58 protein-coding genes (2 of these 58 running past the window's edge) are annotated in these 56187 nt (G+C 64.0%); 39 read left to right on the top strand and 19 right to left on the bottom strand.

All coding sequences use genetic code 11. The features are described from left to right. Nucleotides 1-117, bottom strand: the 5' portion of a protein-coding gene (locus tag FJ546_RS22735) for a TMEM43 family protein (RefSeq protein WP_246686926.1). The gene continues 129 nt to the left of window position 1, outside the view; the window shows 117 of its 246 coding nt (coding positions 1-117); it begins with the start codon at nt 115-117; the stop codon falls past the left edge of the window. Between the two features lie 543 nt (nt 118-660). Between FJ546_RS22735 and FJ546_RS22740 the strand changes: the two genes are divergently transcribed. After that, on the top strand, nt 661-1371 hold the full coding sequence (locus tag FJ546_RS22740) for a helix-turn-helix transcriptional regulator (RefSeq protein ID WP_140891385.1): 711 nt from the start codon (nt 661-663) through the stop codon (nt 1369-1371). Further along, nucleotides 1368-2138 carry a helix-turn-helix transcriptional regulator gene (locus tag FJ546_RS22745; RefSeq protein ID WP_140891386.1) on the top strand — a complete coding sequence of 257 codons (771 nt, stop codon included), beginning with the start codon at nt 1368-1370 and terminating at the stop codon, nt 2136-2138. Before FJ546_RS22740 ends, FJ546_RS22745 begins: the two co-directional genes overlap by 4 nt. Before the next feature lie 159 nt (nt 2139-2297). On the opposite strand, the gene FJ546_RS22750 is transcribed toward FJ546_RS22745, so the two are convergent. Genes FJ546_RS22750 through motA form a run of 6 tightly spaced genes read right to left on the bottom strand, consistent with a single transcriptional unit; the run spans nt 2298 to nt 7131 of the window. Continuing rightward, nucleotides 2298-2732, bottom strand: a complete 435-nt coding sequence (locus tag FJ546_RS22750) for a hypothetical protein (protein WP_095772673.1) — start codon at nt 2730-2732, stop codon at nt 2298-2300. Then, nucleotides 2729-3811, bottom strand: coding sequence for a flagellar biosynthesis protein FlhB (gene flhB, locus FJ546_RS22755; protein ID WP_019860936.1), 1083 nt, complete (start codon nt 3809-3811; stop codon nt 2729-2731). The genes FJ546_RS22750 and flhB overlap by 4 nt, the downstream gene beginning before the upstream one ends. A 3-nt stretch (nt 3812-3814) precedes the next feature. After that, nucleotides 3815-4825, bottom strand: coding sequence for a flagellar motor switch protein FliG (locus tag FJ546_RS22760; RefSeq protein WP_140891387.1), 1011 nt, complete (start codon nt 4823-4825; stop codon nt 3815-3817). Nucleotides 4826-4871: 46 nt separating this feature from the next. Beyond that, nucleotides 4872-5258: a flagellar motor switch protein FliN gene (gene fliN / locus FJ546_RS22765; RefSeq protein ID WP_140891388.1), complete on the bottom strand. Its 387-nt coding sequence runs from the start codon at nt 5256-5258 to the stop codon at nt 4872-4874. A 17-nt stretch (nt 5259-5275) separates the two neighbouring features. Beyond that, on the bottom strand, nt 5276-6223 hold the full coding sequence (locus FJ546_RS22770; RefSeq protein ID WP_140891460.1) for a FliM/FliN family flagellar motor switch protein: 948 nt from the start codon (nt 6221-6223) through the stop codon (nt 5276-5278). Nucleotides 6224-6255: 32 nt separating this feature from the next. After that, nucleotides 6256-7131 carry a flagellar motor stator protein MotA gene (gene motA / locus FJ546_RS22775; RefSeq protein ID WP_140891389.1) on the bottom strand — a complete coding sequence of 292 codons (876 nt, stop codon included), beginning with the start codon at nt 7129-7131 and terminating at the stop codon, nt 6256-6258. 162 nt (nt 7132-7293) lie between these two features. On the opposite strand from motA, the gene FJ546_RS22780 reads away from it, so the two are divergent. The 31 genes from FJ546_RS22780 (at nt 7294) to FJ546_RS22930 (ending at nt 35485) form a co-directional block, all read left to right on the top strand. Continuing rightward, a complete protein-coding gene (locus FJ546_RS22780) occupies nt 7294-8415 on the top strand; it encodes a DUF1217 domain-containing protein (protein ID WP_140891461.1) in 1122 nt (373 codons plus the stop codon). Nucleotides 8416-8417: 2 nt separating this feature from the next. Continuing rightward, complete coding sequence (gene flgF / locus FJ546_RS22785; RefSeq protein WP_140891390.1) at nt 8418-9143, top strand: flagellar basal-body rod protein FlgF; 726 nt, start codon at nt 8418-8420, stop codon at nt 9141-9143. A 1-nt stretch (nt 9144) separates the two neighbouring features. Then, entirely contained in the window at nt 9145-10545 is a 1401-nt protein-coding gene (fliI, locus tag FJ546_RS22790; RefSeq protein ID WP_140891391.1) for a flagellar protein export ATPase FliI, read from the top strand. Continuing rightward, nucleotides 10526-11350, top strand: a complete 825-nt coding sequence (locus FJ546_RS22795) for a hypothetical protein (protein WP_140891392.1) — start codon at nt 10526-10528, stop codon at nt 11348-11350. The genes fliI and FJ546_RS22795 overlap by 20 nt, the downstream gene beginning before the upstream one ends. Before the next feature lie 65 nt (nt 11351-11415). Then, nucleotides 11416-11796: a flagellar basal body rod protein FlgB gene (gene flgB / locus FJ546_RS22800; protein WP_019860948.1), complete on the top strand. Its 381-nt coding sequence runs from the start codon at nt 11416-11418 to the stop codon at nt 11794-11796. A 2-nt stretch (nt 11797-11798) separates the two neighbouring features. After that, nucleotides 11799-12215 carry a flagellar basal body rod protein FlgC gene (gene flgC, locus FJ546_RS22805; RefSeq protein WP_140891393.1) on the top strand — a complete coding sequence of 139 codons (417 nt, stop codon included), beginning with the start codon at nt 11799-11801 and terminating at the stop codon, nt 12213-12215. After that, nucleotides 12212-12535 (top strand): flagellar hook-basal body complex protein FliE, encoded by a 324-nt coding sequence (locus FJ546_RS22810; RefSeq protein ID WP_181168050.1) that lies wholly within the window; start codon nt 12212-12214, stop codon nt 12533-12535. The genes flgC and FJ546_RS22810 overlap by 4 nt, the downstream gene beginning before the upstream one ends. Before the next feature lie 10 nt (nt 12536-12545). After that, nucleotides 12546-13334 (top strand): flagellar basal-body rod protein FlgG, encoded by a 789-nt coding sequence (flgG, locus tag FJ546_RS22815; RefSeq protein ID WP_140891394.1) that lies wholly within the window; start codon nt 12546-12548, stop codon nt 13332-13334. Nucleotides 13335-13340: 6 nt separating this feature from the next. After that, on the top strand, nt 13341-13877 hold the full coding sequence (gene flgA, locus FJ546_RS22820) for a flagellar basal body P-ring formation chaperone FlgA (RefSeq protein ID WP_181168051.1): 537 nt from the start codon (nt 13341-13343) through the stop codon (nt 13875-13877). Between the two features lie 149 nt (nt 13878-14026). Next, nucleotides 14027-15115: a flagellar basal body P-ring protein FlgI gene (locus FJ546_RS22825; protein ID WP_246686930.1), complete on the top strand. Its 1089-nt coding sequence runs from the start codon at nt 14027-14029 to the stop codon at nt 15113-15115. A 3-nt stretch (nt 15116-15118) separates the two neighbouring features. Beyond that, a complete protein-coding gene (locus FJ546_RS22830) occupies nt 15119-15706 on the top strand; it encodes a MotE family protein (RefSeq protein ID WP_181168052.1) in 588 nt (195 codons plus the stop codon). Beyond that, a complete protein-coding gene (gene flgH, locus FJ546_RS22835; protein ID WP_140891398.1) occupies nt 15703-16410 on the top strand; it encodes a flagellar basal body L-ring protein FlgH in 708 nt (235 codons plus the stop codon). Before FJ546_RS22830 ends, flgH begins: the two co-directional genes overlap by 4 nt. A gap of 20 nt (nt 16411-16430) precedes the next feature. Then, nucleotides 16431-16925: a flagellar basal body-associated FliL family protein gene (locus FJ546_RS22840; RefSeq protein ID WP_140891399.1), complete on the top strand. Its 495-nt coding sequence runs from the start codon at nt 16431-16433 to the stop codon at nt 16923-16925. After that, nucleotides 16922-17653, top strand: coding sequence for a flagellar type III secretion system pore protein FliP (fliP, locus tag FJ546_RS22845; RefSeq protein WP_140891400.1), 732 nt, complete (start codon nt 16922-16924; stop codon nt 17651-17653). Before FJ546_RS22840 ends, fliP begins: the two co-directional genes overlap by 4 nt. A gap of 245 nt (nt 17654-17898) precedes the next feature. Beyond that, complete coding sequence (locus FJ546_RS22850; protein WP_140891401.1) at nt 17899-18885, top strand: flagellin; 987 nt, start codon at nt 17899-17901, stop codon at nt 18883-18885. Nucleotides 18886-19163: 278 nt separating this feature from the next. After that, complete coding sequence (locus tag FJ546_RS22855; protein WP_140891402.1) at nt 19164-20234, top strand: flagellin; 1071 nt, start codon at nt 19164-19166, stop codon at nt 20232-20234. A gap of 131 nt (nt 20235-20365) precedes the next feature. Continuing rightward, nucleotides 20366-22015 carry a flagellar basal-body MS-ring/collar protein FliF gene (gene fliF, locus FJ546_RS22860; RefSeq protein ID WP_140891403.1) on the top strand — a complete coding sequence of 550 codons (1650 nt, stop codon included), beginning with the start codon at nt 20366-20368 and terminating at the stop codon, nt 22013-22015. A 3-nt stretch (nt 22016-22018) separates the two neighbouring features. Then, the gene (locus tag FJ546_RS22865; RefSeq protein ID WP_140891404.1) at nt 22019-22639 is read left to right on the top strand and encodes a hypothetical protein; all 621 of its coding nucleotides are present in this window, start codon (nt 22019-22021) and stop codon (nt 22637-22639) included. Next, nucleotides 22636-24042, top strand: a complete 1407-nt coding sequence (locus FJ546_RS22870; protein ID WP_140891405.1) for a MotB family protein — start codon at nt 22636-22638, stop codon at nt 24040-24042. Before FJ546_RS22865 ends, FJ546_RS22870 begins: the two co-directional genes overlap by 4 nt. Continuing rightward, nucleotides 24039-25427, top strand: coding sequence for a chemotaxis protein MotC (locus FJ546_RS22875; protein WP_140891406.1), 1389 nt, complete (start codon nt 24039-24041; stop codon nt 25425-25427). The genes FJ546_RS22870 and FJ546_RS22875 overlap by 4 nt, the downstream gene beginning before the upstream one ends. Further along, on the top strand, nt 25424-26800 hold the full coding sequence (locus FJ546_RS22880; RefSeq protein ID WP_140891407.1) for a flagellar hook-length control protein FliK: 1377 nt from the start codon (nt 25424-25426) through the stop codon (nt 26798-26800). The genes FJ546_RS22875 and FJ546_RS22880 overlap by 4 nt, the downstream gene beginning before the upstream one ends. Then, the gene (locus FJ546_RS22885; RefSeq protein ID WP_181168053.1) at nt 26730-27317 is read left to right on the top strand and encodes a lytic transglycosylase domain-containing protein; all 588 of its coding nucleotides are present in this window, start codon (nt 26730-26732) and stop codon (nt 27315-27317) included. The genes FJ546_RS22880 and FJ546_RS22885 overlap by 71 nt, the downstream gene beginning before the upstream one ends. A 222-nt stretch (nt 27318-27539) precedes the next feature. Next, a complete protein-coding gene (locus FJ546_RS22890; RefSeq protein ID WP_140891408.1) occupies nt 27540-28208 on the top strand; it encodes a response regulator transcription factor in 669 nt (222 codons plus the stop codon). 79 nt (nt 28209-28287) lie between these two features. Then, nucleotides 28288-29544: a flagellar hook protein FlgE gene (locus FJ546_RS22895; RefSeq protein WP_140891409.1), complete on the top strand. Its 1257-nt coding sequence runs from the start codon at nt 28288-28290 to the stop codon at nt 29542-29544. 27 nt (nt 29545-29571) lie between these two features. Continuing rightward, nucleotides 29572-31026, top strand: coding sequence for a flagellar hook-associated protein FlgK (gene flgK / locus FJ546_RS22900; protein WP_140891410.1), 1455 nt, complete (start codon nt 29572-29574; stop codon nt 31024-31026). 3 nt (nt 31027-31029) lie between these two features. Further along, nucleotides 31030-32073, top strand: a complete 1044-nt coding sequence (locus FJ546_RS22905; RefSeq protein WP_140891411.1) for a flagellar hook-associated family protein — start codon at nt 31030-31032, stop codon at nt 32071-32073. 29 nt (nt 32074-32102) lie between these two features. After that, nucleotides 32103-32450 (top strand): flagellar biosynthesis regulator FlaF, encoded by a 348-nt coding sequence (gene flaF, locus FJ546_RS22910; protein ID WP_019860973.1) that lies wholly within the window; start codon nt 32103-32105, stop codon nt 32448-32450. Then, nucleotides 32447-32890, top strand: a complete 444-nt coding sequence (gene flbT / locus FJ546_RS22915) for a flagellar biosynthesis repressor FlbT (protein ID WP_140891412.1) — start codon at nt 32447-32449, stop codon at nt 32888-32890. Before flaF ends, flbT begins: the two co-directional genes overlap by 4 nt. Beyond that, nucleotides 32890-33297, top strand: a complete 408-nt coding sequence (gene flgD / locus FJ546_RS22920; RefSeq protein ID WP_140891413.1) for a flagellar hook assembly protein FlgD — start codon at nt 32890-32892, stop codon at nt 33295-33297. Before flbT ends, flgD begins: the two co-directional genes overlap by 1 nt. A gap of 13 nt (nt 33298-33310) precedes the next feature. Further along, on the top strand, nt 33311-33577 hold the full coding sequence (gene fliQ / locus FJ546_RS22925; protein ID WP_010911298.1) for a flagellar biosynthesis protein FliQ: 267 nt from the start codon (nt 33311-33313) through the stop codon (nt 33575-33577). Nucleotides 33578-33841: 264 nt separating this feature from the next. Continuing rightward, a complete protein-coding gene (locus tag FJ546_RS22930; protein WP_140891414.1) occupies nt 33842-35485 on the top strand; it encodes an MFS transporter in 1644 nt (547 codons plus the stop codon). 24 nt (nt 35486-35509) lie between these two features. On the opposite strand, the gene FJ546_RS22935 is transcribed toward FJ546_RS22930, so the two are convergent. The 9 genes from FJ546_RS22935 to FJ546_RS22975 all read right to left on the bottom strand — a co-directional run bounded on the left by FJ546_RS22935 (nt 35510) and on the right by FJ546_RS22975 (nt 45194). Further along, nucleotides 35510-35878 (bottom strand): cupin domain-containing protein, encoded by a 369-nt coding sequence (locus FJ546_RS22935; RefSeq protein ID WP_140891415.1) that lies wholly within the window; start codon nt 35876-35878, stop codon nt 35510-35512. Between the two features lie 3 nt (nt 35879-35881). Then, a complete protein-coding gene (locus tag FJ546_RS22940) occupies nt 35882-37267 on the bottom strand; it encodes an FAD-binding oxidoreductase (RefSeq protein ID WP_140891416.1) in 1386 nt (461 codons plus the stop codon). Nucleotides 37268-37292: 25 nt separating this feature from the next. Continuing rightward, a complete protein-coding gene (locus FJ546_RS22945) occupies nt 37293-38408 on the bottom strand; it encodes an ABC transporter ATP-binding protein (protein WP_140891417.1) in 1116 nt (371 codons plus the stop codon). Continuing rightward, complete coding sequence (locus tag FJ546_RS22950) at nt 38405-39202, bottom strand: ABC transporter permease (RefSeq protein WP_140891418.1); 798 nt, start codon at nt 39200-39202, stop codon at nt 38405-38407. Before FJ546_RS22950 ends, FJ546_RS22945 begins: the two co-directional genes overlap by 4 nt. Then, nucleotides 39202-40068: an ABC transporter permease gene (locus tag FJ546_RS22955; RefSeq protein ID WP_140891419.1), complete on the bottom strand. Its 867-nt coding sequence runs from the start codon at nt 40066-40068 to the stop codon at nt 39202-39204. Before FJ546_RS22955 ends, FJ546_RS22950 begins: the two co-directional genes overlap by 1 nt. 22 nt (nt 40069-40090) lie before the next feature. Beyond that, complete coding sequence (locus FJ546_RS22960; RefSeq protein ID WP_140891420.1) at nt 40091-41167, bottom strand: PotD/PotF family extracellular solute-binding protein; 1077 nt, start codon at nt 41165-41167, stop codon at nt 40091-40093. A gap of 39 nt (nt 41168-41206) precedes the next feature. Beyond that, nucleotides 41207-41866: an XRE family transcriptional regulator gene (locus FJ546_RS22965; protein ID WP_140891421.1), complete on the bottom strand. Its 660-nt coding sequence runs from the start codon at nt 41864-41866 to the stop codon at nt 41207-41209. 166 nt (nt 41867-42032) lie between these two features. Continuing rightward, nucleotides 42033-43811, bottom strand: a complete 1779-nt coding sequence (locus FJ546_RS22970; protein WP_140891422.1) for a chloride channel protein — start codon at nt 43809-43811, stop codon at nt 42033-42035. A gap of 654 nt (nt 43812-44465) precedes the next feature. Beyond that, a complete protein-coding gene (locus tag FJ546_RS22975) occupies nt 44466-45194 on the bottom strand; it encodes an NAD(P)H-binding protein (RefSeq protein WP_140891423.1) in 729 nt (242 codons plus the stop codon). Between the two features lie 62 nt (nt 45195-45256). Here FJ546_RS22975 and FJ546_RS22980 point away from each other — a divergent pair, with 62 nt between their 5' ends. Next, a complete protein-coding gene (locus FJ546_RS22980) occupies nt 45257-45736 on the top strand; it encodes a MarR family transcriptional regulator (protein WP_140891424.1) in 480 nt (159 codons plus the stop codon). A 36-nt stretch (nt 45737-45772) separates the two neighbouring features. Here the strand turns inward: FJ546_RS22980 and FJ546_RS22985 are convergent, their stop codons facing one another. Next, complete coding sequence (locus tag FJ546_RS22985; RefSeq protein WP_140891425.1) at nt 45773-46072, bottom strand: putative quinol monooxygenase; 300 nt, start codon at nt 46070-46072, stop codon at nt 45773-45775. Between the two features lie 116 nt (nt 46073-46188). Here FJ546_RS22985 and flhA point away from each other — a divergent pair, with 116 nt between their 5' ends. The 3 genes from flhA to FJ546_RS23000 are packed head-to-tail and all read left to right on the top strand — an operon-like array spanning nt 46189 to nt 49410. Further along, on the top strand, nt 46189-48276 hold the full coding sequence (gene flhA / locus FJ546_RS22990) for a flagellar biosynthesis protein FlhA (RefSeq protein WP_140891426.1): 2088 nt from the start codon (nt 46189-46191) through the stop codon (nt 48274-48276). Beyond that, the gene (gene fliR, locus FJ546_RS22995; protein WP_038649353.1) at nt 48273-49025 is read left to right on the top strand and encodes a flagellar biosynthetic protein FliR; all 753 of its coding nucleotides are present in this window, start codon (nt 48273-48275) and stop codon (nt 49023-49025) included. The genes flhA and fliR overlap by 4 nt, the downstream gene beginning before the upstream one ends. 1 nt (nt 49026) lies before the next feature. Continuing rightward, complete coding sequence (locus tag FJ546_RS23000) at nt 49027-49410, top strand: hypothetical protein (protein WP_140891427.1); 384 nt, start codon at nt 49027-49029, stop codon at nt 49408-49410. Nucleotides 49411-49605: 195 nt separating this feature from the next. Here the strand turns inward: FJ546_RS23000 and FJ546_RS23005 are convergent, their stop codons facing one another. Both FJ546_RS23005 and FJ546_RS23010 read right to left on the bottom strand, forming a co-directional pair. After that, a complete protein-coding gene (locus FJ546_RS23005) occupies nt 49606-51000 on the bottom strand; it encodes a peptidoglycan-binding protein (protein WP_140891428.1) in 1395 nt (464 codons plus the stop codon). Between the two features lie 204 nt (nt 51001-51204). Further along, nucleotides 51205-52758 carry a heme peroxidase family protein gene (locus tag FJ546_RS23010; RefSeq protein WP_181168054.1) on the bottom strand — a complete coding sequence of 518 codons (1554 nt, stop codon included), beginning with the start codon at nt 52756-52758 and terminating at the stop codon, nt 51205-51207. A 455-nt stretch (nt 52759-53213) separates the two neighbouring features. Between FJ546_RS23010 and FJ546_RS23015 the strand changes: the two genes are divergently transcribed. Further along, nucleotides 53214-54572: a YcaO-like family protein gene (locus tag FJ546_RS23015; RefSeq protein ID WP_246686928.1), complete on the top strand. Its 1359-nt coding sequence runs from the start codon at nt 53214-53216 to the stop codon at nt 54570-54572. Nucleotides 54573-54595: 23 nt separating this feature from the next. Beyond that, nucleotides 54596-56187 carry the 5' portion of a BTAD domain-containing putative transcriptional regulator gene (locus FJ546_RS23020; protein ID WP_140891429.1) on the top strand. It continues 475 nt past the right edge of the window, so the window shows 1592 of its 2067 coding nt (coding positions 1-1592); the start codon lies at nt 54596-54598; its stop codon lies off the right edge, out of view.

A 56187-nucleotide genomic window follows, 5' to 3' on the forward strand; every position in this document is an offset into this window, starting at 1 on the left:
CCAGAACCAGGCAATCGCGATCGTCGTCGTGCCGACCAGGATCGCCAGGAAGAAGGCGATGATGCCTGTTCCCATCCGCGCCATGCTGCCGAGGAACGGCATGACGTCGAGGATCACGCCGATCGGGCCGAGCTGTCGGCGTTGAATCGCTCATCGTTTCCCCCGAAACAGAACATGCCAGGAGCCCGCATGGCACTGCCGCGAATGACCGCGGCCGTGATGCAGCTACGAACTCCCTTGCCGAAGGTGCCCACCCCTTCGGCACTTGCGAATCTATCGCAACCGACAGCGCGCGGATATGGCCGGCTTGCGCAGTCCCGGCATTTTCGCACGCTCGAAGGCGGCGAAAATCGACCTCTGAGTCGCACGCGAGTCCGTCGGATTCGATTTTGTCAAATCGCGTTTGATGTCGGATTCATCTGCGGGTAGATTAGACCCGAATCAGCCGGTCCTCGGGGGGCGCGGCGACCACCCAAAGTCTCACGTTCCGGAATTTTTCCGGCGCCAGACGCGGATGTTTTCGCGTTCCCTGAATGGATTCCGTCTGGTTGGGCGCGGCCCCGCGCCTCGTGTGTGTCTCGTAAAAGTAACGCGTTTTCGGGTTCGGCGGCTGGCCTCCAGCATCCGGACGGCAGAAACGATTCCGGCCAAAAGCAGCAAATGAGCAGTTCCGCCGCGCTTCTTCAATCCGACACATTGGGCTCGCGCCTGACGTCGCGCGGCGATCTGACCAGCTTCTTCATGGAGCTGACCGCCGAGATCGGCGCCGACAGCTACATGCTGGTCGCCATCGTCCACGACCAGGACCGCAACGACGCGCGCATCGTCTCCTCGAACTGGATCTTCGACGCCATCGAACTGATCGGCAAGCGGCTGATCGCCAGCCTTGCCCAAGGGGCTCTCACGGTCGCGCCCGGCATCCAGCCTAGACCGCTGGTGGCCGCGCAGGCGCCCGATGCCGACGGGCTGGTCTCCGGGGAAGAGGCCCGCCTCCTCGACGTGCTCGGCCATGCCGAGATCTATTCGCTGCGGCTGAATGTCGGCCGCCAGCGTCTGTTCGCCCTGTTCTCGGCGGCGACAGCAGGCCATATCGACCAGCCGGCGCTGATGAAGGCGCAGTTGAAATGCTGCTACGCGCTCTCGCATATCCCGCAGCTGATCGCCGCCGCCGCCATGCAGGATCCGCTGTCGGACCGTGAGCGCGAATGCCTGTTCTGGGTCTCGGAAGGCAAGACCACCGATGAGGTGGCGGTCATCCTTGGCGTCTCCTCCAACACCGTCAACAGCTACATCACCCACGCCATCCAGAAATTCGCGGCCAGCAACCGCGCGATGGCCATCGCCACGGCAATCAGGAGTGGCATCATTTGAAACACGCCGACATCAAGGACGCCGCGGAGGCCCTTTTCAACGAGCAGGGCAGCCCCTTCGGCGCCTTCTCGCTCAGCTCCGAGACACATCACGCCGCCACCATTCCCGATGCCGTGCGCCGTTGTCGCTGGGTATCGGTCGACATCAACGCCTCGGCCTTCGGCCTGTACTTCGTCAGCCCGTCGCCGGAACGGGCGCGGCTAGTGCCGTGCTTCGATTCCGACTATCCAGGCATTGCCATGGCGACGAAGTTCATCTCCGGCGCCAATGGCGAGGAGATCGTGCGCCACACCCACAACTCGACGGAACCACGCTGGTGGACGGATGACGGCGTCGCGGCCATGGCCGAGATGTTCGGCAACCTCGCCTGGACCGCGCAAATATCCCCCCTGGCGCCCGGCACCAGCGGCATTGCCTTTCCCGTCCACGCCGATCGCGGTCAGTGCGGCCTTGTCGTCTTCCTGGGATCGGCGATCGCGCTGCCGCAGGATATGCTCTACGAAATCCACGCCCGCTGCTTTTCCCTGTTCGCCGCTGTCGCGCACATCCGTCCGAGCGATGCCGGCAGGATGCGAGCCATCTCCAAGCGCGAACTCGAATGCCTGAAGCTGACCGCCAACGGCAACACCAGCGAGGAGATCGCGCGGCTCCTGAAGCTGTCGGTGCATACCGCCAACCAGTACCTGACCCAGTCGACGCAGAAGCTCAACGCCGTCAACCGCAACCAAGCGGTCGCCAAGGCGCTGCGGTTGGGCCTGATCGAGTAACCAAACGATGAGCCGCTTAGGTTTGTTGAGATTCAGGTCAGGCCGAGTCGAAAATGGTTGATACCGAGAACCGGAGCGGAGCGTACTTTTCGTACGTGAGCACCGGAAGCGCAGGTGTCAGCCATTTGCAGGCCGGCCTCACCTGAATATCAACGGACCTCAGAACGCCATAGGCTCGACCTTGCGGATCCGGGCCTGTTCGATCACCGCCTCCAGCAGCGCCGTATTGTGCTCGGGGTCCTCGCCGGGCTTTTCGAACGACACGTAATTGACCACGACCGAATTGCCGGCCTCGCTCAGCGTCAGCTGGAAATAGACGGTCACACCGGGTGGCCTGAGTTCCAGGTCGAGCACGATACGCGGACTGCCGCTCCAGTCGACATGCGCCTCGCCGCCATGACCGAGTTTGAGCGTGCCCGGCATGAAGAACAGCTCCACCGCTGAATCGACCAGATCCGAAAGGCAGGCGAAATGCTCCAGCCGGATGAAGGCGATGTAGTCGGCGACATCGATCAATCTCAGTTCGCCGACCACCTGCTCGATGGCGCTGGCGACGATGATCTCGCGGGATTTTGCGTGTGGTTGGCGGTTCATGAAATCTGTCTGCGCTCAGCCTTTTTCGAGTAGACGATCCGCACCAGTTCGGCGACGGCCTGGTAGAATTGCGACGGGATAACATTATCGACCGAAACTTGCTTGTACATGGAGCGCGCGAGCGTCACGTCCTCGAAGATCGGAATGTTGTGCTCCTTGGCGATCTCACGGATTTTCAACGCCACCAGATCCTGCCCCTTGGCCACCACGAGCGGCGCCGAATCCTCGTCGCGCACATATTTCAACGCGATCGAGAAGTGGGTCGGGTTGGCGATGATCAGCGTCGCGCGCGGCACCGCCGTCATCATCCGCTTGCGCGCGCGGTCGCGTGCCAGCGAGCGCAGCCGCGACTTGACGATCGGGTCGCCCTCGGACTGCTTGAACTCGTCCTTCACCTCCTGCTTGGTCATGCGCAGGTCCTGCTTCCAGTGGAAGCGCGACCAGACGATGTCGATCGCCGCGATCAGCCCCATGACGAAGACGATCGCCACCAATATGTCGACCGCGATGCCGCGGATGACGAGGCCGAAAGCGACCGGATTGGTGATCATCCCGGCGAGCAGCTTGCGGTGATCCTCCGACAGCGTGAAGGTGAGCACGGCAATGGCGAAGCCGACTTTTGCCAGGGATTTCAGGAACTCGACCCAGCCCTGGGCGCCGAACATCCGGTTCCAGCCCTTGGTGATCGAAATGCGCGAAAGCTGCGGCCTGATCCGCTCGCCGACGAATTGCGGCATGTTCTGGAGCACCGAGGCGCCGATGCCGGCGACGGTCAAAAGCACCAGCAGGCTGACGACGGCGCGGCCCACTTCCAGCATGACGATCTTGTAGAGATCGATGACATCGGTCTCGGTGTTCATCGGCCAGGCCTCGGGCTTCTCGAGGAACATCGACAGGAACATGCCGAGGTTGATGACGGCGTCCTTGGCATAGAAGACGGTGAACACCAGTATGGCGACGAAGGAGGCGAGGATCGCGGTTTCCCTCGAGTGGGGCAGTTTGCCCTGTTCGATGGTGTCGCGGACTTTCTTTTCCGTCGCCTCTTCGGTTTTAGAGTCCTTGTCGGCAGCGTCGGACATGCCTTAGGCGGCGTTCTGCGTCGCGGGAAGTTCGAATGCGCCCTCGCGCGACAGCCGGATCGTCGTCGTCACGATGGTCTTGCGCGCCGCCAGTATGTCGGCGGCCGGTACCCCCTCCGACCCTTGTCCAAGTTCGGCTTCGATCATGCGCCGCGACCGCGCGCCGATTGCCGAGAGCACCGCTTCGGCGAGTGCCGCCGATGTGCCGCGCAGCGCCAGCGTGACAAGCTCGGTCGACAGTCCGTCGAACAGAAGCACGCGCGCCTTCTGGGTGAGCAGCGGCAGGTCGTCGAAGGCAAAAAGTCTTGCCCGCACACCGTCGAGGTCGGGCGTGCCGGCGGCTTCTAGGTCCTGCATGACCTCCTCGAGCAGCGGCTTGTCCAGCTCGTTGAGCACGCTGGCGACGCGCGCCTGCCCGGCCGAAGTGTCCTTGGTCGAGGTTTCCGAAAGCACGCTGGTGCGCAACCGGTTCTCGACGATCCTGGTGGCCGCGGCCGGAACATTGGCCATCGTCACCATGCGCTTGATGATTTCGCCACGCATCTCCTTGGTCAGCGTCAAAAGCACGCTCGCCGCCGCCTGTGGCGCCAGCTTCGACAGCACCATGGCCGCCGTCTGCGGATGTTCGCCGGCCAGGAAGGTGCCCAGCCGCGAAGGTTCGAGTTTTTCGAGATCGGGCCAGATCGGTGGCGGCCCTTCGGGCGCCGCCTCCGGCCCCTTGTTGCCCATGATGGCGTTCATCTCTTCGGGCGACAGCGATTCGTTGAGGATGGTGTCCATCCTGTCGGCGGAATCGAGCAGGCCGGCACCCTCGGTGAACTCGGCCTCGAACTCGGCGACGATGCGCTCGAGATCGTTCTGCGGAATGGTCCTGAGCAGCCGGGCGCCCTCGATCAGCGCCTTCAGCTCTTCCTGCTTGAAGAATTTCAACAGGCGGCTGGCGGACGGCTTGCCCATCGCCACCAATATGGCGGCCGCCTTCTGCGCGCGCGTCAGGGTCGTCAGCGGCGTCATGCTGCCTCTCGCCTTCGCTGCAACCGGCAAGCCCCACCAGCCATGTCTAGGCGCCCTTCGTGCCGGCGATGATTTCGGTCAGCCTGATGCCGAAGCGCGAGGGATCGCTTTCGAGCACCGTGATTTCGCCGCGGGCGATCTTGCGGCCATTGACCACGACGTCGACCGGTTCGCCGATGCGGCGGTTGAGTGCCACCGTCGAGCCCTTCTGCAGCGTCATCAGGTCGGCCACCGCCATCTCGGTGCTTCCCAGGATGATCTGGACATCGACGGGGATGTTCATGATGACGTTCGAATTGGCGCCCGCGGCGGCCCTGAAAGCCGTATCTGGGCGTTGCTCCTCTTCATGCAGGACCCCGCGCAATTCTTCGATGGCGCGGTCGAGCTGCTCGTCCGGCTGGTCGAGTTCTGCTTCCACTTTGGTCTTGGCCATGAATCGTCTCCAAAAGCTCAGGCGCGCCCGGCACCAGCCGGCATGAGCCCATCGATGAAATCCTGCCCGGCATCGAAGGGATGCTTGATTCGGACGGTGTAATTCTGCCCCAGCTTGCCGAACTCGCATACGAACAGCGTCTGGCCGCGCGCGCTGAGGCGAGCCCGTGATTGCGCTGTTTCGTCGAAGTCGATGACCTGGCCCACTTGGAGATTGGCGAGGTCGCCAAGCGTCAGCCGCGTCAGCGGCATGGTGGCTTCGAGCGCCACCGTCGAGCGCATCACCTCTTCCGAAAAGCGTGCGCGCCAACTGGTGCCATGATCGTCCTCGCCGATGCCGGTGGTGCCGTCGCGGCCGGCAAGGACGACACGCTGCGGCATCGTCACCGTGATGGAGCCGCTGTCGATCGGCGTCGAGATGCCAAGGACGATGCGGATGGCGGCACCGTCGCGCAGCACATGCCGTTTCGCCTCGGTACCCGACATCGCCCGCGGCACGGGCAGCCGCAGGTCGAGCGAGCGCCGCCCGGATCCGTTCAGCGCCTGCGCCACCTCCTGGAACACCATGGTCGAGACATCGGCCTCGATCGGCGACAGGTCGCGCTCGATCGGCGACGCCGGCATATCCGGATCGCCGCCAAACAGCGTCGAGACCACGATCGCGATCGCGGCAGCGTCGATGACGAGCGTCATCGCATCCGAGGATGCCGTCGAACCAACGACTGTCATGGCGAAATTGTCGCCGGCACGCGAACGCGCCTCGGGGACGCGGCTGACCTCGACGGCCTTGAGGTCGACGATGACGGGAACGCCGAGTTCGCCCGAAAGGCCCTTCTGCAGCAGCGGCACGGCGCGTTCGGCCATGGCGCGGCCGGCGTCGATGACCTGATCGGCCTCGCCGCTGTCGCCGACCAGGCGTTCGATGATCAGCGAGCGCGCTTGCGCGGGGCTGCCTGGGCTGGTCATGACCGTGCCGGCACCGATCTGTCGTGCATCGCTCAAGCGGCCTTCTTCTCGGCGCTGCCGGTGTTCATCGTGCTCTGCTCGACGGCGTCGATGGTCGGCCGCTCATAGGACGAGATGGTCTTGCGGCCGAATTCGATCGCCACCTGCGGCAGCGCGCCGTTCATGTAGGCGAGCAGCGTCTGCTTGACGATGATGTAGAGGCGGTTCTTCTTCTCGCGCACCGTCTTGATCTTGGTGGCGACAGGCCCGACCACGGCGTAGGACAGGAAGATGCCGAGGAAGGTGCCGACAAGCGCCGCGCCGATCAGGCCACCGAGGATTTCCGGCGACTGGTCGAGTGCGCCCATCGCCTTGACCACGCCAAGCACTGCGGCGACGATGCCCAGCGCCGGCAGGCCGTCGCCGACCGCGACCAGCGCGTGATAGGCCTTCATCTTGTCGGACTTGATGGTCTGGATCTCCTCGTCCATCAGCGCCTCGATCTCGTGCGAGCGGGCATTGCCGATGATGATGATGCGGCAGTAGTCGCAGATGAAATTCATCAGATCGTGATTCTTGAGCACCGTCGGAAAGGCCTGGAAGATGGCTGATTCTTCCGGATTGTCGATATGCGCCTCGACCTCGCTGCGCGACTTCGAGCGCAATTCGCGCATCAGGCTGTGCAGCACGCCGAGCGTTTCCAGATAATCCTGTTCCTTCGGCACCGCCTGCTTGAAGGCCTCGATAATGCCCTTGCCGGTATCCTTGACCGTCTTCATCGGGTTGGCGACCAGGAAAGTGCCCAGTGCTGCGCCACAGATGACCACGGCTTCCCACGGCTGGACCAGCACGTGCAGATGCCCGCCCATGGCCATGAATCCGCCAAGGACGCAGCCGAGCGTCACCACAAGTCCAATCAGAATGCCCACGACAGATCCTTCCGCATTTCATAACAGATCCAAGGGATAGTCCTCGTGCCTTGTGTGAGGCTTGAATCCGGGCTGCCACGGAACCGAATGTTGGGCGATTCAGTTTCGCGCAAGGAAGTGAGGTTATTGTCGCGACATTAAGCTTCGGCCGGAGGCATGACGTTGCTCAATACCTTTACCAGCTACCAGTTGATCTCCAAGGACATCAACAAGTCGATCGACCGCATCGAGCAGCAGCCGACTGTCGATCGCGATACCAAATATTACCTGGCCAACATAACCAAGGTGAAATCGATCGACGATTTCGTCAACAATGACCGGCTGTTCAAATATGCCATGAAGGCCTACGGGCTGGAGGACATGGATTACGCCAAGGCCTTCATGGTCAAGGCGCTCAAGGAAGGCGTCACCGACCCTAACAGTTTCGCCAACAAGCTGACCGACAAGCGCTACGCCCAGTTCGTCAGCGCCTTCAACTTCGCCGCCAATGGTGCCGACGCCACCATCTACAACAAGGCGCAGCAGCTGGTGACGAAGAACTACGCCACGCAGGCGAAGATCGCCGGCCTTGATCCGAATTCGGACTATGTGAAGGGCGAGACGACCTACTACCTCGCCAACATCACCAAGGTGAAATCGGTCGACGACCTGATGTCGAACAGCCGGCTCTACACCTACGCGCTGGCCGCGTTCGGTCTCGATTCGGCGACGGAGAACAAGGACCTCATCAAACAGGTTCTGCAGGGTGGCGTGCGCGACCCCAACAGCGTCGCCAACAAGCAGACGAACCCGGCCTATGCGGCATTGGCCTCGGCCTTCAACTTCGAGCAGTACGGCGAAGCCGCAACCACCATCAATCCGGCGCAGCAGCCGACTGTCGACAAGTATATGCGCCAGACGCTGGAGGAGGATGCCGGCAAGACCAATGAGGGCGTGCGGCTGGCGCTTTATTTCCAGCGCAAGGCGCCCGACATCACCAGCTGGTACGACGTGCTGGCCGATACGGCCCTTGCCAGCGTCGTGCGCACCGCGCTGGGACTCCCCGATTCCTTCGCCACCGCCGACATCGACAAGCAGGCGCAGCTCTTCGAACAGAAGCTCGACATCTCGGATTTCACCGACCCCGTGAAACTCGGCAAGTTCCTGACCCGCTTCACCAGCATGTACGAGATCAACAATCCGACCTCGACGGCCGTGACGTCAGTCAGCGTGCTCTTTGCCCAGCCGGTCACGGCGGGCATCTCCACCGACCTGATGATGGCCATGCAGAAGTTGAAGTTCTGATCATGCAAGACAGTCTCTACGTTGCCCTTTCCGCACAGATGGCGCTCGAGCGCCGGCTCGATACCATCGCCGACAATGTCGCCAACGCCAACACCGTCGGCTTTCGCGCCACCGGCGTGAAATTCGAGGACATGGTGTCGGGCACCGGGCAGAAATCGGTGTCCTTCGCCTCGTCGGGCAAGACCTATCTTTCGGGCGCCCACGGTTCCCTGACCGAGACCGGCAATCCGTTCGATTTCGCCATCCAGGGTAACGCCTGGTTCGCCATCGACACACCGGCCGGCACCGTCATGACGCGCGACGGCCGCTTCTCGATGACCGAGAATGGCGAACTGATGTCGATCGAAGGCCATCCGGTGCTCGACGCCGGCGGCGCGCCGATCCAGCTCGACCCCCGCAACGGTCCGCCCAAGGCCGGCGCCGACGGCTCGCTGCGCCAGAACGACCAGCTTGTCGGCTCGATCGGCCTCTATAATTTCGACCCGGGCGAGAATCTCGTGCGCTACGGCAATTCCGGCATCGTGCCGGCGCGTACCCCCGAACCGGTCACCGACCGCTCCGATGTCGGTATCGCCCAGGGTTTCGTCGAAGAATCCAACGTCAATCCGGTGCTGGAGATGACCCGGCTGATCATGGTCCAGCGCGCCTTCGAGAATACTGCCGCCCTGATGCGGCAGACGGATTCTTCCACCGATGAGGCGATCAAGACGCTCGGCTCGAAGTCGTAGCATGTCGCTCGACCGGTCCTCCATCCGTGCACCCGAAAGACCGCTCCAGCCGGCGCCCGAAGATCGGCTCGTCGCACTGGAACGGGTAATGCGGCGTTTCAGCAACACCGACGGGTTGGTCAAGCGTGGCGGTCTCGTCACCGAAGTCACGTCCACGCACTACAAGGTGCGCGGCCTTTCCGATTTTGCCAGGCTGGGCGACATCGTCGAGCAGCGCGGCCAGTCCGGCGCCCGCCGCGGCGAGATCGTCAAGATCAGCCGCGACGAAGTCGTCGTCGCCCCCTTCGAACGCAGCGCCGATGCCGGGATCGGCGATGCGGTGTTCCGTAGGGGTCCACTCGCGGTGGCGCCGCACGAATCATGGCGCGGCCGCACCATCGACGCACTCACCCGGGCGATCGACGGCGGTGCGCCGCTGATCAGGGGCGAAGACCTGTCGGGCGGCGCCACGACGCCAGGCGCCATGGCGCGGCAGCGCGTCGGTACCGCCTTCATGACCGGCGTCAAGATCATCGACATTTTCACGCCGCTGTGCTTCGGCCAGCGCATGGGCGTCTTTGCGGGTTCGGGCGTCGGCAAGTCGACGCTGCTCGCCATGCTCGCCGGTGCCGACGCGTTCGACACCGTCGTCGTGGCGCTGATCGGCGAACGCGGCCGCGAGGTCCGCGAATTCCTCGAGGACACGATCGGCGACAGCATGGCCAAGACCGTGGCCGTCGTCGCAACCAGCGACGAGAGCGCCATGATGCGCCGGCGCGCGCCCGACACCGCCATGCGGGTCGCCGAGCACTTTCGCGACCAGGGCCACCGCGTGCTCCTGGTGCTGGACTCGATCACCCGCTTCGCCCATGCCTTGCGCGAGGTGGCGACGGGAACCGGCGAGCCGCCGGTCGCCCGCGGCTATCCCGCCTCGGTTTTCACCGAACTGCCCAAATTGCTCGAGCGCGCCGGACCGGGGGCCGAAGGCAAGGGGTCGATTACCGCCATCATTTCCGTGCTGGTGGACGGCGACGACCACAATGATCCGGTCGCCGATTCCGTGCGCGGCATCCTCGACGGCCATGTCGTGCTCGACCGCGCGATCGCAGAACAGGGTCGCTATCCGCCGGTCAATCCGCTGTCGTCCATATCGCGCCTGGCCGGCAAGGCCTGGAGCGTCGAACAGCGCGCTTTGGTGACGCGGCTGAAGTCGATGATCGCCCGCTTCGAGGACACGCGCGACATCCGCCTGCTCGGCGCCTATCAGGGCGGCGCCGACGCCGAGCTCGACATCGCCGTGCGCCAGGTACCGCTGATCTACGAGGCGCTGACGCAATCGCCCAGGGACCGCCCGTCAGCCGATCCGTTCTCCGATCTCGCCCGCCATCTCAAGGGAAAGCTGAATGCCGAATCAGGAGACTGAACGCCAGTACACCGAGCGCATCCTGAATGAGATGATCGCCACGGCGAACGCCGCCGAGGAAGCTCGAGCCGAGGAGGAGAGGAGGGCCAAGGCAAAGGCCGCCAGCGCCATCGCAGCCAAGACCGCGGCTGTTCTGGCCAGAGCCGTCAAGCCGGTCCTGCCCCGATCCGAACCTGTGGCTCGGGCTGCCGCGCCCGTGGTTCCCCGCGTCGAGGCTGCCGAGATCACGCAGGCAAGCCGCGAATCGCTGATCGACGGCCTGTTTCCCGTCACCGAATGGCCGCAACCGCCAAAGGCCCAATTTCCAAAATTGAGCAAGAAGGCGGACCGGCGCAGCGACTTCGTCATCGCCGCGCTCGGCGTCACGCTTGGCCTGATCTGCGCCCTGTTTCCCTGGTACATCTTCTTCAACCAGGAGCAGTTCGGCGTTCAGGCGATCAAGTTTGGCGGCACCGGCACCAATTCGGGACGCGCGGGTGGCGGCGTGGTGACCTCGCGCAGCGCGCCGCTGACAGCCAAGGACCTTCCAAACACCAGCATCGACCTGCTCGCCACAGGCACGGTGCAGGATGACGCCACCCCGGCGCAGCCGCCGGGCGACCAGCCCTTCCCGGCCGATGTCGCGAAATTCCGCATGGTCCATGTCGCCAACGGCCGTGCCATGATCGAGGACGACACCGGCCTGTGGATCGTCCAGCGCGGCTCGATACTGCCGGACTCGAGCACCGTGTCGTCGATCGAGCAGCGCAACGGCAAATGGGTCATGCTGACCAGCACCAACCAGCTGATCCAGCTTTCCAGGTAGCGGCTGCCCGCAAGGTCCGCGCAAGACTGGCGACCTAGTCTTTGGGCACATGCCCGGAGATTCCCATGGAGCCCGTTTCCCTTTTCGATCTCGCCGCCAAGCAAGCGCAGTGGCTTTCCGTGCGTCAGTCGGCGATCGCCGGCAACATCGCCAACGCCAACACGCCGGGCTACACGGCAAACGATGTCGAGCCCTTCGAGAAGGTGCTCGACCGCACGGCTGTGTCGCTGCAGACCACCGAGGCCGGCCATCTCGGCAGCGCGGCGACCAATGCCGGCTTCACCATCAAGCCGCAGGAAGATGACGGCGTGGTCATGCCGTCCAAGAATACAGTCGTGCTTGAGGACCAGCTTCTCAAGGCCGGCGAGGTGCGCCGTTCCTTCGAGCTCAACACGGCGATCGTAAAGGCTTTCCACTCGATGATGATGATGGCGGTGAAGAGCTGACCATGGACGCACTGACCGCAGCCCTGAAAGTCGCAGCATCCGGCCTCGGCGCCCAGTCCGAGCGCCTGCGCGTGGTTTCTGAAAACCTCGCCAATGCCCAGTCGACCGGCACGACGCCCGGCGCTGACCCCTATCGCCGCAAGACCATCAGCTTCGTCTCCGAGCTTGACCGGGCGTCCGGCGCCTCGACGGTCGAAGTGAACTCGATCGACCGCGATCCGAGTGTCTTCCCCGTCGAATTCCAGCCTGGCAACGAGGCCGCCGACGAGAAGGGCTACGTCAAGATGCCCAATGTCAACACGCTGATCGAAATGGCTGACATGACCGAGGCCAACCGCTCCTACGAGGCCAACCTGCAAGTCGTGAAGCAGGCGCGCGACCTCATTTCAATGACCATCGACCTGATGAGGAACCAATGATCGTGAACGGCATCGGCGCGCTCAACCTGAAGCCCGGGCTGGGCGATACGGCGACCGACCTGCTTCAGGGCGGTGTCGCGCCGGCGACATCAGGCAACCTTGGTACCTCCTTTGCCGAAGCGGTGAGCCAGGCAGCCTCCAAGACCGTCAACACGCTGCAGCATGCCGAACAGGTGTCGCTCCAGGCGCTCAAGGGCGATGCCGACACCCGCCAGGTCGTCGATGCCGTGATGAGCGCGCAGCAGGCGCTTCAGACCGCCGTCGCCATCCGCGACAAGGTCGTTTCGGCCTACCTCGAAGTCAGTCGCATGGGTATCTGAGGAGTAGGTCATGAAAGCACTTTCCATCGCCGCCACCGGCATGAATGCCCAGCAGACAAATCTGGAAGTCATCGCCAACAACATCGCCAACATCAACACCACCGGCTACAAGCGGGCGCGCGCCGAATTCTCCGACCTGCTCTACCAGGTCGACCGCACGCAAGGCGTGCCCAACCGCTCCAACGCCTCGCTGGTGCCGGAAGGCGTTTCGATCGGTCTCGGCGTCAAGACGACGGCCGTGCGCAACGTGCACACCCAGGGCGAACTGACCAGCACCGGCAACAGTTTCGACATGGCGCTGACCGGCAGGGGCTGGTTCCAGATCGAGGGCGCCGACGGCGGCACGCTCTACACCCGTGCCGGCGCCTTCAACACCAACGCCACCGGCCAGCTGGTGACGGTGGATGGCGCCAATGTCATTCCGGCCATCACCGTGCCGACCGATGCGGTCGAGGTGATCGTCAACAAGACCGGTCAGGTGTTTGCCCGCATCGACGGCCAGACCAACCTGCAGACTCTCGGCCAGCTCCAGATCGTCAACTTCGCCAACGAGGCGGGCCTCGCGCCGCTCGGCGACAATCTGTTCCAGGAAACGACGGCCTCCGGCCCGGCCAATGCCGGCGTGCCCGGTGACCCCGGCTTCGCCACCATCCAGCAGGGCTATCTCGAGGCCTCAAACGTCGACCCGGTCAAGGAAATCACCGAGCTGATCTCGGCGCAGCGCGCCTATGAGATGAATTCCAAGGTGATCCAGGCCGCCGACGACATGGCTTCGGTCGTCTCCAAGAACATCAGGTAAGGGATGATGGCCATGCCGATCTCCTGCTCCGCATTCCGCCGCACCGCGCTGATCCTTGCGCTGGTGGCCGGCGGCGTGCCGGCTTTCGCCCAGGAATCGACAAAACAATCGACAAATCAATCGGCAACGCAGATCGCCAGCAATCAGCCTGCCGGCGAGGTCGTGCTGATCCCCAGCCGCGTCATCTACCCCGGCGAGACCATCGAACTCGCCGCCCTGAAACAGGTGACCCTCATCGCGGGCAAGCACAAGCCCGATGCGATGGCGACCCGCGCCGAAGAGCTTCAAGGCAAGGTCGCCAAGCGTACGCTGCTGCCCGGTCGCTACATCCCGGCCGCCGCCATCCGCGAGGCCTGGCTGGTCGAACAGGGTGCCGCCGTGCAGGTCTTCTTCATCGCTGGCGGACTGACGATATCGGCCACCGCGGTAACCTTGCAGCCAGGTTCGGCCGGCGACCTCATCAAGGTTCGCAACAGCGACAGCGGCAAGATCCTTTCCGGCACGGTGATGGCCGACGGAACCATCCAGGTCGGCGCTTCATGATGCGCCCGCTTGTCCTTCTGCTCGCTGCCACGCTCGGCCTGCAGCCGGCGCTGGCCGACGGCCTGACACCCAAGGCCAAACGCGAACTCGCCGCCAAGAACGGCGGCGTCTACGACGATCCGGAATATGATCCGGCGACCACCACCCGCATGTTCCGCGTTTCGCCCGGACCGAGCTCACTGCCGCCTGGGCAGGTCGCCTCGCGCATCAAGGACATCGCCCAGCTGCAGAGTTCGCGCGACAACCAGCTGGTCGGCTACGGCCTGGTCATCGGCCTCGCCGGCTCGGGTGACAGTCTGCGCAATTCGCCGTTCACCGAACAGTCGATCCGCGCCATGCTGGAAAATCTCGGCATCGCCACCGAAGGCGGCAGCGCGCGCGCCAAGAACGTCGCCGCCGTCATCGTCACCGCCAACATGGCCCCCTATGTACAATCGGGCGCCCGCATCGACATCGACGTCTCCTCTATGGGCGACGCCACCTCGCTTGCCGGCGGCACGCTGATCATGACGCCGCTGAAGGCGGCGGACGGCGAGATCTATGCTGTCGGTCAGGGCGCGGTCATCGTTTCCGGCTTCACCGCCAAGGGCCAGGCCGAACAATTGACGCAAGGCGTGCCGACCGCCGGCCGGGTGCCGAACGGCGCCATCATCGAGCGTTCGGTGAAGGCCGAATTCGACGACCAGTCGACGCTGACGCTGCAATTGCGCAATCCCGATTTCTCGACCGCCATCCGCATCGCCGACGCGATCAACGACTATACCAGCCAGCGCTTCGGCATGCGCGTCGCGGGTGAGCGCGATTCTCGCACCGTGCAGATCAGAAGGCCAAGGGGCGTTTCGGCCGCGCGCTTCTATGCCGAGATCGAAAACCTGGTGGTCGAATCCGATACGCCGGCTCGCGTCGTCATCGACGAGCGCACCGGCACCATCGTCATCGGCAACGACGTCAAGATCTCGCGCGTCGCCATCAGCCACGGCACGCTCACGGTGCGCATCACCGAAGCGCCGCGCGTCGTGCAGCCCGAACCCTTCTCCAAGGGCGAAACCGCTGTCGAGCCGTTCACCGCCATCGACGCCAGCCGGCCCGATGCCCGCGTCGCGGTGCTCGACGGACCCGACCTGCAAACCCTCGTTTCCGGCCTCAACCGCCTCGGCGTCAAGCCGGACGGCATCATTGCCATCCTGCAAGGCATCAAGTCGGCCGGCGCCCTGCAAGCCGATCTGGTCCTCCAATAGGCGATGCCGATGATCCCTTCCCTTCTGTCCCACGAAAGAAGCTCCTCCCGCGCAATCCTGTTCGCGGCCGCGGCGCTCGCGGCCATGGCCGTCGCCAGTGGCGGCGCATATGGCGAGGATGTGGTTCGGCAGGTTCTGCCCGGAGCGCAGCCCGCGGCGGCGCCGCAGCAATTGGCGCGGGAGAAGGCGCCCGACCAGAGCGAGATCGAGCGCTTCTGCTCCAACATCGCCGACGCCGCCCGTGACCGCCGCTATGCCTTGCAGGCCGAGGAATTGAAGCAGCTGCAGGCCGGCGTCGACGAGCGCATGAAAGCGCTGGACGCGAAGAAAGCCGAATACGAGACCTGGCTGAAGCGGCGTGAAGTGTTCCTGGCCCGGGCCGAGGACGGCGTCGTCAAGATCTATGCCGGCATGAAGCCCGATGCGGCTGCCGAACGCCTGGCGATCGTCAACGCCGATCTGGCCGCGGCCATCTTGATGAAGCTCGATTCACGCAAGGCCAGCGTCATTCTCAACGAAATGGACCAGAAGGCGGCGGCGACGCTCACCGGCATCATGGCCAGCGCAGCCCGAAGGGTAGATCCGTCATGATCCGCAGAACGCTCATCCTGTGCGCGGTGGCAGCCCTGTCCGGCTGCGGCACCAACCTCAGGGAAGTCGGCAAGGAACCGTCGCTGTCGCCGGTCGGCTCGGGCATTGACGGCGGCAACACGTCTGCCCTGTACAAATACCCCGAGCCACCTCGCGCGCCGGTGAAGAAGTTCTCTCTGTGGGATGATCGCCAAAGCCGCCTCTTCACCGATCCCCGGGCGCTCTCGCAGGGTGACATCCTGACCGTCAGGATCAAGATCAACGACCGTGCCAATTTCAAGAACCAGAACGACAGGAGCCGCACCGCCAACCGCAAGCTCGGCTTCGACCTCAGCGCGCAATGGGACAAGTGGAGCACCGCCGGCAAGGGCGCCGGCACGCTCAACTCCGCCACGGACACGACGGCCGATGGCGAGATCAAGCGATCGGAAACGCTTGAACTCAATGTCGCGGCGATCGTCACCGATGTCTTGCCGAACGGCAATCTGATGATCACGGGATCGCAGGAAGTGCGCGTCAACGCCGAGCTGAGGGTGCTGACCATCGCCGGCATCGTGCGGCCGGCCGATATCGGCGCCGAGAACACGATCCCCTACGAACGCATCGCCGAGGCGCGCATTTCCTATGGCGGGCGCGGCCGCATCACCGAGATCCAGCAGCCGGCCTACGGCCAGCAGGTTCTCGACCAGGTTCTTCCGTTCTAGGGATTGGAGAACAAAGCGCCGTGGCCAATGTCGAACAACTCCAGCCTCGCAAGGGTCCATCCCTTGTGGTTCAGGGCGCCATGCTGCTGGTGGTGACGGCCGCCGCCATCGGCATGGGCTGGATGTCCGGCGGTTATCTCAAGGGCGCCGGCGCACCGCCATCGGTGCCGGCTGCTCCTGAAAATGCGGGCAAGGTTGCCGAACCCGCTGCTGCGCAACAGCCTGGCACGGGGCCGACGCTTGTCGCGCTGGCGCCGATCACCACCAATATCGCCTCGCCCGCCGACACCTGGATCAGGATGGAAGTATCCGTGGTCTACGACGCGCCGCAGCCGCCGGCGATGACGGAGGACATTCATCAGGACCTTCTGGCCTTCGTGCGTACGCTGAAGATGCATCAGGTCGAGGGCGCCAGCGGTTACCAGCACCTGAAAGCCGATATCGAGGAACGCGCCTCGATCCGCAGCCAGGGGCACGCCAAACAGGTTCTCATCAGGACATTGCTGCTCGAATGAAGAAGTTCCTTCTCGCCGCGGCGCTGATCGGCGCCGCCACCTCCGTCGCGGCGGCGCAGCAGCTGGACCTGGGCGGCATCGGCAAGGCCGACGGTACCACCGTCGGCTACATCATCCAGATGTTCGGCCTGCTGACCGTGCTGTCGGTGGCGCCCGGGCTGTTGATCATGGTGACGAGCTTCACCCGTTTCGTCATCGCCTTCTCGATCCTGCGCGCCGGCATCGGCCTGCAGTCGACGCCGGCGAACCTCATCCTCATTTCGCTGTCGCTGTTCATGACCTTCTACGTCATGGCGCCGACCTTCGATCAGGCCTGGAACACCGGCGTCAAGCCGCTGATGGACAACCAGATCAACCAGACCGAGGCCTTCGAGAAGATCTCGGACCCGTTCCGCACCTTCATGCTGCACAATGTGCGCGACAAGGATTTCGACCTTTTCGCCGACCTCGCCCGCGAGCGCGGCCAGGTCGTCGCCAAGGAGACGGTCGACCTGCGCATCCTGGTACCGGCGTTCATGATCTCCGAGATCCGCCGCGGCTTCGAGATCGGCTTCCTGATCGTGCTGCCCTTCCTGGTCATCGACCTGATCGTCGCCACCATCACCATGGCGATGGGCATGATGATGCTGCCGCCCACCGTTGTCTCGCTGCCGTTCAAGATCCTGTTTTTTGTCCTGATCGACGGCTGGAACCTGCTTGTCGGCAGCCTGGTGCGCTCCTTCACCTGACCCTGCTCTCCGGCCCGAGGCCGCGTCTGCCCGACAGGGGCCGGGCAGTGTGCCCGACATCGTCGATTTTTTCTCGAATTATTTTCGATTAACCGTCCGATTTAGCCCTTTGGTAGGAACTCGCCGCCATAGTCGCTCGCAGATGGCGGGTGATCTCTCGACGATCATTGGCATGATGCCGCTCCGTCATACCGGAAAAGCCGGTATGTCAAAAAAACACCTGTAAAAACAAGGTACGAGTAGCCATGGCCAGTATCATGACCAACAGCGCCGCATTGACGGCCCTGCAGAGCCTTAACGCCACCCAGAACAACCTCTCCACCACCCAGGCCCGCATCTCGACGGGCTACCGCGTCTCCCAGGCTTCGGACAACGCCGCCTATTGGTCGATCGCCACCACGATGCGTTCCGACAACCAGGCCATGTCCACCGTCTCGGACTCGCTCGGCCTCGGCGCCTCGAAGGTCGACACCGCCTACACCGGCATGAACAGCGCGATCACCACCATCAACGCGATCCAGCAGAAGCTGACCGGCTCCTACGGTCAGACCGATGCCGCCAAGGAAAAGACCCAGGTCGAAATCGCCGCTCTTCAGCAGCAGCTGAAGGGTTACGCCGACTCCGCCACCTTCTCCGGCACCAACATGCTGTCGGTGGCCACCGCCACGGGCACGGCAGCCGACGTCAAGATCGTCTCGGCCTTCAACCGCAGCTCGACCGGCTCGGTCACGCTCTCGACGATCGACGTCAAGGTGGAAAGCATCAAGCTCTATGACTCCGGCGCCGCGCCGACCGCCAAGGGTATCCTCGACACGGCCCGCCTCGGCACCACTGGCGCTGCAACCACCACGGCACAGGCCCCGACCCTTGGTGGCCCCGTCGTTGCCGGCGATACCTATTCCGTCGCCAGCCTGGCCATCTTCTCGGGCACCACGGCCGCCAGCGACGCTCAGATCTCGCAGATGATGACCGTCGTCGACGCCGCGCTCAAGGACATGACGACCGCCGCCACCAAGCTCGGCGCCGCCAAGAGCTCCATCGACCTGCAGAAGACCTTCACGCAGAGCCTGATGGACTCGATCGACCGCGGCGTCGGCCAGCTCGTCGATGCCGACATGAACAAGGAATCGACCCGCCTCCAGGCCCTGCAGGTCCAGCAGCAGCTCGGCGTCCAGGCGCTGTCGATCGCCAACGGCTCGTCGCAGTCGATCCTGTCGCTCTTCCGCGGCTGATCGCTCTAGCAGCAGACCAAACCAGACAAACGGGCCGCGCCAAAAGCGCGGCCCGTTTTGCGTTTGCTCCAGCCCCGCGCAACCCTCGTTTCTTAACCCTCGAAAGCGAGCCTTTAACAGGCCGTTAACCATAACGCGCTAGTCATGGTTAACCATAGCTTACAACGGATTGGCGAATCGGCCCGGTCGGGGCGACGGCAATCGACGGGCGGGCCAGCGGCTCGCGAGGGCAATGCCGGCTTTGACAAAGCCCGGCCTGGGAAAAAGGAGCGAGTTTCTTGGCGAGCATCATGACAAACGCCGCGGCGTTGACCGCACTTCAAAGCCTTAACGCCACCAACAAATCGCTTCAGCAGACACAGTCGCGAATCTCGACGGGCTACAGGGTCTCCGAGGCTTCCGACAACGCAGCCTACTGGTCGATCGCCACGACGATGCGCTCCGACAACGCAGCCTTGTCGACGGTGCAGGACGCGCTCGGCCTCGGCGCCTCGAAAGTCGACACCGCCTATACCGGCATGAACAATGTTCTGACGTCGATCGGCCAGCTCAAGACCAAGCTGCTCTCCACCATCGGCCAGACGGCCGCGGCCAAGGCAAAGACGCAGACGGAAATCACCACGCTTCAGGCGCAGATGAAATCCTTTGCCGATGCCGCCACCTTCTCTGGTTCGAACTACCTTTCGGTGACGTCAACGCAGGTCGCTGCCCCCAATGACGGCGTCCAGGCCGACGCCAAGATCGTCGCGTCCTTCAACCGCTCCTCCTCCGGCGCCATCTCGCTCGGAACGATCGACATCAACGTCGAGAGCACGAAACTGTTCGACAACGGCCTCTCCACCGCCGTCAAGAACCAGGGCACGCTCGACCGCCAGACTTCCGTTTACGCGACAGCGGCCGCCCAGAACCTGTACGACACCGCCTATGCGGCTGCGATCGCCGGTGGACAAACGGACATCGCCGCCAACACCGCCGGCCAGGCGGCGGCGGGCGCGGTGGTCCCCAGGATCGACAATGTTTCCGCCTTCAATCTCGACATCACGGCGGCGGGCGTGACCGACGACATCATCACCCAGATGATCGGTAAGATCGACAAGGTCATGAGCCAGCTGACCGACCAGGCCACCATCCTGGGCGCCGCCAAGAGCTCCATCGACCTGCAGAAGACCTTCACGCAGAGCCTGATGGACTCCATCGACCGCGGCGTCGGCCAGCTCGTCGACGCCGACATGAACAAGGAATCGACCCGCCTGCAGGCACTGCAGGTGCAGCAGCAGCTCGGCATCCAGTCGCTGTCGATCGCCAACAGCTCCTCGCAGTCGATCCTGTCGCTGTTCAAGAACGGCTAATCCGGCTGTAGCCGACAGATACTCCTTCCTCCAACTATCGGGCCGCGCCGCAAGCGCGGCCCGATTTCATTTTCGCACAAGCTTCGAGGGCTAGTGTTCCGGCGGACAATCATGCTGGGAGTCGCTCTATCGTGCCGGAACAGATCCAGAGCATCATCTCGAATCTCCGCGGTTTTGGTGTGAAGCGCCTCGCCATGCTGGCGGGCATCGCCGTTCTGGTGATGGGCGTCATCGGCATCGCCTCGGTCTACCTCAACCGCCCGGCCTACGACACGCTCTATGTCGGGCTCGACCGCTCCGACGTGAACCAGATCGGCCTGGTGCTGGGCGAGGCCGGCATCGGCTTCGACGTCGGCGCCGACGGAACCTCGGTTCTGGTGCCGGCCGGCACCACGGCTCAGGCGCGCATGCTGCTTGCCGAAAAGGGTCTGCCGACCAGCGCCAATGCCGGCTATGAGCTGTTCGACAATGTCGGGGCGATGGGCCTGACCTCGTTCATGCAGCAGATCACCCGCGTGCGTGCGCTGGAAGGCGAGATTGCCCGCACCATCCAGTCCATATCGGGCATCAAGGCAGCTCGCGTCCACATCGTCATGTCCGAGCGCGCCAATTTCCGCCGCGACGAACAGCAGCCCTCGGCATCAGTGGTGATCCGCTATGCCGGCATCGACGCCGAGAAAAGCGCCCAGTCGATCCGCCATCTCGTCGCCGCCGCCGTGCCTGGCCTGTCGGCCGACAAGGTGACGGTGCTCGACTCCAACGGCAATCTGCTGGCCGCCGGCGATGATCCCTCCAACACCAGTGCGGCCCGCACGCTCGGCGTCGAGCAGACGGTCGAGGCGCAGATCGGCGACAACATCCGCCGCGCGCTGGCGCCGTATCTCGGCCCTGACAATTTCCGCGCCAGCGTCAAGGCCGAGGTCAACACCGACACCCGCCAGACGGAAGAAACCATTTTCGATCCGAACTCGCGCGTCGAACGCTCGGTGCAGTCGGTGCGCGCCAATGAGAACAGCAACCAGAAGCAGGCCTCGACCCCGGCCAGCGTCGAGCAGAACCTGCCGGAGACCCAGGCGACCAGCACCGAGGGTCCGCAAACGACCTCGGCGAACGACCGCAAGGAAGAGATCACCAATTACGAGATCAATTCCAAGAAGATCGCCACCGTCTCCAACGGCTACACCGTCACCAAGATGTCGATCGCCGTCGTCGTCAACCAGGATCGGCTGAAGGCGATCCTGGGCAAGGACGCGACCCCGGAGCAGATCGCCAAGCGCGTCGCCGACATCCAGAAGATGGTGACGTCGGCCACCGGCCTCGACGACAAGCGCGGCGACGTCATCGACGTCTCGGCGGTAGAATTCATCGACGGGCTCGACGGCGAAGCGATCCCGCGGGCTGGAATGCTGGATTCCATCGGCCAGCACGCCGGCACGCTGATCAATGCCGGCGCCTTCATTGTCGTGGTGTTCCTGGTGGCCTTCTTCGGCCTGCGGCCGATGGCGGCGGCGCTGACGGCAAAAGCGACGCCCGCTTTGTCGGGCCCGAACTTCGATGAAGTCCAGCGTTCGCTGCCGACACCCGAGGCGGTCGCTTCCACCGATGCGGGTGCCGCCATCGGCGCCTTGCCCGGCTCGCGCCCGGGCACCAATCCGCTCGATGATCTTCGCCAGAAGATCAGGCCGGCGCCACAGGAGCGGCTTGCCCGCATGGTCGACCTCAACGAGGAGCGCACAGCGCAGATCCTGCGCAAATGGGCGGCCCAGGAAGTCGCGGCGTAAACCATGGCCTCCGCAGCCCTTTTCGACCTTCTCCCTGATTTTGGTACGCGCGCGCCGCGCGTCAGCCAGCCCCAGGCCGCATCCGAGCACAGGCCGGAAACATCCGCACCGCAGGCCGATATCGGCACGCTGATCGCCGAGGCGGTTGCCCAGGCGGAGGCAGCGCTGACGGAACGGCTCGTCGCTGCCCACGACGCGGCGCTGGAAGCGGAGCGCCAGGCGCATGCCGAGGAAGCGAGGGTTTTCCTCGAAAGCTTCGGCGGCGACATCGGCAAGGCGGTCTCGCTGTGCATCGACGCCATGGAGGCGCGCGTAACGGACCTTGTCACCGCCACGGTCGCCCGCATCATCGGCGGCATTGTCAGCGACGATCTGCAGAAGCGCTCGCTCGAAGCGCTCGCCGGCGCGGTTCACGAAGCCGTCGGCGAAGGCGAAGCGGTGCGCATCGCCGTCCGCGGGCCACTGTCGCTGTTCGAAACGCTGAAAGCATCGCTTGGACCACGCATTGCAAATCTCGACTTCATCGAGGCACCAGGTTTCGACCTGACCGTGACCATTGACGAGGCCGTGTTCGAGACACGCATCGCCGAATGGTCGGCCACCCTTTCCGAGGTCTTGTCATGAGCGTCGCCGAGGCCGATCACGGCAGGCACGAGATCATCATCGTGCGGCGGGGTCATGACGACCACGACGAGGGCCATCACGGTGGCGTCTGGAAGATCGCCTTTGCCGATTTCATGACGGCCATGATGTGCTTCTTCCTGGTCATGTGGCTGATCAACGCCGCCAACGAACAGACCAAGGCGGCCGTCGCCAGCTACTTCAACCCGGTCAAGCTCGTCGACCGTGAGTCGAGCCGCAAGGGCCTCGAGGACCTCGGCAATGGGCCGCGCGCGGTCGGGATGACGGCCGACGACCCGCAGGAAGCGACAAAAAAGTCTGGACAGGACGGCATCGGTGCGGCTGGCTCATCCAACCGCAAGCAGGACAAGCAGGAGCCGAACAAGGCCGAACAGTCGGACGAGCATCTGTTCGCCGACCCCTACGCCGTGCTCTCCGAAATCGCCACCGACACCGGCGTCATGCAGAATGTCAGCCAGAAGGGCGATGGCGGCGCGCAAAGCGCCGGGCCGGCGACGGGGGCCTCGGGCGGCGCGTCCTACAGGGATCCGTTCGAGCCGGACTTCTGGTCGCAGCAGGTGGCTACACCCGCCGCCGAGGCGAGTGCCCAGCGCCCCAAGATCGAGGGCGATCCGCTCAAACCAGGTGACAAGGCCGCCGAAACGCAGGTCGCCAAGGTCAAGGCCGTGCCGCCGGCGCCGCCCGTCAAGGACGCCCCGCTCGAGCCCCTGGCCGAGGATGGCAAGGACGCCGCGACGATGGCCAACGCGGGCGAAACCAAGGCCAGCGGTGCCAAGGCCAGCGGTGCCAAGGCCAGCGGTGCCAAGGCCGGTGACGCCAAGACGGGCGAGAGCAAGGCCGTGGCTGCCGCCAAGGCGGATACCGCGGCCGCCGTGCAAAAGACGACCGCGCCTGAGACCGGGGAGAAGCAGCCGACCGCCGCCGCCGTGAAGGCCGCGGCCGACGTCAAGCGGCAGCTGGCCGATGCCTTCAAGCCCGGCGACAAGCTGCACGACGGCGTCTCGGTCGAAGCCACCGACAAGGGCGTCGTCATCTCGATCACCGACCAGCTCGATTTCGGCATGTTCGAAGTCGGATCGGCGGTGCCGAGCCGCGAACTGGTGCTGGCGATGGAAAAGATCGGCCGCATCGTCAACAGCCAGAAGGGCACGATCAGCATCAACGGCCATACCGATGCGCGCCCCTTCCGCAGTGCCAGCTACGACAATTGGCGGCTGTCGACGGCGCGCGCGCATTCCGCCTACTACATGCTCGTGCGCGGCGGCGTCGACGAGCGCCGCATCACCGAGGTCGCCGGCTTCGCCGACCGCCAGCCGAAGGATCCGGCCGATCCGCTGTCGGCGGCTAACCGCCGCATCGAGATCCTGATGGCGACCGGCGGATGAAGCGGGCGGCCGTCACCAGCCGGCTGATGGGCCTGTTGCTGCTGGCAGCCGGATATCCGTCGGCCGGCTTCGCCCAGGACACGCTGCAGCCCTACCAGCTGGTGCGCTCGCTGCAACTGGTGCAGGACCGCATCGCCGCCGGCGATCACGCCGCAATGCCGATGCAGGCCAAGCTGCTCGAGATGATCGATACCCGGCTGCGCGAAGCGGATGCGGAGGACTTCAAGGACCCGAAGAATTTTCGCGCGCTGCTGGTCTACGGCATGAGCGGCGGCAATCCGGTGACCGTCGAGGCGGCGGTTTCGCGTGCCAAGTCCGTGGATGCCCAAGACCTCTCAATCGCCAAGGGCGTCATAAACTATCTGGTTGGCCGGCCCGCCGGCGCGATCGAAGTCCTGAGGCCAATCGATCCTATGACGCTGCCCAGCGACCTAGGCGCTTTTCTTGCCTTGGTCAAAGGATCGCTGATGGCGACGGACGACCCGGTGATGGCGCTCACGCTGCTCGATGAGGCCAAGCTGCTCAGCCCCGGCACACTGGTCGAGGAAGCGGCCCTGCGGCGTTCGGTCGGCATCGCCGTGACCAGAGGCGATGCGGCACGGTTCGCTCGTGCCTCCACCCAATACGTCGAGCGCTATCTCTATTCGCCCTATGCCAGCCAGTTCGCCGATTCCTTCGTCTCCGGCGTCATCACCCTGCACATGTCGATCAGCCAGGACAAGCTCGCCGACATCACCTCGATGATGGATCCCGAGCGCGAGAAGGTGATCTATCTGCGCATCGCCCGCCGCGCCGCGATCGACGGCCTCAGCGAATTGTCGGCCTTTGCCTCCGCGCGCGCCGAGCAGGGCCGCGACGGCAACACCAATCAGGGCGATCCGCGCGCCGAGCTTTACTCGAGCCTGTCCACGGTGACTTCCGGCACGATCGAGGATGTGCGCACCAAGCTCGGCAAGATCGACCGCAGCAAACTGTCTGATGGTGACCGTGCCCTGCTCGACGCCGCTCAGGCGATCGCCGGTGAGGTGGTGGCGCCGCCTGCTTCCCTTCCGGCCGCGACGCCGGCGTCTGCACCCCTTGCGCCGCAGCCCAAATCCGAGGTCGCCGCCACGCAGGCCGCCGACGCGGCCGGATTGCCGCCCGTCGAGGGTGCCGTCTCCGAACTGCCCGCCGCCTCGCCATCCCAGCCATCCCAGCCATCCGACGGGGCGGCCGCCGCAACGAGCGCGCCGCCGCCTTCAGCCGATTCGGCAACGGTCCTGCCGGCATCGGCGCCGGCAGCGTCTGCCGGTCCCGACACGACAGATCCGACCGACGCCGCCATGATGAAAACCCGTCGACAGCTCGACCTGATCGACCAGATGCTTGGAACCGCCCCGAAATGACCCCCAGCCTCGGCCCGGCCCTGCCAGGACTTACCGCCGCACGCACGGCGGAGCAGCCGGCCGCCCCCGGCAAGAAGGATGATGCCGGTTTCGGCAAGATGGTGCATGGCCGCGCAGGCCAGTCGGAAAGGCAGCCGACGAGCGAAGCAGGCGGGCGCGATCCGCGCTGGAGCAAGCTTGCCGCCGGCCTGGCGGCAAAGGCAGGCGAGGACGAGCCGATGCCGGCCCGTAGGGTGAGGACCACGCCTACCGGATCGACGGCAGCGAAATCCGTGAAGGACGGCAAGGGCGTTGAGGCGGACAAGGACGCCGATACCGAAATGGCGGCGACCGATGCCGGCGCAACACCGCTCGACGATCATCTGCCTTTGCTGATGGCGTTTCATGACCTGCGCCATTTCTCGACATCGGCCAAGTCAGCCGACGCAAGCGAGGCCGGACAGGAACCGGCGCTCGACGGGCAGCTCCTGTCGAAAGCCTATCGGGCGACATCCGCCGGGCACGACGACCTCGAACCGATGCAGAAGCCCGAGCGGGTCGCACTCGTCGACGGGCCGTTGAAGAAGCTCGACGGCCAATCCGGCCGCGACGCGAGCGCCGGCACTGGCGCGCCACGGCGTGACAATGCAATCGCCGCCGGCCCGCTGCCCGAGATGACAACCGCCGATGTGCCGGGCGTCGAACAGAAGCAGGCGGCGCCGCAGCTGAAGTCCATCGCCGACGTCCAGTCCTCGTTGCGGTCGGAGCCAGGAAAACAGCCCTCGGCCCAGGCGCGCGTCGACGTGGTTTCCGAGCGCAGCTTCCCCGCCCCGCCGCAGGCGCCGATGAGCCAGGCAGCACTCAACGTAATCAACGCCGTAACGGCCGATGTTGGCCCGCAGCAGGCGTTTTCGACAGCCGCCGCGACCACCCAGATGGCTGGCTCTGTTGCCGCTCCGACACATGTGTTGAAGATCGAACTTCACCCGGCCGAACTGGGCATGGTCACCGCCCATCTTCGCCTCTCGGGAGAACAACTCTCGATTGAATTGAAGCCCGAAACACACGACGCCTACCGCCGGCTTTCCAGCGACAGCGAGGCAATCGTCAAGTCGCTGCGCGGGCTGGGCTTCGAGGTTGATAAGGTCACCATCATGCAACCTTCGATAGCGATTCCAGCTACAACCCGGACGGATGCGGCCGCCTCGCTCACCGCCGCGCCTGGCCGCGACCAGTCCGCCTTTCAGCCCGGAAACTCCAGCGGCGGCAACGGTGGAGCCAGCGGCCAGCAACCGGGCCAGCAGTCCGCAAGGGGTAATCATGATGACGCGCAAGCCCACGGCCGCGCCGCTTCGCCATCTCGCGAGCACGCTGGCGGCGATATGTTTATCTAGCCTCGCAACCAGCGTCCTCGCTGCCACCAATCCCTGCGAGCCCGAGATCCTGCGCGCCGCCGACCGCTATGGCGTGCCCGCCGGCATCCTCTATGCCGTCGGCTTGACCGAGACGGGCAAGAAAGGCAGCCTTCAGCCTAACGCATTGAATATAGAAGGAAAAGCGATCTTCCCCAGAAGCCGGGCCGAAGCGCTTGCCACCTTCGCCAATGCCCGGCGCGAAGGCAAGACGCTGATCGATCTCGGCTGCATGCAGATCAACCACCACTATCATTCCTCGCACTTCCGCAGCGTCGAGGACATGCTCGACCCGCGCCAGAACGTCGACTATGCGGCGCGTTTCCTGGCCAGTCTCCATGCCCGCCACGAGACCTGGTCGATGGCCGTCGCCCGCTACCATGCCGGCCCCGACAACGACCCGGCGCAGAAGGTCTATGTCTGCAGGGTGATCGCCAATATGGTTGCCACCGATTTTGGCAAATGGACAACCAACGCCCGCGCCTTCTGCAACCCGTAAGCGTATCTTCTGCTCCTAATACGCCCGTAGCACTGCTCAAGGCTTGCCGTTTTGACTTACCCGGAATTTTCCCCGTAAGCATATCTGGCTGCACGCTAATGCAACCGGCACGATTCCAGACTCCCAAGAAACTAGTTACAAGAAATGACGGTTGTTCAGGATTCCCGCCAACGGTTAGGCCTTTCCCCACAGGGCAAATGTGTTGATTCGGAGGCGGGGCCGATGATCGTGATCGTTGACGAGCGAGAGCTCGTAACTGAGGGATACAATTCACTTTTTGATCGCGAGGGCGTCGCCTGCGCGGGCTTCGCGCCCGGCGAATTCGGCGAGTGGGTCAACTCGGCCGCCGACACCGACCTGCGATCGGTACGGGCCTTCCTGATCGGCGACTGCCGCGACGGCGCCATCTCTCCGCGCCAGATCCGCGACCGCACCGGCGCTCCGGTCATTGCGCTGAGCGAGCAGCATTCCCTGGAAAACACGCTGCGGTTGTTCGAGAGCGGCGTCGACGATGTCATCCGCAAGCCCGTCCACATCAGAGAGATCCTGGCCCGCATCACCGCCATCCGCCGGCGCGCCAATGAACATGTCGCCTACACCGAGATCGGCGCCATGCGCATCTTCATGGACGGCCGCGACCCCGAGATCGACGGCCAGCCGTTGCCCCTGCCGCGCCGCGAACGCCGCATCCTCGAATATCTGGCGAGCAACCGCGGCCGGCGCGTCACCAAGACCCAGGTCTTCAACGCCATCTACGGCATCTTCGACGAAGAGGTCGAGGAGAACGTGGTGGAGAGCCACATCAGCAAATTGCGCAAGAAGCTGCGCGAGAAGCTGGGCACCGACCCGATCGATTCCAAACGCTTCCTCGGCTACCGGCTCGTCTTCTGATGCCGCGCCGCGCCAGCCTCGCGCAAGACAGGACGCGTAGCCTCGCCGCCAGTGGCATGGATATTGCGGAGACATCTCGATGAGCCTCTACGGAATGATGCGGACCGGCGTTTCCGGCATGAACGCCCAGGCGAACCGCCTGTCGACAACCGCCGACAACATCGCGAATTCCGACACCACCGGCTACAAGCGGTCCTCGGCCGAATTCTCGACCCTGATCATGCCGTCGACGGGCGGCGCCTATAATTCCGGCGGCGTCACCACGACGATCCGGCAGGCGGTGAGCGATCCGGGCGTGCTGCAGTACACGACCTCTGTCTCCGACCTTGCCGTCAGCGGCGATGGTTTCTTCGTCGTCCAAGATCCGAGCGGCACGCCTTTCCTGACCCGCGCCGGCGCCTTCGTTCCCGACGCACAGGGCAGGCTGGTCAACGCGGCCGGCTTCCAGCTGATGGCCTACAGCTACGCCAATGGCACGCCGGCGGCGACGGTGAACGGCTTCGAGGGCCTGGAGCCGGTCGTCATCTCCGATCAGGGCCTAACCGCGACGCCGAGCACCCTGGGTACTTACAGCGGCAATCTGCCGGCAGGTGCGACGCCGGTCGTCGCCGCCAACCTGCCCGGCGCCAACGCCGCCACCGCGCAGTACACCTCTAAATCGTCGATGGTCGCCTATGACAACCTCGGCAACAAGAAGCTGCTCGACGTCTATTTCACCAATACGGGTACCGGCACCTGGCAGGTCGCGGTTTTCGATCAGTCGCAGGCGACGCCAGGAACATCGTTCCCCTATACTGGCGGCGCGCTCGGCACGGCCAACCTGACCTTCGACACCACGACCGGCAAGCTCACCGGCACGCCCACCAGCGCTTCATTCACCGTGCCAGGCGGCGCCGGCCTCAATCTCGATCTCTCGAAGCTGACGCAGCTCGGCACCGGCTTCACGGTTTCCGACGCCCAGGTCAACGGCAACGCGCCCAGCACCATCGACAAGGTCCAGATCAGCAAGGACGGCACCATCTACGCCCAGTACAAGGACGGTTCCACCAAGCCGCTCTATAAAATTCCACTGGCCGACGTGCAAAGCCCGGACCAACTCAAGGCCCTGCCCGGCAACGTCTACGCGCAAGGCACCGACTCCGGCGCGATCCGTGTCGGCTTTGCCAATGAGGGCAAGGCCGGTTCGATCATCTCCGGCGCGCTCGAGAATTCCAACGTCGACATCGCCGAGGAATTGACCGACATGATCGCGGCGCAGCGCAGCTACACCGCCAATTCGAAAGTCTTCCAGACCGGTTCCGACCTGATGGACGTCCTTGTCAACCTGAAGAGATAAACCGGGCACGGCCCGTGAAAGACCAGCATGTCGTTATCTTCCGCATTGAGCATCGCCCAATCGGCGCTTATGAGTACCGCGCGTCAGACCAGCGTTGTCACGCGCAACGTCTCGGACGCCTCCAATCCGGACTATGCGCGCCGCATCGCCGTCGTCACCAGCACGGCGCCCGGCGCGCGTTCGGTTGATATCCAGCGCGTCGCCAACGACCTGCTCTTCCGGCAGAATCTCGGTGCCTTGTCGGCCTATAGCGGCCAGAACGCGCTCTACAGCGGCATGGATCAGCTGGACGTTTCGGTCAATGGCGTCGACAATGCTTCCTCGCCCTCGACCGCAATCGCCAATCTGCAGCAGGCACTGCAGCTCTACGCCACCTCGCCGTCCAACCAGAATCTCGGCTCCAGCGTCATCGACGCGGCCAAGCAGGTCGTGCGCTCCCTGAACGAAGGCTCCAAGGCCATTCAGGATTTCCGCACCCAGACCGACGGCCAGATCGACACGGCGGTCAAGGACCTCAACTCGCTGCTCGGCCAGTTCCAGGACGCCAACCAGGCGGTCATTTCCGGAACCCGTTCCGGCACCGACGTTTCCGATGCGCTCGACCAGCGCGACGCGCTGCTGAAGAAGATCGCGGACTATGTTCCGATATCGACCTTCACGCGCGGCGACAACGACATGGTCATCACCACGGGTGACGGCACCACGCTGTTCGAGACGATACCGCGCACGGTAAGCTTCACGCCGGCGGCCGGCTATGCCGCCGGCGCCCCCGGCAACACCATCTACATCGACAATGTGCCGGTCTCGGCGGGAAGCGGCGGCAACACCACCGCCAGCGGCAAGCTCGCCGGCCTGCTGCAGTTGCGCGACGGCGTCGCTTCGACCATGCAGGGCCAGCTAGACGAGACCGCGCGCGGCCTGATCACGGCCTTTGCCGAAACCGCGCCCGCGATGCCCAACGCCGCCGGCCTGTTCACCTGGTCCGGCGCGCCGGCGGTGCCGGCTGCGGGCACGCTGGTCAACGGCCTGGCCGGCACGATCAGCATCAATGCGGCGATGGATCCGAGCGCCGGCGGCAATCCGACATTGCTGCGCGACGGCGGCGCCAACGGTGCGGCCTATGTCGCCAACACCGGCGGCGGCCCTTCCTATTCCGGCCTCCTGATTGCCTATGGCGACCGGCTCGACAAGCCGATGACGTTCGACCCCGCCGCCGGCATTTCGGCAACATCAAGCGTTTCCGACTACGCTGCCAATTCGATTGGCTGGCTGCAGGGCATGCGCCAGCAAGCTTCGACCGCAGCCGATGCGAAGGAAGCGCTGGCACAGCGCAGCTCCGAGGCGCTATCCAATGCGACCGGCGTCAATGTCGACCAGGAAATGTCGCTGATGCTCGACCTCGAACATACCTATCAGGCATCGGCCCGGATGATGAAGACCGTCGACGACATGATGACGGCCCTGTTGAACGCGGTGGGATAATCCATGACTTCAGTCTCTTCGGCCGCCCTCACCAACGCCATGCGCTATCAACAGATGCGCATGCAGGCCGACCTCGTCAAAGCCACGAAGGAATCCTCGACTGGCAGGGTCGCCGATATCGGCCTGGCACTGGGCGGACGCACCGCCCAGTCCGTCACCTTCTCGCGCGACCTCGACCGGCTGAACGTGATCGTCGATTCCAACGGGCTGGTCACCGCAAGGCTTGCGTCGACGCAGACGTCGCTCGGCCAGCTCTCCGGCGTGGCGCAGACCTTCCTGTCCGCCCTGACCACCGCGTCGTCCGGCGACAACTCCAACAGCCTGACCCAGTCGACCGGCCAGACGACCCTCCAGCAGCTGACCTCGATCCTCAACACCAGCGTCAACGGCGAATATTTGTTTGCCGGCACCAACACCGACGTCAAGCCGATCAACGATTTCACGGCCGCCGGCTCGCCGGCCAAGGCCGCCTTCGACGCCTCCTTCGTCGCCAAATTCGGCTTCACGCCCAACGATCCGGCCGCGGCCAACATCACCGCCGCCCAGATGGACGATTTCATCACCAACGACGTTGCGCCGCAGTTCCTCGGCGCCGGCTGGCAGACCAACATGTCGAACGCCACCGACCAGCAGATCGTCAGCCGCATCGCGCTCAACGAAACCACCGAAACCTCGACCAGCGCCAACAGCGACGGCATCAGGAAGCTCGCCATGGCCGCAGCAATGGTCTCCAGCCTGATGTCCAGCAACATCAGCCGGGCGGCGAAGGACAGTGTCGTCACCCGCTCGCAGACACTGGTCGGCGAGGCGCTGAGCGGCATCGCCCAGGTCCAGTCGGAGACCGGCATCGTGCAGAAGCGCGTCTCCGATGCCAGCGACCGGATGAAGACGCAGATCGATCTGTTCGAACGCCATATCCTCGATCTCGAAGCCGTCGACCCGGCCACGGCCGCCACCAGAGTCGCGGATCTGACACAGCATATCGAGACGTCCTTCGCCCTGACAGCGCGTCTGCAGCAGCTCAGCCTGTTGAATTACCTGACCTGACAACTTCCAGCGGAACGGTAGAGCCGACGATGTACCAATTCTCCTACGCCGATGTCCAAAGCACCTCCGTCTCGGACGCCAAGGACCGTGAGCGCGAACTCCTGACCCGCTCGATCGACATGCTGTCGGCGGCCGCCACGGCCGGCCAGGATTCGATGGAGGCGATCGAGGCGCTGAATTTCACCAACCGCGTCTGGACAATCTTCGTCGAGGACCTTGGCTCCAGCGATAACGCGCTTCCCAAGGAATTGCGTGCCAACCTGATTTCCATCGGCCTTTGGCTGCTGCGCGAGGCGGAGGACATCCGCCAGGGCCGCACCAACAATTTCGAAGGGCTGATCGAAGTGTCCCAGATCATCCGCGACGGCATTCAATGACCAACACACTGAAGATATCGCTGAAGCCCAACGAGAAGATCTACATCAACGGGGCGGTCATCCGCGTCGACCGCAAGGTCACCATTGAACTGATGAACGACGTGCAATTCCTGCTCGAAGGCCATGTGATCCAGGCGGACCAGGCATCGACGCCGCTCAGGCAGCTTTATTTCATCGTGCAGGTCATGCTGATCAACCCGGCCGGCGCCGATGACGCCCGCGAAATGTTCCGCCGCTCGCTGCCGTTGCTCATCGCAAGTTTCGAGGACTCCGAGATCTGCGGCGCACTGAAGCAGATCGACCGTATGGTCGGCGAGGATCATATTTACGAGGCATTGAAGGCGATCCGTTCGCTCTATCCTCTCGAACGCCGCGCGCTTGGCGGCAATGACGATGTTCCGGGCGCACCGCGCCCGCTGGCCGTGGGAGCAAGCTACTGATGACCGTGGACATGACGACGACGATACCGGTTGGCGCCAATTCGACCACCAAGTCGACCTCGAAGACGGCGGTCGACTACCAGTCCTTCCTGAAGCTTCTGATCGCCGAGATGAAGAACCAGGATCCGACCAAGCCGATGGATTCGACGCAGTACGTCGCCCAGCTCGCCACCTTCTCGCAGGTCGAGCAATCCGTGCAGTCCAACACCAAGCTCGACCAGATCATGCAGTCCTCCGCACTATCGCAGGCCGATGCGATCATCGGCCGCTCGATCACCTCGGCCGACGGCAAGACCAGCGGAACAGTGGCTTCGGTGACGCTCGCCAGCAGCGGACTGATCGCGGTGCTGCAAGATGGCACCAAGGTCCCCGTCGGCCCAGGCGTGTCGATCAAGCCGGCAAGCTAGGCCAGCCGCCCGCATGAACGAGGCCGACGCCCTCGACATCGTCCAGTACGCGGTGTGGACGGTGCTGACCGCGTCCGCTCCAGTGGTGCTGGTCGCCATGGCGGTCGGCATCGGCATCGCCCTCATCCAGGCGCTGACGCAGATCCAGGAAATCACCCTGACCTTCGTGCCGAAGATCGTCGCCATCATGCTGGTGGTGGCGCTCACCGGCCCGTTCATTGGCGGTCAGATATCGGCCTTCACCAACGTCATCTTCCAGCGCATCCAGAACGGGTTCTGAAGAAAGTCGCGGAAACAGCTTCCGCTTCAGAACGTGATGGCTCGAAAGGCGGCTCCAGCTATCGGCCGATTTCACCGCGCGCATGCAAGGCGTGCCGCGCGAAGGCGAGCCCGGCCCCTCGCAGCAAAGCTGGCCCTCCTCTATCCTCTTGTTGGACCATGATCTTGCGCGCATGAGGTTCGCGCTTTGCGGCGCGATGCCATAGTTTCGGCAAACGATGCGGAGAAACCGCAAGGATCAGCACGTTCTTGCAGGAACCCATCCATGATTGACGAGAAACCGGATAGCGAAGGCGTTTCGGCGCTGGCGCCGTTCCGGCATGGCATTTTCCGCGCCGTCTGGTCGGCAAGTCTCGTTTCAAATTTCGGTGGCCTCATCCAGGGTGTCGGCGCCGCCTGGATGATGACCACGATCGCCACCTCGCCCTACCAGGTCGCCCTGGTCCAGGCCTCGACGACCTTGCCGATCATGCTGTTCGCGCTTGTCGCCGGCGCCGTCGCCGACAGCTTTGACCGGCGCAAGGTGATGCTGGTGGCGCAGACCTTCATGCTGGTCGTTTCGGTGCTTCTGACCCTGTTCACCTGGTATGGCCTGATCACACCCTGGACGCTGCTTGCCTTCACCTTCCTGATCGACAGCGGCACGGCGCTCAACAGCCCGTCCTGGCAGGCGTCCGTCGGCGACATGGTCCCCCGCAACAAGGTGCCCGCGGCCGTCGCGCTGAACTCCATGGGCTTCAACCTGACACGCAGTGTCGGTCCTGCGATCGGCGGCATCATCGTCGCCGCCGCCGGCGCCGCGGCCGCCTTTGCGGCGAACGCGGTGAGCTATATCGGCCTCATCATCGTGATGGCGCGCTGGAAGCCGGATGTGCCGGTGTCGACCTTGCCGCGCGAGTCGCTGGGCGCGGCCATGGGTGCCGGCCTGCGCTATGTCGCCATGTCGCCCAATATCGGCAAGGTGCTGGTCAGGGGCGCGGCCTTCGGCTTCTCCGCCGGCGCCGTCCTGGCGCTCTTGCCGCTGGTGGCACGCGACGTCGTCAAGGGCGATGCCTTGACCTACGGCATCATGCTGGGCTCCTTCGGCATCGGCGCCGTCGGCGGCGCGCTGATCAGCGTGCGGCTGCGGCAGTTGCTTTCCAGCGAGACGATGGTGCGCTGTGCCTTCGCCGGCTTCGCGGTCTGCGCCTTCAATGCCGCGCTCAGCCATCACGCCTGGCAGACCTCGCTCGGCCTGCTGGTCGGCGGCGCCTGCTGGGTGATCGCGCTCTCGCACTTCAACGTCACCGTGCAGATGGCGACGCCGCGCTGGGTGGTTGGCCGGGTGCTGTCGGTCTACCAGACCGCGACCTTCGGCGGCATCGCGCTGGGCAGCTGGATCTGGGGCGTCGTCGCCGATGCGCATGGCGCCGAGACGGCGCTGATCGCCGCCGCCATCGCCATGCTGGCCGGCGGCGCCATCGGCCTCGTGCTGCCGCTGCCGCAGCAGCAGGTGCTGAACCTCGACCCGCTCAACCGCTTCAAGGAGCCGCATCTGGCGCTCGACCTGAAGCCGCGCAGCGGTCCCATCGCCATCATGATCGAATACATCATCCGGCACGAGGACGAGGCGGAATTCCTTGCCACCATGGCCGAACGCGGCCGCATCCGCCGCCGCGACGGCGCCCGCAACTGGACACTGGCGCGCGATCTCGAAAACCCCTCGATATGGATCGAGCACTACCACACGCCGACCTGGCTCGAATATGTGCGCCACAACGGCCGTATCACCCATGCCGACGCCATGGTCGGCGAGCGCCTGCGGGCGCTGCACAGCGGTGACGAGCCGCCGCGCGTGCGTCGCGTCATCGAGCGTCCGACCACCGCCGGCACAGCATTGGTGATGGCCAAGGGGCCGATCGAGCACTGATCCCGTCGAGCTGGTATCAGTTCATCAGCCGGCCGACTGGATCATGTAGAGCTTGCGCGTGGTCTCCCGGATGCGCCATTCGCCCTTCCATCCCTGCGGCAGCACGAGCAGGTCGCCTGGTCCCAGTTCGCGCGCCTCGCCGTCGGCGCGGCTCACCTCGACCCGCCCCGAAATGATATGGCATATCTCCGACGAACCCGTGCGGTCGGCGGTGAAGCGGCCGGGCGTGCATTCCCAGATGCCGATGTCGACGCTCCCGTCCGGCGATTGGAAAAGCGAGCGCACGGCCTCGACCTGGTCCCCCTCGATGGAGGTGGGCTTGGGTGAGAACGCGCCGATGTCGGCCTTGGCGAGATCGTGGAAGGTCGAAAGGTCGATCAAACTGGTCTCCATCAGTCAGTGGCCGGTAATGCCGTCGGCGAGCGCGGCCAGTTTCGACGTATGCGCAAGCCCAGCGGCCTCGCGACCGTCGGCGATGCGATAAAGCTGGTACATCGAATGCACGCCGAGCCAGCGGAACGGCTCCGGCTCCCATGGCCTGACCTTGCGGTTGACCCAGGGCAGCTTCGTAAGCTCGGTGTCCTGGCCGAGGATCAGGTCGGCCAGCGTGCGCCCCGAAAGATTGGAGCTCGACACGCCAAGCCCGACATAGCCGCCGGCCCAGCCGATGCGGGTCGCGGGATCGAGCCCGACGGTCGTGCACCAGTCGCGCGGCACGCCGAGCACGCCGCACCAGGCATGCTCGATGCGGCAGTTCGTCGTCTGCGGCAGCAGCGTCGTCAGGATCTGATGCAGCTGGTCGATCGTGGCCTGCTGCGTCTGCCCGTTGACGTCGGTGCGCGAGCCGTAGCGATAGGGCACGCCGCGCCCGCCCATGGTGATGCGTCCCTCGCGCGTGCGCTGGGCATAGCAATAGGCGTGGGCGGCGTTGCCGAGAAGCTCGTGACCCTCCCAGCCGATCTGGCGCCAAAGCTCCTCGGACAGCGGCTCGGTGACGATCTGCGCGCTGTTGAGCGCCAGCCAGGTCCGTTCCTCGCCGGGAATGCCTGATGTAAACCCCTCCGTCGCGCGGATGATGGTTTCCGCCCGCACCGTGCCGCGGTCGGTGGTCACGCTGCCCTTGGCGATGGCCGTCACCGTCGTCTGTTCGTAGATCGGCACGCCCAGGCGCTCGACGGCGGCGGCAAGCCCGCGCACCAGCTTGGCCGGCTGCACCCGCGCCTGGCCGTGGACGACGAAGCCGCCCATGACATTGCGGATGTTGATGCGCGTCCGCGTTGCCGCTTGATCCAGCATTTCGACGCGGCTCGGGTCGACATCCCAGGCGCGGATCGTTTCGCACTCCTCGCGCGCGCGTTCGAGCTGCGCCGGGTTGGTGGCCACCGTCAGATTGTCGACCCGGCGGATATCGGCATCGATCCCTTCCGCGCTCGCCACCCGGATCACCTCGTCGACGCAGCCCGCCATGGCCGCCTGCATGGCGCTGACACCTTGCCGGTTCGAGGTCTTGAGATATTTTTCGCGCGACCAGGAGAAGCCGCCCGACAGCCAGCCGCCATTGCGGCCCGAAGCGCCGAAACCGGCAAATTCGCGCTCGATCAGCGCGATGCGCAGCGAGGGCCTCGCCTTCTTCAGATAATAGGCGGTCCACAGGCCGGTATAGCCGGCGCCGACGATCGCGACATCGGCCTCGATATCGCCAGGCAAAGGTGGCCGGGGCGCGGGAACTCCTCCCAGATCCGCATACCAGAACGATATGTCGCCGTTGCGCTTGGCTTGCATGGGATGACTTTCGAATTGATTGGAATTAGGTCAGCGTCGCATCGGCCGAGCTGTCATCGGCCAGAAGCTTGGCGTCGGCACCGTCGAAGCAGAGCTCCACCTTGTCGCCAAGGCCGAAACTGTCGCCGGTCAGCGGTGAGCGCACGATCGCCATGGAGCCGTCGGCGAGCCTGACTTCGTATTTCGATCCCGAGCCGAGATAGATGGCTTCCGCGATCGTCCCCGGCAGCCGGTTGGAGGTGCCTGCCGCGTCCTGGCCGGGCCGGCGGATGGCGAGCTTTTCGGGGCGAAGCAACATGACCGGGCTGGCTTCGCCCGCGATCCGGCGCGGCGCAGTCACCGTCTCGCCGACAATGCGCAGCGCCGTGCTCGTGCCGTCGCTTCGCGCCTCTCCGCGCAGCACCGTGGAGTCGCCGATGAAGCGGCCGACGAACAGCGTCGTCGGCTCATCGTAGAGCTCGCGGCCGGTGCCGACCTGCTCGATGCGCCCGCGATGGAACACGGCGATGCGGTCCGACAGGACCAGCGCCTCTTCCTGGTCGTGCGTCACATAGACGAAGGTCGTGCCGAGCTCGCGATGGATGCGCTTGATCTCGAGCTGCAGCCATTCGCGCAGCTTCTTGTCGAGCGCGCCGAGCGGCTCGTCCATCAGCAAAAGTGGCGGATCGAAGACGATGGCGCGGGCCAGCGCCACGCGCTGCTGCTGGCCGCCTGACAGCTCACTGGGATAGCGATGCGCGAAGTCGCCCATCTTGACCATATCGAGCGCCCTGGCCACGCGCGCCTTTCGCTCTGCCTGATCGACGCCACGCAGCGTCAGCGGATAGGCGACGTTGCGGCCGACGCTCATATGCGGGAACAGCGCGTAGTGCTGGAAGACGACGCCGATATTGCGCTTGTGCGCCGGCACGCCGACGACGTTCCTGCCACCGACCAGCAGCTTGCCGCTCGTCAGATCGGTGAAGCCGGCCACGACATTCAGCGTCGTGGTCTTGCCGGAACCGCTCGGGCCGAGCAGCGTCATGAACTCGCCGGGCTCGATGCGTAGCGACACGCCGTCCAGCGCCTTGAAGCCGCCATAGGCCTTGCTGATCGATTCGAGATCGATCGCCGCGCCCTTGCTCTCCTGTCCCGGCTTCATTGGGATCCTTTCCGCTCGCGGCCAAGAAGAAGCATGCCGCCGCCGATCAGGATCGTGGTGGCGAAAAGCAGGATGGTGCCGACGGCGGCGACGGTCGGGTCGGCGTCGCGGGTGATGGAAGAAAATATCTGCACGGGCAAGGTCTTGAGATAGGGGTTGGTGATGAACAGCGACACGACGATCTCGTCGAAGGAGGTGGCGAAGGCGAAGAGCAGGCCGGACAGGATGCCGGGCAGGATCAGCGGCAGCGTCACCGTGCGGAACGCGGTCAGCGCACCCGCGCCGAGGCTCGCCGCCGCCGTCTCGAGGCGCCTGTCGAACACTTCGAGGCTGGCCGAGACCGCGATCAGCACGAAGGGAAGCGCAAGGATGGTGTGGGCCAGCACAAAGCCGGTCAGCGTTCCGACGAGATGGGCGTCGAGATAGACCGCGTAGATTCCGATGGCCAGCACAACGCCGGGGACCACCATGGGCGTCAGCATGAGCATGCGCAGGAGGTTGGCCGGCCGCGCTTTCATGCGGTCGAGGCCGAAGGCGGCAAGCGTGCCGAGCACTGTCGCCAGCACCGCCACGATCGAGGCGACCTTCACCGAGTTCAGGAAGCTCGACATCCAGTCGGGGTTGGTGAAGAAGTTCTGGTACCATTGCCAGGAGAAGCCCTGCGGCGGGAAGGCGAGGGACTTGTTCTCGTTGAACGACATAGGCACCACGACCAGCGTCGGCGCGACAAGCCATATCGCCACCAGCAGGCAGACGAGGCCGAGGATGACGCGTGTGAGCGGCTTCATTTCCATCAGCGCCGCCCCGCTTCCCGATAGCGTGAGCGCATCACCGGGGCCGCCAGCGCCAGGAGCACGAAGGTGGTGACCAAAAGCACCACGCCCATGGCACCGCCGCGGCCCCATTGCAAAAGGCTCAGCACCTGGGTCTGCACCAGGGTCGACAGCATGGTCGAGCGCGGTCCGCCGAGCAGTGCCGGCGTGATGTAGAAGCCCAGCGCCAGGATGAAGACGATGATCGCGCCGGCATAGACGCCCGGCAGCGACAGCGGCAGGTACACCGTGAAGAACGCGCGCGAAGGCCGGGCGCCCAGGCTTTGCGCCGCCCGCATCAGCCTGAGGTCGATACCTTTCATCACCGAGTAGAGCGGCAGGATCATGAAGGGCAACAGCACCTGCGCCATGCCGATGACCACGCCGGTCTGGGTGCGGATGAGACGGATGCCGTCGAACCCGGCCGCGCGCAGCAGCGAATTGATGACACCCGAATCCTGCAGCAGGATCACCCATGAGAGCGTGCGCACGACCCCGCTCACCCAGAACGGGATCAGGACGCAAAGCACCAGGACAAGCCGCACGCGCGGCCCGACGGCGGTCATCAGATAGGCATAAGGATAGGCGCAGACCACACAGACGACCGTAACCCACGCCGAGATGGCAAAGGTGCGCTGGAGCACCGTGAGATTGACGGCCGCGCCGAAGAACCAGAGGTAATTCTGCACGCCCCATTGGGGCTCCGCGAGGCTGCGCACCATGATGGTGAGCAGCGGATAGCCGATAACGGCTGCCAGCAGGATCAGCGCCGGCAGCGTGAGCGCGAACGGCCGCGATACCCAACCCCGTTTCGGGACGGAAGGCGTTGTCGGTTCGACCGCGCTCACGGGCCTTGCCTCCGTCAGTTGGTCAGTTGCCGGCCATCAGTGCCGACCACTTTTCCTGCGCCACCGCAAAGTTCGGAACCCAGAACTTGAAGTTCTGCTTGTAGCCCTGCTTCTGGCGCTCCGGCGTGTTGGTCAGGAAGGCGGAGACGGAAGCGTCGACCTTGGGCTGCGCGTCGCTGTTGATCGGCGTGTAGGAGGTCTGCTCCGCCAGGACCTCCTGTGCGTGCTTGCCGAGATAGGCATTGAGCAGCGCGTAGGATGCATCCGTATCCTTGACGCCGACCGGGATCGTCATCTGGTCCATCACCACCAGCCAATCCTGCCAGGCCGGCGCGTATTTGGCGCCGTTCTTGACCGCGGTCATGGCGCGGCCCGTCCACATCATCAGCATGTCGGCCTCGCCGGATTCGGCGAGCTGCTGCGATTCAGCTCCCGTCTTCCAGAAAATGGTATCGGGGCCGAGCTTGCGGACCACATCGATGGCCTTGTCGATATCGGCCACCGTCATCGCCTTCGGATCGCCGCCGGCAACCTTGAACGCCTGTTCCAGCAAGCCGCCCGTCGGGCTGCCGGAGCCGTCGATTCCGCGCACGCCCGGGAACTTTGCCGTGTCGAAGAAGTCGGCCCAGCTCTTGGGCGGATTATCCTTGTACTTCTCCTTGTTGTACATCAGCACGACGCCATAGTTCATCGCCGGCACCGAGCATTCGCCAACCTGGCCTTCCGGGATTTTCGAGACGTCGAGCTTCGTCAGATCCAGCTTCTGGAACAGCTTGCCGCAATAGACGTAAGGCGGCAGATCGTCGGTATCGACAACGTCCCAGGTGACATTGCCGGACTCGACCTGCGCCTGCAGCTTGGCGATCTCGGTCGGACCGTCATTGAGCAGCTTGACGCCGGACTTGTCGAGGAACTCCTTCAGCGCCGCGGCCTGGCCGTCCTGGTAGATGCCGCCATAGGAGACGAACGTCAGGGTCTTGCCCTTCAGCGATCCCTCCTTGACCTCGCCCGCCACCGGCTTCTCCTGCGCGAACGCTGCGCTTGCCAGCACGCCAAGCGCCATCACGGCGCTGAGATACAAAGCTTTCGTTTTCTGCATGATTGTCATTCTCCCATTGATGCCCGCATTGGATTGGACCTACCTGGCCGCGAGCGGTTTCCAGGCCGTGTATTGATCGAGCTCGGCGCGCACCGAGGTCGGCGGCGCGATGATCCACATCACTTCGGCTCGGCCACTGCCGATGTTCTCCGAGCGATGCGGTGTCGAAGTCGTGTATTCGATGCTGTCGCCCTCCTCGAGGACGTGACGGGCGTCGCCGAGCGAGACCTCGATGACCCCGCGCAGCACGACGAGCATCTCGTGCGCGTCGCCATGGGTGTAGCGATCGGGCCCGGTCGAGCCGCCAATGTCGAATTCCCCGACATAGACCTCCATGTCGCTCAGCGGCGGGCGAGACAGCAGCATCTTGCGGCAGCCATCGCTGGGCGGCAGGCTCGGTCGCTCGCTTCGCCTCAGAACGCCATGGTTTTGCGCCGTGCTTTCCTCGAACAGCATGGCGACGCTGACGCCGAGCGCCGAAGCCATCTGGTTGAGCGAGGCGGTGCTGGCCCCTGTCAGGCCGCGTTCGAGCTGGCTGATGAAACTGGCGCTCGTCCCGGTTGCTTCCGCAAGCTCCCGCAAGGACAGCCTGCGGACGAGGCGAAGGCTCTTGAGGCGCATGCCCAGCACTTGGTGGGCGTGCGTCGCGGCCGGTGTCTCGCCAATTTTCGCCGAAGCCTTGTCCGACCCCTTGCTCATGCCGTCTCCTCACCGCACTTAACAAGCTGTACAGTGCCACTGTACAGCTGACAAGCCATGCATGGGCGCCAGCACGGCGCCACCTGCTGGGCCAGGCTGCAAGTCGCAAGGGTCACGTGAGTAAGCCGCGCCGCCGATTGGCAAGGGGGGCGCCTAGGGAGAAGCCTTATCCTTCGCCCGACAGGTCCCGGCGCGCCTTTTCGAGTTCCTCGGCATAGCGCCGCATCAGATGGCCCTCGGTCAGCAGACCGAGCACGATGTGGTCGGTGAAATCCTCGACGACGGCCAGTTCCTCGGCGCCGGCGCGCTGGAATGTCTCGGCGGCGGCCTGCACGTTCATGCTGGGCACCAGGACGGCATCCTTGTACTGGGCGAGATCGCGCACCGGCACCTCGCCGCCGGCGGGATCGCTGTGCAGTTCGGCCACGATCAGCACGCCGACATATTGGTCGCCCGGATCGACGGCGATGACGCGCTGCGCCGAACCCAGCGGGATCTGCTTGCGGAAGTCGGCCAGCGTCGTCGCGGCATCGATGGTCTTGATGTCCTTGCGCATCATCGAGCCGACGGTCAGGCTGCGCATCCAGCCGACATCGTGGGCGCTGCGGATCGTCTCGCCGCGCAGATGGAAGCGCCATGTCGAGAACGAATAGCCGAAGGTTTCGCGCACCAGGATCGCCGCCATGATCGAGGCGGCCAGCACGACGCCGGTGAGCGTCAGGTCGCGGGTCGATTCCAGGGCCAGGAAGGTCATCGTCAGCGGGCCGCCGACGACACCGACGGCAAGCGAGGTCATGCCGACGACGGCGGCAACCGAAGGGTCGATGCCGGTCGCCGGCGAGACCAGCGCCATCACACCGGCGAATGCCTTGCCAAGCAGCGCACCGAGGAACAGCGAGGCGAAGAACAGGCCGCCGCGAAAGCCCGAGCCCAGCGAGATGGCTGACGCCGCCAATTTCAGCACGAAGACGCTGGCCACCACGGTCAGCCCATAGTTCATCGCGAATTCGCGGTGCAGCGCGCCATGGCCGCTGGACAGGACCTGCGGCGTGATCAGCCCCAGCAGGCCGACGATGACACCGCCGACGGGACGCAGCGAGGCATCGACCGACAGCCTGTTGAAACCGCGCTCGATCAGCGTCACCAGCTGCATGATGGCGATCGAGGCCGCGCCGCCCAGCAGCCCGAGCAGCAGGAACGGCACATACTGGCTGGGGGTCAGCTGCGGCAGCCCCGAAAGCTCCAGCGGAAACGGCACGCCGCCGAACATTTCCGCCGTCAGCGAGGCCGAGATCGCGGCCGTCATGACAGGCGCGACATTGGCGACCGAGTAGATGCCGATGACCAGTTCGAAGCCATAGAAGGCGCCGGTCAGCGGCGCGTCGAAGGCGGCGGCGATGGCCCCCGCCGCACCGCAGCCGACGAGGATGCGGACATCGTTGCGGCGCAGCCTGAAGATGCGCGCCAGCCGCGACGCCAGGCCGGAGCCGACCTGCGTGTAGCCGGCTTCCAGGCCGACCGAAGCGCCGAAGCCGCTGGAGATCATCGTCTGGCCGGCGATGATGAAGGTGTCGGTCAGCGACATGCGACCGCCATAGAGCGCGTTGGCCTCGATCGGATCGACGGGTGTGCGGAATTTCCGCAGCCGCAGCCATATCACCGTCAGGCCGAGCAGGGCGCCGCCGACCGGCGGGATCAGCGCCTGCATGGGATTGGCGAGCGAGAACATGCCGGAAAGCCGGCCGCCGGGCTGAACGCCGAACAACAACCCGTGCAGATCCTGCACGATCTGGCTCATCGCGGTGACCAGTATACCCGCCATGACGCCGACGGCGCCCGCCAGCATGACCACTGCGATGCCGCGCGCTTCCAGCAGCGGAATTGACCTCAGAAGCACCGCACGCAGCCGGCGGGCGTAGACTTGTGGCTGGTTTCTGGAAAGCACCGGGCGGCTCGCCGATATCAAAAGGGACGTGGAAGGCTGATACGCCTGGGGATACCGTATGGCAACCGCGATGCCGGCTTCCCGATGCCAGGATCGCTTTCGAACAGTCCGGAGGCTTCCTTTGATCAACCCCGAGCCAAAAGGCAAAAGTGAATTGGGCATCTGAAATCGTACACCGGGTTCGCGGCAACGGCCCCTCCTCCCGCTCGCCTGCGAAATCGACGCAAGGCCTGAAAAGTGGTATTTTGGCCCGTCTCTATTTCCCTCCAGGAGGAGAACATGATTGCGCGGGGATTGTTTTCATTGGCTGCTTGCACGATTTTTTTGAGCTCGTCTGCAATGAGCCATTCAGGCATAGACATGCCAGGTAAGTTGAGTATTTCATACCCTATGTCTCCTTTTGCGGGAGGCAATCCGGAAAAACAGAGCCGGCCCGCAGAAGAACTTCTTAAGACCGCACAGCAGGATGTCTGCTGTCCTGGCGGTTATCCTTGGTACCGTAATTCAACGAACACGTGTTACGGCAGCTATGAAGATTGCCACGATACCGATGGCGGAGGTTGGTCCTGCAGGCAGGTCAACGCCTGCTAGGCGATAAGAGATTGGCCGGTGAGCAAGCGAGTTTGATTGCAGATCATATTGATGCCTCCCAATTCAGGCAGGCAAACGGAAGTCCGCGCGCCAACCCAGCTCCTCGACCGCCTTATGCGTCGAGACCGCCGGGTTGGGTTCCGCCACGTTGAAGACGCCAGGCGCCCCCTTGTCGAGCGCGAGCAGCGCGGCATAGGCGGCGGCATCGACATGCACCGGCGATGCGCCGGCGGCCGTATCGGTTCCCGTTCCCGGCCCATAGAGCTGGCCATATCGCAGCACGACACCGGCGAATGGCGCCTTGAGAACGGCCTTTTCCAAGGCGATGACGCCACTGACGCTGATCCTGCGATTGCCACTCGCGCCGCCATCCAGAGGGTCGGCTTCGCCATGCGGCTCCGAGCCCGGCGCATAGGCCCAGGCGATGCTTTGCGCCACCATGCGCCGGACACCCGACGCGAGGGCGGCCGCGACCAGATTGCGCGTGCCTTCGTCGCGGATGCGGGCATTGCGCACGACCGCCTCGCCCATCCGGCTCGGATCCAGCCCTGGCGGCAGGTCGGTCAGCTGATGGACGACGATGTCGGGCTGGGCGGCGAGCATGGCGCGCGACAGTGTCTCGGCATCGAAGACGTCCACGACCACCGGCCCGACTCCGAGAGCCCGCAATGTCGCGGCCTTGTCGGCATTGCGCGTGGTGCCCGTTACCTGATGGCCAGCGGCCAGAAGTTGCGGGATCAGTCGCTGGCCGATGGCGCCGGAGGCACCGGCAAGAAAGATTCGATGACCCATCGTCAGGCACTCCGCATTGTCTTAATATCAGTGCACGAACAATATATAAGAGCTCTTACATTATGCGCAAGCCGAATCCCCTCACATCGATACCCGCCCCCGGCGAAGGCAAACGCGGCGAGGAAGGCTATCTCGGCCATCTCCTGCGCCAGGCCGCCGGCGCGCATCGGCTCAGAATGGACCGGGCGCTGGGCGATCTCGGCGTGACGCAGCCGCAATTTGCCACGCTGACCATGCTTGCGGCCTATCCCGGCCTCTCCAATGCCGATCTGGCCCGGCTGGCGCTGCTCACCCCGCAAACGCTCAGCGTCATCGTCGCCAATCTCGAACGGGCCGGCGCGCTGGTGCGCAAACCGCATGCCTTTCACGGCCGCATCCAGCACATCGATCTCAGCGACAGCGGTCGCGCATTGCTGCACGCCTGCCGCCAGCGCGTGCGGGCGGTCGAGAGCGAGCTGACGCAGGGGTTGTCGGAAGCGGAAGAACGCGCCGTCAGGCGCTGGCTGGTCGGCGTCGCCATGGCCGCAACAGCCGAGTCCTGATTATTCCCGGTTGCTGACCAGCCGGGTATCGATCGATCAGGTGGGCGTGGGCTCACCGGCCTCGTAGAGCACAAGGTTGCGCTCGCCAATGCCCAGCGCCGGCCAGTTCGCGCGCCACTGTGCGATATGCGGCGAGCGGAAATGCGCATCGAGCGCGGCCCTGTCGCGCCACACCTCGGTAACCCGGATCAACCCCGCATCGAGCACATCCCGCGCGTAGGAATACTCAAGGCAGCCATCCTCGGCGCGGCTGCCCGAGATCATGCGCTCCATCGCCGGCCTTGCCTCCTCCAGCTTTCCCGCAGGCAAGCGGATGGTGCCGATGATGAGAAGCATGGGTCTTCCTCCTTGCGGGATCGCCGAGGTGGCCACTCTCCCACCCTCGCGCAAGCTTGGCCAGCTACCCTCGCCGGGCTGTCCCATGCGCGGCAGTCTATGGTTCGAGGACTTATATGGCGATCAGCGAAAGCATCCAGCCCGGCGCGGTGGCCAAGAACGGCCGCGACATCTTCTTCGCGCTCGGCATCGTCATCATCCTGGCCGTGCTGTTCCTGCCGATCCCAGCCTTCCTCATCGATATCGGCCTGGCCTTCTCGATCGCGCTTTCGGTGCTGATCCTGATGGTAGCGCTGTGGATCCAGCGGCCGCTCGACTTCTCCTCGTTCCCGACCGTGCTGCTCATCGCCACGATGCTGCGGCTATCCCTCAACATCGCCACCACGCGCATGATCCTGTCGCATGGCAATGAGGGCACGCACGCCGCAGGCTATGTCATTGCCGGCTTCTCCAAGCTGGTGATGGCCAGCGACTTCGTCATCGGCCTCATCGTCTTCATGATCCTGATCGTGGTGAACTTCATCGTCATCACCAAGGGCGCCACGCGTATCGCCGAAGTCGGCGCCCGCTTCACCCTCGACGCCATTCCCGGCAAGCAGATGTCGATCGACGCCGACCTTTCCGCCGGCATGATCGACGACAAGACCGCGCAATTGCGCCGCCGCGAACTGGAAGAAGAAAGCTCTTTCTTCGGCTCGATGGACGGCGCCTCGAAATTCGTGCGCGGCGACGCCATCGCCGGCCTCATCATCACCGCCATCAACATCGTCGGCGGTATCGCTATCGGCTACATCAGGCACGGCATGGGCATGGGCGAGGCCGCCGACGTGTTCATCAAGCTGTCGGTCGGCGATGGTCTCGTCACCCAGATCCCGGCGCTGATCGTTTCGCTGGCCGCCGGCCTGCTGGTTTCCAAGGGCGGCACCCGCGGCTCGACCAACCAGGCCGTGTTCGGCCAGCTCGGCGCCCATCCGCGCGCGCTTTACGTGGCGGCGGCGCTGCTGGTTTTGCTCGGCCTGATGCCCGGCCTGCCGCTGTTCCCCTTCTTTGCGCTGGCCGCCGGCATGGCCGGCCTCGGCTACGTCATCCCGATGCGCGCCAACCGCGTCCTCGCCGAGGCCGAGGCGCTGAAGACCCAGGAAAAGGCATCCAAGGCCGAGGAAGAGAAGAACTCGGTCAAGGCCTCGCTCGCCACCGCAGAGATCGAACTGCTGATCGGCAAGCAGCTGTCGACTAGGCTGCTCGTGTCGCATCAGGAGCTGGTTTTCCGCATGGCCAAGATGCGCAAGAAATTCGCCCAGCAATACGGCTTCGTCGTGCCGGAAGTGCGCGTTGCCGACGATTTCGCCATCCCGCCGAAGAGCTATCAGATCAAGGTGCATGGCACCGTCGTCGCCGAATATTCGATGCGCGTCGGTGAGATCATGGTTCTGCTCGGCAGCCGCGAAGTTCCCGAAATCCCCGGCGAAGAGATCCGCGAGCCGGCCTTCGGCATGCGTGCCTATTCCGTCATGGAAACTTTCGCCGAGGATTTGAAGCGCGAGAACTACACCTTCGCCGACAACATGTCGGTGCTGCTCACCCATCTCTCGGAAGTCATCCGCAACAACCTGCCGCAGCTTCTGTCCTACAAGGACATGAAGGCGCTGCTCGAGCGCCAGGACCAGGAATACCGCAAGCTCGCCGACGAGATCTGCACCACGCACATCTCCTATCCCGGCCTGCAGGCGGTGCTGAAGCTGCTGCTCGCCGAACGCGTCTCGATCCGCAATCTGCATCTGATCATCGAGGCCATCGCCGAGATCGCGCCGCATGTGCGCCGCACCGAGCAGATCGTCGAGCACGTCCGCATCCGCATGGCCCAGCAGATCTGCGGCGATCTTTCGGAAGGCGGCGTGCTCAAGGTGCTGCGCCTCGGCAACCGCTGGGACCTCGCCTTCCACCAGAGCCTCAAGCGCGACGCCAAGGGCGAGGTGCGCGAGTTCGACATCGATCCGCGCCAGCTCGAGGAATTCGGCCAGGACGCCACCAGGGCGATCAAGAAATTCCTCGAGGCCGGCGAGCGCTTCGTTCTCGTCACGGCGCCCGACGCCCGCCCCTACGTGCGCATGATCATCGAGCGGCTGTTCACCACGCTGCCGGTGCTCTCCCATGTCGAAATCGCCAAGGGCGTCGAGATCAGGGTGCTCGGGACCATATCGTGAGCGTTCTCTCGCAGAGCGTCGTCATCGCGGCGTTCCTCGCCTTCTGCCGCATCGGCGCCTGCTTCATGCTGATGCCGGGCCTGTCCAGTGCCCGCGTGCCGGTGCAGGTCAGGCTGTTCGTGGCGGTTGCCGCCACCGGCGGGCTGCTTGCCTTCCTGTGGGACCGCATCATTCCCTTCGTCGATCCGCGCCCGCAGATCCTGGTGCCGATGATCATCTCGGAACTCCTGGTCGGCGGGCTTATCGGCGCCATGACCAGGCTCTACATGGAAGCGCTGCGCTTCATGGGCTCGGCCATCGCCATGCTGATCGGCTATGGCGGCTCGGGCGGGCCGGCGATCGAGGAACCGGAACCGCAGGCAGCCCTTGCCGCCATCATCTCGTTCTCGGCGCTGTTGATGCTGTTCGTCTTCGACTTCGACCACGAAATCGTCCGTGCCCTGGTGGCCTCCTACACGGTCGCGCCGGTCAACGTCTTCTTCAACCCGCAGGCGGCGCTAGTCGACATCACCGACACCGTGTCGGACACCTTCTTCCTGGTCATCCGCCTCGGCAGCCCCTTCGTCGCCTATGCCATTCTGGTCAATCTGACGATCGGCTTCGTCAACAAGCTGACCCCGCAGATCCCGATCTATTTCATTTCCCAGCCCTTCGTCATCGCCGGCGGCATGATCATCTTCTATTTCGCCATCGGCACCATGTTGTCGCTGTTCGTCGACGGCTTCGTCGACCTGACTTTGGCGAGGTGAGATGAGCACGCGCAAGGACCGTCTGCGGAAACTGGTCAAGGTGCAGGAGCAACTGAAGGCACTGCACGAGACCCGCCATGCCACTTTCCTAGCTGCGGCAAACGCGGCGGAAGCCGAGGCCAGGGAATTGATCGGCCATTTCGACCAGGATAGTTCGCTCTCCGGCCTGTTCCCCGATCTCTATCACCGGCGCATCGCCCAGGCGGTGGTGCGCCAGGAGAAGAGCCTGGAAAGCGCCAGGCAGGAGGCCGGCCTCATCGCAACGGCAAACGCCCGCACCAACATGGTCGAGCGCGCCTACAAGGACGTTCGCAACCGCGACGAGCGCGAACGCTCCGACCGCGAACGGCTGGATCTGATCGCGCAGAAGCGGAACGAGGAATAGCGGCGGGAATTTGGTTATGGCCCGTCGCGACGCACGTCCTGAACGGCGCGAATGGCAGCCTTGCGCCGCATCCCGGTCATTTGATCGGCTATTGCCGGCCCTCAAAAGCCATGGCGCGTTCGGACCAGCCGACACGCAGCTGCCATGGGGAACACTCAGCCGGGCCACTGGAGTGGGGCGACCCGTTCATGCAGGTCAATCTATTGGGATTGTAGGCATTCCCTGGTTCCACTTTTCAAGCTTTCCCAAGAAGCCCCACGCCGCAAGGCCAAGAAATAACGGCATTGCGAAAGAGCTTAACCCCGTGGCTGGCGTGATATTGGACAGTGCAGTGCCTACCGCAGTCAGATCACCCGACACGCCAGTCGAAGTCGCCAATTTGGAAAGCAGCTGCGTGATGATCGCCCCGCCAATGCCAATCGCCGATTTCTTTCCGTCGAGCAGATTCCCGATCGTCTGACCGAGCGCACCGTTCACTGGGCCTAGCGGCGCATCCTTGGCTTGGCCGGGGAGCAAGATGGCCGAGACCAGGTCGATTGCCCTTCGCAAGCGATCTTGCTGACTACCGCCCTGATTGACTGGCGGGACGGTGTTCGCCACGCGCTGAACTGCGCCTCCCAACGCACTGACAATGTCCGCGAGGTCGCTGTTCACGCCGGCCGTGTTTACATGGACAGGTGCAGGCACCTTGTCCGACCTATCGGTCAACGCGCGAATAGCGGCCTGCAAAGATTCGAGCTTCGCGCGAATATCACTTGCGGCACCATCCGAGCTGGGCTGCAGCTGCCGGTCAATCGCCGCAATCGTGAGGGGATCTGCTAACCCCGTATCGTTCAGTCCGTTTTGTTGCTGAAAGCGCGACAGAGCTGTCCTGGTTAAAGGTCCGCTCCTCCCGTCTTCGACCAATTGCGGGTCTGCCCCGAGAGCGTTCAATGAATGCTGAAGCCAGACAACATCCTTTGCCATCTCATCGTCTGGTTCCAAGCCCGGCGAACCGCCGTTTGAACCGATGCTGATTGTTGGGTCAAGGCTGAGGAGAGCCTTCAAGATCACTGCCGTCCCGACCTGCGTATCCACAAAATTGGGGTCGAAAACATGGTCTTGGACATACTTGCCACCTCGCGCCTCGGGCGGCCCGTACAAGGTGGAACCACCGTAGAGATACGGAGAATTCACCCCTTTTCCGTGGTAGCCAAAGCCATTGAACCCCTCGAGCCTGAACAGAGTTCGCGCAATCCCCCAATCGCTGGCGCCTACAAAGCCCTCCAGCCGCAAAGCGTCCAACGCTCCGTCGACAAAAGCGTTCGGCCCGGTGAATGGCCCACGGCCCTTCGGAACAATGGTGGTACGCTGGCCAAGAGGCTGGCCATTGCCGAGATAAGTGCCGAAATTCAGCGAAGACTCACGGTAGTGACAGACGCCGACAAACCACCATGGAACACCTGTCCGGCTTTCGATCTGAGTATAGATCGTCTTGCCATCCAGAATGCGCTTGGCTTCCTTTTTGACGACGCTGGCTCGGTTGGATCGGATTTCCAGCCTCTCCCAGTTGCGCTCATACCCCTCTTTATATTTATCAAAGAGTCCCATTGCCCATATCCCCTTCGAGTTGTGATTGACCAAATTCGACTACGCTAAACCTCCGCCAAACTGGAAAGCCGTGCACCTTTGTCAGGCGCTGGCAGGGGCGGACGTCTCAAGAATCTCAGCCCTGCTTCGCTCCGCCGAATTGTCGAAGATTGTCACGACATATCCGGTCGTCCCCTGACTTCACCGGCTGCCAAGGACTGGTTGTCACCGGTAGTGAAGCGACGGCCCCATGCCGAGCCCGTAGGAGACCAGATCCTTCAGCCTGAAGCCTGCACCGCTCACAGGCTTCCACAAAGGATCGAGCGACAGGTAGGACCTGCCGTCGCCAAACAGCAATCCGAGGAAGACCTCCGCCACGATCCGGCCGCCCACCGGTCCAAGCTGCGGCGTGGAACGTGTGCCGCCTCCTGTAATCGGGATAGCCATGTTGGTCTTGTTTGCTGCCGCTTCGGCAAGGACATAGGTCCAAAGTGGGCAGTTGTCGGCGAAGGCCTTGCCGTCGCCACCCTTGGCTGTGACGGCATCGATGATCGGGCCTGCGACATCACCGTCCTCGGGAGCGTCCACAGCCTTGCCGATCATGATGTCCGCATCGGCCAGGGGCTCGATGGCCATGGCACGTGCGACGCTCTGGCCGGACGGCAGGCCGAGGAGCCAGCCCCGCAAGAGATTGCGCTCGCCGAGGGAGGCCGGCGGGTCACCGGCCACGGCTTTCGGCAGATCGTGCAGGAAACCGACGAGGGATGTGTCGATCCTGTAGGCAAATTGCAGCCGACGCACGTTGGCAGGATTTCCAGTCTCGGGATCCGATCCGCCTGCGCGCTTGTCAATGTCGATAAATCGACCCCAGTCCAGAGCGCGACCCGGCTTCATCGTCTGGAAGCCGGTAAGCGCCTCCTCATGCGGCTTGCCGGCGCGTGGGAAGATCGGCAGCAGCTTGTCGTCGTTCAGCCGATAACCGGGCCTTACCATCGAATGGCCAAGCCTGTAGGCGGCGACCGAAAACTCAACTGGCATGAACGGCAGGTTGCGCCAGTGATAGTACCGCAATCGCTTTTGATCGAAGCGGCCGTCCGTCTTGAGTGCGTCAAGGATCGATTGCGAAACGATCCTGGCGAGGAAGTCGTTCACGACAACATACTGGTAGTGGAAGCGGACGAGCTGCTGGACCGCTTCAAAATCCAGGCCCGGATTGTCATCGACCATCCGGTTGTGCATGTTGAGCATCAGCCCTTGCAGTTGCGACACCAGACTGTTTTCATCGTTGCGGGGGTCGCCGATGATGGCTCGTCCGGCGAAGCGCGGCAGATCGTGTCCGGGCTGGCCACCGGCTCCTGTCATTGCATCGCCGTGGCGGAAGCGGCCTTCTTTCGTATACATGTAAGGCTGGTCGGCTGGACCCCGGCCATAGACATTATCCAGATTAAAGCTCGGCGTGCGGAAATCCACGAGCCCATCGGGATCCAGTGATCTACGCAAGGTGCTGACGGGATCGAATGTGATGTCGTGATCAACGAACTGGCCAAAATAGGTATAGAGGGCAGGAATCCCGCTTTCCTCGGCATCGAGCCCATCTTTCGGCTCCTCAATGTCAGCAGACATGGCGGCGCCGAGCGCCTTGAGGTTGCGCCGGTTGTCCTGGTCGTTTGCCCCGAACGTTGCGGGTGCCAGATTTCGGAACATGCGGCCGAAGCGGCCTTCGAACAACGGCGATCGTGTCGCATCAATGCCACGGGGCGGGGTGCCATGTGCTGCCATTTTTGATCTCCTGTCTTGTCGAATTTCTTGATCCGAGGATGGCCTTGTGTCGAAGAAGCCAGTTCGCCCTTCCGAGTGGGCCGCGAGGCACAGACCGGCCCCATCCGGTCATGGCCCCGCGGCACCGCTCCCGGGAGGAAACCCGAAATGGGCCTTGTGTCGAAGAAGCCGCTTCACCCTTCCAAGTGGGCCGCGAGGCACAGACCGGCCCCATCCGGTCATGGCCCCGCGGCGCCGCCCCCGGAGGAAATGAATTGGCGCCGATCTTCCATCGTCTCGTCCGGTTCGGGTCGTCCAGCTCCGGGGCAGTCGAGATGACGTCTCGGAAACAACCATTAGACCAGCTAGCGTGAAATCAGCGTGAGATGACCGTCATCTTCGGCTCTCGCGTCTTTCAGAGTTCGCTTTGCCTTGCCTGCGACGCTTGTTGACCCGATCAAAATCGTAAGGCGAAAGTGGCAGCCAGGGGTAAGAAGGCTTTCTTCAACAGCGAGGATGGTGAATTGACCGCCGCTAATGCGTTTGAACTGGCAGCGCGATTTTGTTCAAAGCCGCAAGATTTGGCACCTGACCAGGCTGCAATGGCACGCGGGTTGCTCACCTCACTTGGGTACTTTGACTTCCGCGATACAGATCCCGACCTGGTGGTGGCCGATAACCGCCAAAGACTACTGTTGGCCGCAGCGAATTTTGGCAATCTGTTCCGCTTGCACGCCCGCTACGCACCGGGGCTGCACTTCTTTGGTGCGCAGGTAAACCGCAGTTGGGGAGATTCGGTCTCACCCACTTCGGCGAGCTTCAGCGGTGTCGGCCTCACACCGGGGCGCGCATTCGAGGCCTGCATCGGCGAGGGCATCGAATATCATAGCGAATGGCAAGTGCCGCACGGGACGACGCACGGCACGCCAGTGGATGGTGTAGGTCATTGGCAGGACGTTCGGCTGGCTGAACACCTCGACGATTTCCAGGTGCAATCCGGTTTCGGTGAAAGTGACCGATGGGTGCCCGTGCGTCGGCTGGACGACGGTCGGCAGGGCTATTTGCCCGAGACACTTTTCATTCGCGGCGCAAACCGAAGCGCCTGGGTAAGCAGTTGCGGATGCGCCGCAGGGATAACCCACGAGGCTGCCCTGACCTCGGCGCTGCTGGAAGCAATCGAGCGCGATGCGGCTGCCGCCTGGTGGCGCAGCAGGCACGGCGGCCGGTTGATCGGACTGGAAGCGCTTGCTGGCGCTGGCGTGCTCGATCTGCTTGCGCGGACAAGGCAGGAGAAGCTCGGCAGATGCACCCAGTTTCTCGACATATCGGGTGAGTTTCCCGCTCCTGTGGTCGCGGCGCTATCCTTCGACGCGGATGGTCGCGCCCTGGCAGTCGGGCTGGCTTGCAGGCTGGACGCGGGCAACGCCCTGAGGGCGGCGCTGCTGGAAATGTGCCAGATGGAACTGGCTCTCGATCTGGCGGCAATGAAACGCGCAGAACAGGGCGTTGAAAGGCTCGACGAGGTCGACCGCCTGCAGGCGGAGCGCACCGAGACCCCTGGCGCAATCGACACCGACCTCGTCTCACACCTGTCCAGTGGCGTGCTGATGCATAAAAATGATGAAAAGGACTTGAATTTCGTATCCTTGGTTGGCGAAATGCTTAAGAAGCAATACCGCATATACGCAGCAGATCTGACCACGCCGATGTTTGACATTCCCGTCGCCAAAGTCTTCGTCCCAGGGCTGCAGCCATTTCCGTCGCCGTTCCAGTCGCGTCGGCTTCGTTCCCTCATTGACCAGGCCGGCCCGAGCGGCCGGGCCGATCTTATGTAGACGGAGGCAGTTGCGGGACAGCGATGATCGGGCACAACTCCCCAACGAGGACTGCGCCGCTGATCAGCGTCACGACGCTTGACAAGGTAGCGCTGAGCCAATTTGGGCGAGACGTCGCCGTGAGAAACCGCAAATCGCGTGCCGTCCTTGCCTATCTTGCGCTGAGCCCCCATGGTTTTGAAACCCGCGAGCGCATCTGCGGCTTGCTCTGGAGTGAATCGGACGAGGCACGAGCGAGGGCCTCGCTTAGGCAAACCGTAGTCGATCTCAAGACCTGCCTGGCTGAAGCTGAAGGGGTCTTCCTCGGAGACCGGCTCAACGTGACGCTGAAGCAGTCGCTCGTCACAGTGGATGTGAGTGAGATCAGGCACGAGCTGAAAGCTGGAAGGATTCCGCCTGTCCTTCTGGAGAGGCAGCGTGTCGCCGAAAGCTTTCTCAATGGCCTGGACGACATCGACCCCTCGTTTCGCAATTGGGTCCTCGTCCAGCGGCAATGCCTTCAGGATGAATTTATCTCGTGTCTGGAAGCGATGGCCAAGGCCGCGGCAGACTGGCCAGCGCTAAAGCGAGCCGGACAAGCCCTGCTCAATCTCGATCCGACCAACGAGATCGGGTGCCGAGCAGTCATGGAAGCGTCGGCTCGGATGGGCGACCAAGCAACGGCCTTGAGGGCCTATAAGGGGCTTTGGGACCTGCTTGAAACAGAGTTCGACAGCGAACCTTCAGCCGCCACGCAGGCCCTGGTCAGTGACATCAAGCTCGGTACGATCGGGGCCACGGACAGGGGGGCGGTAACCGCAATCGCCGCCGAGGCGTTCGGGTCCCAGGCGCAACGGCTGCAAGAGCCCGCCGCCGGCGTGCTGCTGTTCGTGCGGGAATTCGAATTGGTGAGCGGTTCCGTCCGCGCGCGGAACGCCGTGCAAATCTTCCGCAGTGAACTGGTTGCGTCCCTGGTGCGATTCCGCGACTGGGCGGTAATGGAATGGGAAGGGCATCCCCCCCGCTTCACCGAGAATGCCTATTGCATCGAGGCGACCGGATTTATCGACGGGCCGGCATTGCGTCTCAGCATGACGCTTAAGCAGCTTGCATCGGGGCGCTACATCTGGAGCGAGCAGTTCGTCATCGAAAACAGCCAGTGGTACCAGACCCAGCAGAGGCTCATCCGCCGCATCGCCGTCGCGCTGGGTGTCAGCATGTCGTCCGAACGGCTGGTTCAGATTGCCAGCATCCCGGACCTGTCGCTGGAGCAGTTCGACCGCTGGCTGAGGGCGCAGGAACTGATCTTTCAGTGGCGCCCGGAGTCAGAGGAAAGGGCCGAGGCTCTGTTCAGATCAATCATCGCGGAGTCACCGCGGTTCGCTGCCGCCTACGCCGGGTTGGCCGGCATCATCAATTCACGGCATCTGATCTTCCCCGGCATCGGCCGGCGACGCGAACGTCACGCCGAAGCGCTGACGTTTGCCAAGCAGGCGACCCAGATCGATCCGATTGATTCCCGAAGCCAACTGCATCTGGCGTGGTCCTACGCCATGAACGGCATCCCGCAGCAGGCAGCCATCAGCTTCCTTCTGGCCTGCGAACTCAATGGCAACGACCCCTGGACCTTGGTCTC

Origin of the sequence: Mesorhizobium sp. B2-4-19 (assembly GCF_006441315.1) — a bacterium.
GTDB lineage: Bacteria > Pseudomonadota > Alphaproteobacteria > Rhizobiales > Rhizobiaceae > Mesorhizobium.

Excerpts from the sequence above, each read along its gene's own strand:
- FJ546_RS22740 (WP_140891385.1), top strand. The coding sequence starts at position 661 with ATGAGCAGTTCCGCCGCGCTTCTTCAATCCGACACATTGGGCTCGCGC.
- FJ546_RS22750 (WP_095772673.1), bottom strand. The coding sequence starts at position 2,732 with ATGAACCGCCAACCACACGCAAAATCCCGCGAGATCATCGTCGCCAGC.
- flhB (WP_019860936.1), bottom strand. The coding sequence starts at position 3,811 with ATGTCCGACGCTGCCGACAAGGACTCTAAAACCGAAGAGGCGACGGAA.
- FJ546_RS22760 (WP_140891387.1), bottom strand. The coding sequence starts at position 4,825 with ATGACGCCGCTGACGACCCTGACGCGCGCGCAGAAGGCGGCCGCCATA.
- fliN (WP_140891388.1), bottom strand. The coding sequence starts at position 5,258 with ATGGCCAAGACCAAAGTGGAAGCAGAACTCGACCAGCCGGACGAGCAG.
- FJ546_RS22770 (WP_140891460.1), bottom strand. The coding sequence starts at position 6,223 with ATGACCAGCCCAGGCAGCCCCGCGCAAGCGCGCTCGCTGATCATCGAA.
- flgF (WP_140891390.1), top strand. The coding sequence starts at position 8,418 with ATGCAAGACAGTCTCTACGTTGCCCTTTCCGCACAGATGGCGCTCGAG.
- fliI (WP_140891391.1), top strand. The coding sequence starts at position 9,145 with ATGTCGCTCGACCGGTCCTCCATCCGTGCACCCGAAAGACCGCTCCAG.
- FJ546_RS22795 (WP_140891392.1), top strand. The coding sequence starts at position 10,526 with ATGCCGAATCAGGAGACTGAACGCCAGTACACCGAGCGCATCCTGAAT.
- flgB (WP_019860948.1), top strand. The coding sequence starts at position 11,416 with ATGGAGCCCGTTTCCCTTTTCGATCTCGCCGCCAAGCAAGCGCAGTGG.
- flgC (WP_140891393.1), top strand. The coding sequence starts at position 11,799 with ATGGACGCACTGACCGCAGCCCTGAAAGTCGCAGCATCCGGCCTCGGC.
- FJ546_RS22810 (WP_181168050.1), top strand. The coding sequence starts at position 12,212 with ATGATCGTGAACGGCATCGGCGCGCTCAACCTGAAGCCCGGGCTGGGC.
- flgG (WP_140891394.1), top strand. The coding sequence starts at position 12,546 with ATGAAAGCACTTTCCATCGCCGCCACCGGCATGAATGCCCAGCAGACA.
- flgA (WP_181168051.1), top strand. The coding sequence starts at position 13,341 with ATGGCCATGCCGATCTCCTGCTCCGCATTCCGCCGCACCGCGCTGATC.
- FJ546_RS22825 (WP_246686930.1), top strand. The coding sequence starts at position 14,027 with ATGTTCCGCGTTTCGCCCGGACCGAGCTCACTGCCGCCTGGGCAGGTC.
- FJ546_RS22830 (WP_181168052.1), top strand. The coding sequence starts at position 15,119 with ATGCCGATGATCCCTTCCCTTCTGTCCCACGAAAGAAGCTCCTCCCGC.
- flgH (WP_140891398.1), top strand. The coding sequence starts at position 15,703 with ATGATCCGCAGAACGCTCATCCTGTGCGCGGTGGCAGCCCTGTCCGGC.
- fliP (WP_140891400.1), top strand. The coding sequence starts at position 16,922 with ATGAAGAAGTTCCTTCTCGCCGCGGCGCTGATCGGCGCCGCCACCTCC.
- FJ546_RS22850 (WP_140891401.1), top strand. The coding sequence starts at position 17,899 with ATGGCCAGTATCATGACCAACAGCGCCGCATTGACGGCCCTGCAGAGC.
- FJ546_RS22865 (WP_140891404.1), top strand. The coding sequence starts at position 22,019 with ATGGCCTCCGCAGCCCTTTTCGACCTTCTCCCTGATTTTGGTACGCGC.
- FJ546_RS22870 (WP_140891405.1), top strand. The coding sequence starts at position 22,636 with ATGAGCGTCGCCGAGGCCGATCACGGCAGGCACGAGATCATCATCGTG.
- FJ546_RS22875 (WP_140891406.1), top strand. The coding sequence starts at position 24,039 with ATGAAGCGGGCGGCCGTCACCAGCCGGCTGATGGGCCTGTTGCTGCTG.
- FJ546_RS22880 (WP_140891407.1), top strand. The coding sequence starts at position 25,424 with ATGACCCCCAGCCTCGGCCCGGCCCTGCCAGGACTTACCGCCGCACGC.
- FJ546_RS22885 (WP_181168053.1), top strand. The coding sequence starts at position 26,730 with ATGACGCGCAAGCCCACGGCCGCGCCGCTTCGCCATCTCGCGAGCACG.
- FJ546_RS22890 (WP_140891408.1), top strand. The coding sequence starts at position 27,540 with ATGATCGTGATCGTTGACGAGCGAGAGCTCGTAACTGAGGGATACAAT.
- FJ546_RS22895 (WP_140891409.1), top strand. The coding sequence starts at position 28,288 with ATGAGCCTCTACGGAATGATGCGGACCGGCGTTTCCGGCATGAACGCC.
- flgK (WP_140891410.1), top strand. The coding sequence starts at position 29,572 with ATGTCGTTATCTTCCGCATTGAGCATCGCCCAATCGGCGCTTATGAGT.
- FJ546_RS22905 (WP_140891411.1), top strand. The coding sequence starts at position 31,030 with ATGACTTCAGTCTCTTCGGCCGCCCTCACCAACGCCATGCGCTATCAA.
- flaF (WP_019860973.1), top strand. The coding sequence starts at position 32,103 with ATGTACCAATTCTCCTACGCCGATGTCCAAAGCACCTCCGTCTCGGAC.
- flbT (WP_140891412.1), top strand. The coding sequence starts at position 32,447 with ATGACCAACACACTGAAGATATCGCTGAAGCCCAACGAGAAGATCTAC.
- flgD (WP_140891413.1), top strand. The coding sequence starts at position 32,890 with ATGACCGTGGACATGACGACGACGATACCGGTTGGCGCCAATTCGACC.
- fliQ (WP_010911298.1), top strand. The coding sequence starts at position 33,311 with ATGAACGAGGCCGACGCCCTCGACATCGTCCAGTACGCGGTGTGGACG.
- FJ546_RS22930 (WP_140891414.1), top strand. The coding sequence starts at position 33,842 with ATGATTGACGAGAAACCGGATAGCGAAGGCGTTTCGGCGCTGGCGCCG.
- FJ546_RS22935 (WP_140891415.1), bottom strand. The coding sequence starts at position 35,878 with ATGGAGACCAGTTTGATCGACCTTTCGACCTTCCACGATCTCGCCAAG.
- FJ546_RS22940 (WP_140891416.1), bottom strand. The coding sequence starts at position 37,267 with ATGCAAGCCAAGCGCAACGGCGACATATCGTTCTGGTATGCGGATCTG.
- FJ546_RS22945 (WP_140891417.1), bottom strand. The coding sequence starts at position 38,408 with ATGAAGCCGGGACAGGAGAGCAAGGGCGCGGCGATCGATCTCGAATCG.
- FJ546_RS22950 (WP_140891418.1), bottom strand. The coding sequence starts at position 39,202 with ATGGAAATGAAGCCGCTCACACGCGTCATCCTCGGCCTCGTCTGCCTG.
- FJ546_RS22960 (WP_140891420.1), bottom strand. The coding sequence starts at position 41,167 with ATGCAGAAAACGAAAGCTTTGTATCTCAGCGCCGTGATGGCGCTTGGC.
- FJ546_RS22965 (WP_140891421.1), bottom strand. The coding sequence starts at position 41,866 with ATGAGCAAGGGGTCGGACAAGGCTTCGGCGAAAATTGGCGAGACACCG.
- FJ546_RS22975 (WP_140891423.1), bottom strand. The coding sequence starts at position 45,194 with ATGGGTCATCGAATCTTTCTTGCCGGTGCCTCCGGCGCCATCGGCCAG.
- FJ546_RS22980 (WP_140891424.1), top strand. The coding sequence starts at position 45,257 with ATGCGCAAGCCGAATCCCCTCACATCGATACCCGCCCCCGGCGAAGGC.
- FJ546_RS22985 (WP_140891425.1), bottom strand. The coding sequence starts at position 46,072 with ATGCTTCTCATCATCGGCACCATCCGCTTGCCTGCGGGAAAGCTGGAG.
- flhA (WP_140891426.1), top strand. The coding sequence starts at position 46,189 with ATGGCGATCAGCGAAAGCATCCAGCCCGGCGCGGTGGCCAAGAACGGC.
- FJ546_RS23000 (WP_140891427.1), top strand. The coding sequence starts at position 49,027 with ATGAGCACGCGCAAGGACCGTCTGCGGAAACTGGTCAAGGTGCAGGAG.
- FJ546_RS23005 (WP_140891428.1), bottom strand. The coding sequence starts at position 51,000 with ATGGGACTCTTTGATAAATATAAAGAGGGGTATGAGCGCAACTGGGAG.
- FJ546_RS23010 (WP_181168054.1), bottom strand. The coding sequence starts at position 52,758 with ATGGCAGCACATGGCACCCCGCCCCGTGGCATTGATGCGACACGATCG.